The 56,900-nt window shown below is 70.2% G+C and carries 47 protein-coding genes, 3 pseudogenes and 1 riboswitch (1 of these 51 running past the window's edge); of the genes and pseudogenes, 12 read left to right on the top strand and 38 right to left on the bottom strand.

The window, feature by feature from the left end:
• Nucleotides 1–936: the 5' portion of an ATP-binding protein gene (locus ACWCQ6_RS19065; RefSeq protein WP_451090570.1), read on the bottom strand. The gene continues 1,608 nt to the left of window position 1, outside the view; the window shows 936 of its 2,544 coding nt (coding positions 1–936); it begins with the start codon at nt 934–936; its stop codon lies off the left edge, out of view.
• A gap of 184 nt (nt 937–1,120) precedes the next feature.
• Complete coding sequence (locus ACWCQ6_RS19060; protein ID WP_451090568.1) at nt 1,121–1,870, bottom strand: ABC transporter ATP-binding protein; 750 nt, start codon at nt 1,868–1,870, stop codon at nt 1,121–1,123.
• 334 nt (nt 1,871–2,204) lie between these two features.
• Here ACWCQ6_RS19060 and ACWCQ6_RS19055 point away from each other — a divergent pair, with 334 nt between their 5' ends.
• Together ACWCQ6_RS19055 and ACWCQ6_RS19050 are read left to right on the top strand one after the other, a co-directional pair.
• Entirely contained in the window at nt 2,205–3,104 is a 900-nt protein-coding gene (locus tag ACWCQ6_RS19055; protein ID WP_451090566.1) for a M20/M25/M40 family metallo-hydrolase, read from the top strand.
• A 21-nt stretch (nt 3,105–3,125) separates the two neighbouring features.
• A complete protein-coding gene (locus tag ACWCQ6_RS19050) occupies nt 3,126–4,556 on the top strand; it encodes a M1 family metallopeptidase (protein WP_451090564.1) in 1,431 nt (476 codons plus the stop codon).
• A gap of 92 nt (nt 4,557–4,648) precedes the next feature.
• On the opposite strand, the gene ACWCQ6_RS19045 is transcribed toward ACWCQ6_RS19050, so the two are convergent.
• From ACWCQ6_RS19045 to ACWCQ6_RS19015, 7 genes are all read right to left on the bottom strand, one after another.
• Nucleotides 4,649–5,317 carry a potassium-transporting ATPase subunit C gene (locus ACWCQ6_RS19045; protein ID WP_451090562.1) on the bottom strand — a complete coding sequence of 223 codons (669 nt, stop codon included), beginning with the start codon at nt 5,315–5,317 and terminating at the stop codon, nt 4,649–4,651.
• Between the two features lie 23 nt (nt 5,318–5,340).
• Entirely contained in the window at nt 5,341–7,467 is a 2,127-nt protein-coding gene (gene kdpB, locus ACWCQ6_RS19040; RefSeq protein ID WP_451090560.1) for a potassium-transporting ATPase subunit KdpB, read from the bottom strand.
• On the bottom strand, nt 7,464–9,128 hold the full coding sequence (gene kdpA / locus ACWCQ6_RS19035) for a potassium-transporting ATPase subunit KdpA (RefSeq protein WP_451090558.1): 1,665 nt from the start codon (nt 9,126–9,128) through the stop codon (nt 7,464–7,466). The genes kdpB and kdpA overlap by 4 nt, the downstream gene beginning before the upstream one ends.
• 7 nt (nt 9,129–9,135) lie before the next feature.
• On the bottom strand, nt 9,136–9,225 hold the full coding sequence (gene kdpF, locus ACWCQ6_RS19030; RefSeq protein ID WP_037701211.1) for a K(+)-transporting ATPase subunit F: 90 nt from the start codon (nt 9,223–9,225) through the stop codon (nt 9,136–9,138).
• A gap of 393 nt (nt 9,226–9,618) precedes the next feature.
• Complete coding sequence (locus tag ACWCQ6_RS19025) at nt 9,619–10,392, bottom strand: DUF3710 domain-containing protein (protein ID WP_451090556.1); 774 nt, start codon at nt 10,390–10,392, stop codon at nt 9,619–9,621.
• Nucleotide 10,393: 1 nt separating this feature from the next.
• Complete coding sequence (dut, locus tag ACWCQ6_RS19020) at nt 10,394–10,927, bottom strand: dUTP diphosphatase (protein ID WP_451090554.1); 534 nt, start codon at nt 10,925–10,927, stop codon at nt 10,394–10,396.
• Nucleotides 10,927–11,511, bottom strand: a complete 585-nt coding sequence (locus ACWCQ6_RS19015) for a PaaI family thioesterase (RefSeq protein ID WP_451090552.1) — start codon at nt 11,509–11,511, stop codon at nt 10,927–10,929. Before ACWCQ6_RS19015 ends, dut begins: the two co-directional genes overlap by 1 nt.
• 58 nt (nt 11,512–11,569) lie before the next feature.
• On the opposite strand from ACWCQ6_RS19015, the gene ACWCQ6_RS19010 reads away from it, so the two are divergent.
• Nucleotides 11,570–12,034, top strand: coding sequence for a DUF3093 domain-containing protein (locus tag ACWCQ6_RS19010; RefSeq protein WP_451090550.1), 465 nt, complete (start codon nt 11,570–11,572; stop codon nt 12,032–12,034).
• A 235-nt stretch (nt 12,035–12,269) separates the two neighbouring features.
• Here the strand turns inward: ACWCQ6_RS19010 and ACWCQ6_RS19005 are convergent, their stop codons facing one another.
• From ACWCQ6_RS19005 to ACWCQ6_RS18990, 4 genes are all read right to left on the bottom strand, one after another.
• Entirely contained in the window at nt 12,270–13,268 is a 999-nt protein-coding gene (locus tag ACWCQ6_RS19005) for a hypothetical protein (protein WP_451090548.1), read from the bottom strand.
• Nucleotides 13,269–13,280: 12 nt separating this feature from the next.
• Nucleotides 13,281–13,577 (bottom strand): DUF4193 domain-containing protein, encoded by a 297-nt coding sequence (locus ACWCQ6_RS19000; protein ID WP_003965732.1) that lies wholly within the window; start codon nt 13,575–13,577, stop codon nt 13,281–13,283.
• Nucleotides 13,578–13,981: 404 nt separating this feature from the next.
• On the bottom strand, nt 13,982–15,211 hold the full coding sequence (locus ACWCQ6_RS18995) for a sensor histidine kinase (RefSeq protein ID WP_451090546.1): 1,230 nt from the start codon (nt 15,209–15,211) through the stop codon (nt 13,982–13,984).
• Nucleotides 15,212–15,217: 6 nt separating this feature from the next.
• The gene (locus ACWCQ6_RS18990; RefSeq protein WP_072485872.1) at nt 15,218–15,871 is read right to left on the bottom strand and encodes a response regulator transcription factor; all 654 of its coding nucleotides are present in this window, start codon (nt 15,869–15,871) and stop codon (nt 15,218–15,220) included.
• Nucleotides 15,872–16,230: 359 nt separating this feature from the next.
• On the opposite strand from ACWCQ6_RS18990, the gene ACWCQ6_RS18985 reads away from it, so the two are divergent.
• A complete protein-coding gene (locus ACWCQ6_RS18985) occupies nt 16,231–16,404 on the top strand; it encodes a hypothetical protein (protein ID WP_451090544.1) in 174 nt (57 codons plus the stop codon).
• 224 nt (nt 16,405–16,628) lie between these two features.
• Here ACWCQ6_RS18985 and ACWCQ6_RS18980 read toward each other — a convergent pair whose 3' ends face one another.
• Both ACWCQ6_RS18980 and ACWCQ6_RS18975 read right to left on the bottom strand, forming a co-directional pair.
• Nucleotides 16,629–17,447 (bottom strand): inositol monophosphatase family protein, encoded by an 819-nt coding sequence (locus ACWCQ6_RS18980; RefSeq protein ID WP_451090542.1) that lies wholly within the window; start codon nt 17,445–17,447, stop codon nt 16,629–16,631.
• A gap of 36 nt (nt 17,448–17,483) precedes the next feature.
• Entirely contained in the window at nt 17,484–18,611 is a 1,128-nt protein-coding gene (locus tag ACWCQ6_RS18975) for a ferrochelatase (RefSeq protein WP_451090540.1), read from the bottom strand.
• A gap of 152 nt (nt 18,612–18,763) precedes the next feature.
• Between ACWCQ6_RS18975 and ACWCQ6_RS18970 the strand changes: the two genes are divergently transcribed.
• Nucleotides 18,764–20,011 (top strand): MFS transporter, encoded by a 1,248-nt coding sequence (locus ACWCQ6_RS18970; RefSeq protein WP_451090538.1) that lies wholly within the window; start codon nt 18,764–18,766, stop codon nt 20,009–20,011.
• A complete protein-coding gene (locus tag ACWCQ6_RS18965) occupies nt 19,968–21,290 on the top strand; it encodes a D-arabinono-1,4-lactone oxidase (protein ID WP_451090536.1) in 1,323 nt (440 codons plus the stop codon). The genes ACWCQ6_RS18970 and ACWCQ6_RS18965 overlap by 44 nt, the downstream gene beginning before the upstream one ends.
• A gap of 50 nt (nt 21,291–21,340) precedes the next feature.
• Here the strand turns inward: ACWCQ6_RS18965 and ACWCQ6_RS18960 are convergent, their stop codons facing one another.
• Nucleotides 21,341–22,399, bottom strand: a complete 1,059-nt coding sequence (locus ACWCQ6_RS18960) for a hypothetical protein (RefSeq protein WP_451090534.1) — start codon at nt 22,397–22,399, stop codon at nt 21,341–21,343.
• Between the two features lie 497 nt (nt 22,400–22,896).
• On the opposite strand from ACWCQ6_RS18960, the gene sepH reads away from it, so the two are divergent.
• On the top strand, nt 22,897–23,964 hold the full coding sequence (gene sepH / locus ACWCQ6_RS18955) for a septation protein SepH (RefSeq protein ID WP_451090532.1): 1,068 nt from the start codon (nt 22,897–22,899) through the stop codon (nt 23,962–23,964).
• A 133-nt stretch (nt 23,965–24,097) separates the two neighbouring features.
• Here the strand turns inward: sepH and ACWCQ6_RS18950 are convergent, their stop codons facing one another.
• Nucleotides 24,098–24,925 carry a sulfurtransferase gene (locus ACWCQ6_RS18950; protein ID WP_451090530.1) on the bottom strand — a complete coding sequence of 276 codons (828 nt, stop codon included), beginning with the start codon at nt 24,923–24,925 and terminating at the stop codon, nt 24,098–24,100.
• Nucleotides 24,926–25,157: 232 nt separating this feature from the next.
• Here ACWCQ6_RS18950 and ACWCQ6_RS18945 point away from each other — a divergent pair, with 232 nt between their 5' ends.
• Nucleotides 25,158–25,934 (top strand): VOC family protein, encoded by a 777-nt coding sequence (locus tag ACWCQ6_RS18945; RefSeq protein WP_451090528.1) that lies wholly within the window; start codon nt 25,158–25,160, stop codon nt 25,932–25,934.
• Nucleotides 25,935–25,949: 15 nt separating this feature from the next.
• On the opposite strand, the gene ACWCQ6_RS18940 is transcribed toward ACWCQ6_RS18945, so the two are convergent.
• From ACWCQ6_RS18940 to ACWCQ6_RS18920, 5 genes are all read right to left on the bottom strand, one after another.
• The gene (locus tag ACWCQ6_RS18940; protein WP_451090526.1) at nt 25,950–26,819 is read right to left on the bottom strand and encodes a PaaX family transcriptional regulator; all 870 of its coding nucleotides are present in this window, start codon (nt 26,817–26,819) and stop codon (nt 25,950–25,952) included.
• Nucleotides 26,820–26,862: 43 nt separating this feature from the next.
• Complete coding sequence (locus ACWCQ6_RS18935) at nt 26,863–27,513, bottom strand: thymidine kinase (protein ID WP_451090524.1); 651 nt, start codon at nt 27,511–27,513, stop codon at nt 26,863–26,865.
• 54 nt (nt 27,514–27,567) lie between these two features.
• Nucleotides 27,568–28,755 carry an alkaline phosphatase family protein gene (locus ACWCQ6_RS18930; RefSeq protein ID WP_451090522.1) on the bottom strand — a complete coding sequence of 396 codons (1,188 nt, stop codon included), beginning with the start codon at nt 28,753–28,755 and terminating at the stop codon, nt 27,568–27,570.
• Entirely contained in the window at nt 28,755–29,351 is a 597-nt protein-coding gene (locus ACWCQ6_RS18925) for a DUF5998 family protein (RefSeq protein ID WP_451090520.1), read from the bottom strand. Before ACWCQ6_RS18925 ends, ACWCQ6_RS18930 begins: the two co-directional genes overlap by 1 nt.
• Before the next feature lie 86 nt (nt 29,352–29,437).
• Nucleotides 29,438–32,314: a bifunctional acetate--CoA ligase family protein/GNAT family N-acetyltransferase gene (locus ACWCQ6_RS18920; RefSeq protein WP_451090518.1), complete on the bottom strand. Its 2,877-nt coding sequence runs from the start codon at nt 32,312–32,314 to the stop codon at nt 29,438–29,440.
• Between the two features lie 173 nt (nt 32,315–32,487).
• On the opposite strand from ACWCQ6_RS18920, the gene ACWCQ6_RS18915 reads away from it, so the two are divergent.
• Complete coding sequence (locus tag ACWCQ6_RS18915) at nt 32,488–32,769, top strand: HPr family phosphocarrier protein (RefSeq protein ID WP_451090516.1); 282 nt, start codon at nt 32,488–32,490, stop codon at nt 32,767–32,769.
• Between the two features lie 132 nt (nt 32,770–32,901).
• Here ACWCQ6_RS18915 and ACWCQ6_RS18910 read toward each other — a convergent pair whose 3' ends face one another.
• The 3 genes from ACWCQ6_RS18910 to ACWCQ6_RS18900 all read right to left on the bottom strand — a co-directional run bounded on the left by ACWCQ6_RS18910 (nt 32,902) and on the right by ACWCQ6_RS18900 (nt 36,925).
• Nucleotides 32,902–33,711, bottom strand: coding sequence for a M23 family metallopeptidase (locus ACWCQ6_RS18910; protein ID WP_451090514.1), 810 nt, complete (start codon nt 33,709–33,711; stop codon nt 32,902–32,904).
• Nucleotides 33,712–33,724: 13 nt separating this feature from the next.
• Nucleotides 33,725–33,892: riboswitch (cyclic di-AMP (ydaO/yuaA leader) on the bottom strand.
• A gap of 250 nt (nt 33,893–34,142) precedes the next feature.
• Nucleotides 34,143–35,525, bottom strand: coding sequence for a M16 family metallopeptidase (locus tag ACWCQ6_RS18905; protein ID WP_451090512.1), 1,383 nt, complete (start codon nt 35,523–35,525; stop codon nt 34,143–34,145).
• A 26-nt stretch (nt 35,526–35,551) separates the two neighbouring features.
• Entirely contained in the window at nt 35,552–36,925 is a 1,374-nt protein-coding gene (locus tag ACWCQ6_RS18900; RefSeq protein ID WP_451090510.1) for a M16 family metallopeptidase, read from the bottom strand.
• A 270-nt stretch (nt 36,926–37,195) separates the two neighbouring features.
• Between ACWCQ6_RS18900 and ACWCQ6_RS18895 the strand changes: the two genes are divergently transcribed.
• Nucleotides 37,196–39,646, top strand: a complete 2,451-nt coding sequence (locus ACWCQ6_RS18895) for a DNA gyrase/topoisomerase IV subunit A (protein WP_451090508.1) — start codon at nt 37,196–37,198, stop codon at nt 39,644–39,646.
• A gap of 35 nt (nt 39,647–39,681) precedes the next feature.
• Here the strand turns inward: ACWCQ6_RS18895 and ACWCQ6_RS18890 are convergent, their stop codons facing one another.
• Together ACWCQ6_RS18890 and ACWCQ6_RS18885 are read right to left on the bottom strand one after the other, a co-directional pair.
• Complete coding sequence (locus tag ACWCQ6_RS18890) at nt 39,682–40,797, bottom strand: CobW family GTP-binding protein (protein WP_451090506.1); 1,116 nt, start codon at nt 40,795–40,797, stop codon at nt 39,682–39,684.
• 21 nt (nt 40,798–40,818) lie between these two features.
• A pseudogene (locus tag ACWCQ6_RS18885) lies at nt 40,819–41,704 on the bottom strand (citrate/2-methylcitrate synthase); the annotation flags it as partial.
• Between ACWCQ6_RS18885 and ACWCQ6_RS18880 the strand changes: the two are divergent.
• A pseudogene (locus ACWCQ6_RS18880) lies at nt 41,678–41,824 on the top strand (two-component system response regulator); the annotation flags it as partial. The pseudogenes ACWCQ6_RS18885 and ACWCQ6_RS18880 overlap by 27 nt on opposite strands.
• Nucleotides 41,825–41,857: 33 nt before the next feature.
• On the opposite strand, the gene ACWCQ6_RS18875 reads toward ACWCQ6_RS18880, so the two are convergent.
• The 4 genes and pseudogenes from ACWCQ6_RS18875 to ACWCQ6_RS18860 form a co-directional block, all read right to left on the bottom strand.
• Complete coding sequence (locus ACWCQ6_RS18875; protein WP_451090504.1) at nt 41,858–43,450, bottom strand: solute symporter family protein; 1,593 nt, start codon at nt 43,448–43,450, stop codon at nt 41,858–41,860.
• A complete protein-coding gene (locus tag ACWCQ6_RS18870; protein WP_451090592.1) occupies nt 43,447–43,890 on the bottom strand; it encodes a DUF485 domain-containing protein in 444 nt (147 codons plus the stop codon). The genes ACWCQ6_RS18875 and ACWCQ6_RS18870 overlap by 4 nt, the downstream gene beginning before the upstream one ends.
• A 131-nt stretch (nt 43,891–44,021) precedes the next feature.
• Nucleotides 44,022–44,307: pseudogene (locus ACWCQ6_RS18865) on the bottom strand (response regulator transcription factor); the annotation flags it as partial.
• A gap of 463 nt (nt 44,308–44,770) precedes the next feature.
• The gene (locus tag ACWCQ6_RS18860; protein ID WP_451090502.1) at nt 44,771–46,891 is read right to left on the bottom strand and encodes a DNA gyrase/topoisomerase IV subunit B; all 2,121 of its coding nucleotides are present in this window, start codon (nt 46,889–46,891) and stop codon (nt 44,771–44,773) included.
• 435 nt (nt 46,892–47,326) lie between these two features.
• Between ACWCQ6_RS18860 and ACWCQ6_RS18855 the strand changes: the two genes are divergently transcribed.
• Nucleotides 47,327–47,560 (top strand): DUF7455 domain-containing protein, encoded by a 234-nt coding sequence (locus tag ACWCQ6_RS18855; protein WP_024489001.1) that lies wholly within the window; start codon nt 47,327–47,329, stop codon nt 47,558–47,560.
• Between the two features lie 102 nt (nt 47,561–47,662).
• Here the strand turns inward: ACWCQ6_RS18855 and ACWCQ6_RS18850 are convergent, their stop codons facing one another.
• From ACWCQ6_RS18850 to ACWCQ6_RS18820, 7 genes are all read right to left on the bottom strand, one after another.
• Nucleotides 47,663–48,493 carry a S1 family peptidase gene (locus tag ACWCQ6_RS18850; RefSeq protein ID WP_451090500.1) on the bottom strand — a complete coding sequence of 277 codons (831 nt, stop codon included), beginning with the start codon at nt 48,491–48,493 and terminating at the stop codon, nt 47,663–47,665.
• 133 nt (nt 48,494–48,626) lie between these two features.
• Entirely contained in the window at nt 48,627–50,174 is a 1,548-nt protein-coding gene (locus ACWCQ6_RS18845) for an RNA polymerase sigma factor (RefSeq protein ID WP_451090498.1), read from the bottom strand.
• Nucleotides 50,175–50,498: 324 nt separating this feature from the next.
• The gene (locus ACWCQ6_RS18840; RefSeq protein WP_451090496.1) at nt 50,499–51,386 is read right to left on the bottom strand and encodes a FadR/GntR family transcriptional regulator; all 888 of its coding nucleotides are present in this window, start codon (nt 51,384–51,386) and stop codon (nt 50,499–50,501) included.
• 124 nt (nt 51,387–51,510) lie between these two features.
• Complete coding sequence (locus ACWCQ6_RS18835; protein ID WP_451090494.1) at nt 51,511–53,361, bottom strand: ABC transporter ATP-binding protein; 1,851 nt, start codon at nt 53,359–53,361, stop codon at nt 51,511–51,513.
• A 113-nt stretch (nt 53,362–53,474) separates the two neighbouring features.
• A complete protein-coding gene (locus tag ACWCQ6_RS18830) occupies nt 53,475–54,239 on the bottom strand; it encodes an NUDIX hydrolase (protein WP_451090492.1) in 765 nt (254 codons plus the stop codon).
• A gap of 120 nt (nt 54,240–54,359) precedes the next feature.
• Nucleotides 54,360–55,658, bottom strand: coding sequence for a DUF4192 domain-containing protein (locus tag ACWCQ6_RS18825; RefSeq protein WP_451090490.1), 1,299 nt, complete (start codon nt 55,656–55,658; stop codon nt 54,360–54,362).
• A gap of 209 nt (nt 55,659–55,867) precedes the next feature.
• The coding region (locus ACWCQ6_RS18820) for a RecQ family zinc-binding domain-containing protein (protein WP_451090488.1) at nt 55,868–56,900 on the bottom strand (1,033 nt) is incomplete at its 5' end.

Here is a 56,900-nt window from a genome sequence, read left to right as displayed (position 1 = left end):
GGCGAATTCGAGCAGCGCCGACGGTATGTCGTCGCCGATGACGTGGTGGAACGTACCGCCGAGGTCCTCGACGAGGGTGCGCTGGACGGTGAGTTCCTTGGGGGAGGCGGAGGTCAGCCCGTCGCTGCGGGCGATGTAGACGGCGAGGATCTCGCTGCCCGACCCCTTGGCCGCCATCCGGGACGCGCGGCGGATGAGCGTACGGCCCTCGGGGCCGCCGGTGAGTCCGACGACGATGCGTTCACGGGCCTGCCAGGTGGTGCGGATGTTGTGCTCGCCGCGGTACTGCTGGAGGTACTCGTCGACCCGGTCCGCGACCCAGAGGAGGGCCAGCTCGCGCAGGGCGGTCAGGTTGCCGGGGCGGAAGTAGTTGGACAGCGAGGCGTCGATCCGGTCCGGCTTGTAGATGTTGCCGTGGGCCATCCGGCGGCGCAGCGCCTGTGGCGACATGTCGACGAGTTCGAGCTGGTCGGCCCGGCGGACGACCTCGTCGGGGACGGTCTCGCGCTGTCGCACGCCTGTTATCGCCTCGACGACGTCACCGAGCGACTCCAGGTGCTGGATGTTGACGGTGGACACCACGTCGATCCCGGCCTGGAGGAGCTCTTCGACGTCCTGCCAGCGCTTGGCGTTGCGGGAGCCCGGCACATTGGTGTGGGCCAGTTCGTCCACCAGGGCGACGGCGGGGGCGCGCTCCAGGACCGCGTCGACGTCCATCTCGGTGAAGACGGCGGAGCGGTACTCGATCTCGCGGCGCCGGACCTGCTCCAGGCCGTGCAGCATGACCTCGGTGCGTGGCCGGTCGTGGTGCTCCACGAAGGCGACGACGCAGTCGGTGCCCCGCTCCACGCGTCGATGGGCCTCGGAGAGCATCGCATACGTCTTGCCGACGCCGGGTGCCGCACCCAGGTAGATCCGAAGCTTGCCGCGTGCCATGGCCCCATTGTCTTCTCTTGAACCGGCTGCGTCCGATGCGGCAGCCGCTTCGAAGCTACCCCGCGCATTGTCGACAAATGGGCCGGGGGGGCGGAGCGAGGGACCGAATTGACAGGATTCTGACGCCACGGGCGGACTCCAAAGGGGCCTGGGTCTCCCCTGGACGGCCCCTCCCCCGTCTCCGCTACGCGTGCTCGACGATGTGTCCGTCGCTCAGTTCCAGCACCCGGTCCGCCAGCCCCAGCAACTGTGTGTCGTGCGTCGCCACCAGCGCGGTGACGCCCTCGCTGCGCACCACCGCCCGCAACAGCTCCATCACCGCGAGCCCGGTGTCCGCGTCGAGCTGTCCTGTCGGCTCGTCCGCGATCAGCAGGGCGGGCCGGTTGGCGAGCGCGCGGGCGATCGCGACACGCTGCTGCTGGCCCCCGGAGAGCTCGCCGGGGCGCTGGGCGGCGTGGTCGGCGAGGCCGACCAGGGAGAGCAGCAGCGCCACCCGCTCCTCGCGCTCGCGCGGGTCCGTCTTGCGCAGCCGCATGGGTACGCCGACGTTCTCCGCCGCGGTCAGGATCGGGATCAGGCCGAACGACTGGAAGATGAAGCCGATCCGGTCACGGCGCAGCTCCAGGAGCCCGTCCTCGCCGAGCTCGGCGAGGTCCGTGCCGTCGATGGTGATCCGGCCGGCGTCGGGGCTGTCGAGCCCGCCGAGCAGGTTGAGGAGGGTGGTCTTGCCCGAACCCGAGCGCCCCTTGAGCGCCACGAGCTCGCCGCACGGCACCTCGAAGGACACCCCGCGCAGCGCGTGCACCACCCCGGCGCCGGAGCCGTACGAGCGGTGCAGGTCCTCGACCCGGACCATGGGCCCGTGGGCCGGTTCCTCGGCGACCGCGGCGCCGCCCTGGCCACCGGTGCTCGTCCGGCCCGTGTTGTCGGTCATGCCTCTCCCCCGTACATGTTTCTGCCCCGTGCGCCCTCGGTCCCGTCGGCCGCCAGTATGTGCATGTGAACCAGGGCTGGGCAATGCCCGGAGGGCGGTGATCAGGAGTCCGTGCCGGACTCCTCCGCGCGGCTGCGGGGCTGCCGCGGGGGCTGCCCCCGTAACCGAATCCAGCCTCCCGGCACTGTTGATGACGGCCCGTCAGGCTCATGGGCTCGATGGGCCCGGCATTTTTTCATCGAAGGACAACCTCTTTCCGACAACTTCCTGACATCGACTGACCAGCCTGGCCAAGGTCCACCGGGGCGAGTGCCCCGTCCTTGAAAGGGTGATCATGACGTTAAGAAGGAGTCTTCCCAAGCTGGCCGCCGGAGCCCTCGGGATATCCCTGACCCTGTCCGCGGTCCCCGCCGCCACCGCCGCCGCAGAACCACCGGCCCCCACCGTCTCCGAGCAGCAGGTGATGCCCCATCTGCGCGCCCTGCAACACATCGCGGACCGCAACGGCGGCAACCGCGCGCACGGCACGAAGGGGTACGCGGACTCGGTGGCGTATGTGAAGAACGCCTTGGACCGGGCGGGCTTCCGCACGAAACTGGTCCCCTTCACCTACGACGGCGCCGGCGGCAGCAACCTGATCGCCGACTGGCCGGGCGGCGACCCGGACCACGTGCTGCTGACCGGCGCCCATCTCGACAGCGTCGAGGAGGGCCCGGGAATCAACGACAACGGTTCGGGCTCGGCCGCGGTCCTGGCCACCGCGCTCCAGGTGGCCAAGTCGAAGCTGAAACCGGAGCGGCACCTCAGGTTCGTGTGGTGGGGCGCCGAGGAGCCGGGGCTGATCGGCTCGGCGGACTACGTCAAGAAACTCTCCGCGACCGAACGCGGCAGGATCGATCTCTATCTCAACTTCGATCAGGCGGGCAGCCGGAACACCCGGCAGTGGCTCGTGGTCCACGACGACGAGCACGGCGAGACCGAAGCCCAGCGGGCGTTCGAGGCGTGGTTCGCCGAACGGAGCATCCCCACGTTCGACATCGGCGTCGGCGGTTCGGACCACGAGTCGTTCGGCAATGCCGGCATCCCGTCGTCCGGCTTCAGCACCGGTATCTCGGACTGCATCCACGAGGCGTGCGACGACCTCGCCAACGTGGACCCGAAGACGGAGACGACCAGCACCAACGCCATCATCGGCGTGCTGTGGAAGCTCGCCGCGACAACTCCCCGGAACTGACCGAATCCCCAGGAGCAAGACATGCGCAGACTGCTGAACCGACGCCACAGGACCGCTGTCGCCCTCGTGGCCGCAGTCGTGAGCTCCGTCGTGCTGACCACCGTCCCCGCCTCGGCCGCCATCGGTGGCCCGGGCATCGGCGACCCGTACTTCCCCGACGACGGCAACTCCGGCTACGACGTGTCGCACTACGACGTCCGTATCGCCTACGACCCGGCGCGCACCGACCACCTGGACGGCGACACCACCGTCACCGCCCGCGCCCTGACCAAGCTGGACCGCTTCAGCCTGGACCTCAAGGGCTTCACCGTGGCATCGGTCACCGTGAACGGCACCCCGGCGAAGGCGTTCTCCCGGACCGGCGCCCACGAGCTGGTCATCACCCCGGCCCGCCCGGTCGGAAAGGGCACTACGTTCGCGGTCCGGGTGACGTACGCCGGCAAGCCCGACGCCGAGGGCTGGCACACCCTGAAGAACGGAGGCGCGTACGTGGCCGGCGAACCGCACGCGGCGACCTCCTGGTATCCCGCCAACGACCATCCCTCCGACAAGGCCACCTTCGCCCTCACCGCGACGGTGCCCGACGGCTGGACGGCCGTCGGCAACGGCCTGCCCGGCACGGCCACCGTCAAGAACGGCAGAAAGACCTTCCGCTGGTTCGAGGACAAGCCGATGGCGACGTACGCCAGCACCGTCGCCATCGACAGGTTCACCGTCCACCAGGGAAAGACGGCCGCCGGGACGCCGGTCATCACGGCATACAGCCCGGAATACGTCATCGACCCGGACACGGAGGCGGAGCAGACAGAGATTCTGGACTTCCTGACGGCGAAGTTCGGCCCGTACCCCTTCTCCTCGGCGGGCGCCATCGTCGTCGGCGCCGAGAAGGAACCCAGCGCCGGATCCATCGCCCTGGAGACGCAGAGCCGCCCCACGTACGGCGCGATGCCCTTCGACGGCTCGATGGTCCACGAGAACTCCCACCAGTGGTTCGGCGACAGCGTGTCGTTCGAGGACTGGCGGGACGGCTGCATCGCGGAGTGCTTCGCCCAGTACGCCGTGCAGTTGTGGGAGGAGCACAAGGGCGCCGACCTCGACACGGGCTACTACCGGTTCGTGGTCGAGGACGAAAGGAACAATCCGTCGTTCTGGGCGACCAAGCTCTACGACCCGGGCCCGGGAAAGGAGTTGGACCCCGCCCTGTACGACAAGGGTTCCCTGATGCTGCACGCCTTGCGGCGCACGGTCGGTGACGACGCGTTCTTCGAAACGCTCAGGGCCTGGACCCATGAGCACGCGTACGGCAATGCCTCGTTCCGGCAGTTCGAGGCCCTGGCGGCGAAGGTCTCGGGCAAGGACCTCAAGGGGTTCTTCAGGGCGTGGGTCGACGGCACGGTCATCCCGCCGGAGAAGTACCTCCATCCGGGCAGCCTGGGCACGCTGGCTGGTTGAACGGGCGTACCACGGGGCCCGCTCCCCGTCGGTGAACGGCCTGAGGCCGGCCATTGCGGCCGGCCTCAGTGCTCCCTCGAGTCGTCAAGTCATCAGGACTCGTCCACCAGCTCCTTGAGAGCGATGTTGAGCTGGAGGACATTGACCCTCGGCTCCCCGACGAAGCCGAGGATCCGGCCGTCGGTGTGCTGCTCGACGAGCTTCTCCACCCGGTCGACGGGGAGGTGGTTGCGCTCGGCCACCCGGCGCACCTGGAGCTGTGCGTACTCCGGGGAGATGTCCGGGTCGAGGCCGGAGCCGGAGGAGGTGACGGCGTCGGCCGGCACGTCCGAGGGGCTGACCGGGTGGCCGGGGACGGAGTTGTCCTTGACCACGGCTGCCTTGGCGGCGGTGACCCAGTCGATGAGTTCCTCGTTGTCGCCGGAGCGGTTGGTCGCGCCGGAGAGGATCAGCTTGTACTGGGTGTTGACGCTGTTGGTGCCCAGGCCGTTGGAGGGGCGCGGCTGGAACCACTTGAGGTCCGGGGCCGCGGTCTCCTGCCCCTTCTCCAGCGGCAGGTCGTAGCGCTGGCCGATGAGTTCGGAACCGACGACCTTGCCGTTCGCGGTGATCTCGGAGCCATTGGCCTTGTCGGGGAAGACGCCCTGGGCGACGCCCGTGACGGCGAGCGGGTAGAGCACGCCGCAGACGACGGTCAGGACGAGCAGGGCGCGCAGCCCGGCCCAGAGCAACCGGGCGGTGTTTCCTACGGAGTTGTTCATGGCAGGTCAGCCGATTCCTAAATTCAGTGCAGCCCGGGTACGAGGGAGATGACCATGTCGATGATCTTGATGCCGATGAACGGGGCCACCAGACCGCCGAGTCCGTAGATCCCGAGGTTGCGCCGGAGCATCGAGTCGGCGCTGCTGGGCCGGTAGCGCACGCCCTTCAGGGCGAGCGGCACGAGCGCGATGATGATCAGCGCGTTGAAGATCACGGCCGACAGGATCGCGGACTGGGGCGAGGACAGCTGCATGATGTTCAGCTTGTCCAGGCCGGGATAGACCACGGCGAACATCGCGGGGATGATCGCGAAGTACTTCGCGACGTCGTTGGCGATCGAGAACGTCGTCAGGGCACCACGGGTGATGAGCAGCTGCTTGCCGATCTCGACGATCTCGATCAGCTTCGTGGGGTTGGAGTCCAGGTCCACCATGTTCCCGGCCTCCTTGGCGGCCGAGGTGCCGGTGTTCATGGCCACGCCGACATCGGCCTGGGCGAGCGCCGGCGCGTCGTTGGTGCCGTCGCCGGTCATCGCGACGAGCTTGCCGCCCCCCTGCTCGCGCTTGATGAGGGCCATCTTGTCCTCGGGCGTGGCCTCGGCGAGGAAGTCGTCGACACCGGCCTCCTCGGCAATGGCCTTCGCGGTCAGCGGGTTGTCGCCGGTGATCATGACCGTCTTGATGCCCATCCGGCGCAGCTCGTCGAACCGCTCCCGCATGCCCTCCTTGACGACGTCCTTGAGATGGATGACACCGAGGACCCGGGCGCCGTGCTCGTCCTCCAGGGCCACCAGCAGCGGCGTGCCGCCCGCCCCGGAGATCGTGTCGGTGAGCGCCTGCGCGTCCTGCGAGACGGTGCCGCCGCGCTCCTTGACCCAGGCGACGACCGAACCGGTGGCCCCCTTGCGGACCTTGCGTCCGTCCACGTCGACGCCGGACATGCGGGTCTGGGCGGTGAACGCGACCCACTCGGCCTGCCGCAGCTCGCCCTGGTGGCGCTCGCGCAGCCCGTACTTCTCCTTGGCGAGCACGACGATCGAGCGGCCCTCCGGCGTCTCGTCGGCCAGCGAGGAGAGCTGGGCCGCGTCCGCCAGTTCGGCCTCGGTCGTGCCCTTCACGGGTACGAACTCGGCGGCCTGCCGGTTTCCGAGCGTGATGGTGCCGGTCTTGTCGAGCAGCAGGGTCGACACGTCCCCGGCGGCCTCGACGGCACGCCCCGACATGGCGAGGACATTGCGCTGGACGAGGCGGTCCATGCCCGCGATGCCGATCGCGGAGAGCAGAGCGCCGATGGTCGTCGGGATCAGGCAGACCAGCAGCGCGGTCAGCACGATCATCGACTGCTTCTGCCCGGCGTAGATCGCGAAGGGCTGGAGGGTGACGACGGCGAGCAGGAAGACGACGGTGAGGGACGCGAGGAGGATGTTCAGCGCGATCTCGTTGGGTGTCTTCTGCCGGGCGGCGCCCTCGACCAGGGCGATCATCCGGTCGATGAACGTCTCGCCGGGCTTGGTGGTGATCTTGACGACGATGCGGTCGGAGAGCACCTTCGTACCCCCGGTGACGGCGCTTCGGTCACCGCCGGACTCCCGGATGACCGGGGCCGACTCGCCCGTGATCGCGGACTCGTCGACGCTCGCGACGCCCTCGACGACATCGCCGTCGCCGGGGATGACATCACCGGCCTCGCAGACCACCAGGTCACCGATGCGCAGCTCGGTGCCGGGCACCTGCTCCTCGCTCCGGCCGGCCAGCCGCCGCGCGACGGTGTCGGTCTTGGCCTTGCGCAGCGTGTCGGCCTGCGCCTTGCCGCGCCCCTCGGCGACCGCCTCCGCCAGGTTGGCGAAGATCGTGGTCAGCCACAGCCAGGCCGCGATCGCCCAGCCGAACCACTCGCCCGGGTCCAGGCACGCCAGCACGGTCGTGAACACCGAACCGATCAGCACCACGAACATCACCGGGGACTTGACCATCACCCGGGGGTCGAGCTTGCGTACGGCGTCGGGGAAGGAGCGGATCAGCTGCGCGGGGTCGAACAGGCCTCCGCCGACGCGCCCTTCGCTCTGGTGACCCGTGGGCGCGTCCTGGTGTGGTGCCCGGGTGGGGGTGACAGTGGACATCGAGTCCTCTTGCTTCGTACGAGTGGTCATGACGCCAGCCCTTCGGCCAGCGGCCCCAGCGCCAGGGCCGGGAAGTAGGTCAGCCCGGTGATGATCAGGATCGTGCCGACCAGCAGTCCGCTGAAGAGCGGCTTGTGCGTGCCCAGGGTTCCCACGGTCGCCGGTACGGGCTTCTGCTCGGCGAGCGAGCCGGCCAGCGCGAGGATGAACACCATCGGCAGGAACCGGCCGAGCAGCATCGCGAGACCGATCGTGGTGTTGAACCACTGCGTGTCCGCGTTGAGCCCGGCGAACGCCGAACCGTTGTTGTTGGCTCCCGAGGTGTAGGCGTAGAGGATCTCGGAGAATCCGTGGGCGCCGGTGTTGGTCATCGAGTGGGGCGGGGTGGGCAGCGCCATCGCCGCGGCGGTGAAGCAGAGCACCAGAGTCGGGGTGATCAGGATGTAGCAGGCCGCGAGCTTGATCTCGCGGGTGCCGATCTTCTTGCCGAGGTACTCCGGCGTGCGGCCGACCATCAGCCCGGCGATGAACACCGCGATGATCGCCATGACAAGCATGCCGTAGAGGCCGGAACCCACGCCTCCGGGCGCGATCTCGCCGAGCTGCATGCCCAGCATCGTGATCCCGCCGCCGAAGCCGGTGTACGAGGAGTGGAAGGAGTTCACCGCGCCGGTGGAAGTGAGCGTGGTGGTCACGGCGAAGATCGACGAGCCGGCGATCCCGAACCGGGTCTCCTTGCCCTCCATCGCCCCGCCCGCGATGTCGAACGCGGGCCCGTGGTGGGCAAATTCGGTCCACATCATCAGGGTGATGAAGCCCAGCCAGATGACGCCCATCGTCGCGAGGATCGCGTAACCCTGCTTGAGCGAGCCGACCATCCGGCCGAACGTCCGGGTCAGTGCGAAGGGGATGACCAGGATCAGGAAGATCTCGAACAGGTTGGACAGCCCGTTGGGGTTCTCGAACGGGTGGGACGAGTTGGCGTTGAAGTAGCCGCCGCCGTTCGTGCCCAGCTCCTTGATGGCCTCCTGGGAGGCCACGGCGCCACCGTTCCACTGCTGCGAGCCGCCCATGAACTGCCCGACCTCGTGGATGCCGGCGAAGTTCTGGATCGCGCCGCAGGCCACCAGCACCAGCGCGCCGACGGTGGCGATCGGCAGCAGGATCCGTACGGTGCCGCGCACCAGGTCGGACCAGAAGTTGCCCAGCTCACCGGTGCGGGAGCGGGCGAAGCCCCGTACGAGGGCCATCGCGACGGCCATCCCGACGGCGGCCGAGACGAAGTTCTGCACCGCGAGACCGCCGGTCTGCACGACGTGACCCATGGCCTGTTCGCCGGCGTACGACTGCCAGTTGGTGTTGGCGACGAACGACGCCGCCGTGTTGAACGCCTGGTCCGGATCGATCGAGGCAAAGCCGAGCGAGCCGGGCAGCACGCCCTGGAGCCGCTGCAGCAGGTAGAGGAAGAGGACGCTCACCGCGGAGAAGGCGAGCACCCCCCGCAGATACGCGGGCCAGCGCATCTGCGTGTTCGGGTCGGCGCCGATGGCCTTGTACATCCACTTCTCGACGCGCAGGTGCTTGTTCGAGGAGTAGACGCCGGCCATGTAGTCGCCGAGCGGACGGTACACCAGCCCCAGCGCCACGACGAGCGCGAGAACCTGGAGCACACCAGCGAGGACGGGGCTCATATCGCGCTCAGAACCTCTCCGGGTACAGAAGGGCGAGGACGAGATAGCCCAGCAGGGCGACGGCCACGATCAGGCCGACGATGTTCTCGGCAGTCACAGCTTCGCCACCCCCTTGGCAACGAGAGCCACCAGCGCGAACACCGCGATCGTGGTGACGACGAAGGCCACATCGGCCATCGTGTGCTCCTAGATGAGGTACGGATTCTCGGACCTCTTGAGCAAACCTCGCGCCATGGGCGTCCTGGCCTGCGTTGATGTCTTCCTTACGGGGATCGGCGGGCCTTTGACGGCGCACATACGTGCCCTATACGCGCCCCATACGCGCGCCGTCTGCGCGCTGTCCGGAACCCGTCTTGCGCATGGCCGGAAACCCCTGCCCTGCCCTTCCCGGAACCTCTTCCGGACGCAGAACGGCCGGTGGGCCGTACCCCCCTCGAAAGGGGATACGGCCCACCGGCCGAAGCTGTGCCGGGCGGCTGCCCGTGCCCGCTCAGCGCACCTCGGTGATCTCGGGCCCGCGCTGGAGCTGGCCCATGCCACCGGAGAACTTCGAGCTCTCCTGACTCTCCTGCTGAACCCCCTCGGGGACCATCTGGGCGTCGTTGGGCAGCTTGAGGACGATCGGGTCGCGCGGAGCCATCGGGCCCTCGCCACGGACGACCACGGTGTCCCGGAAGATCGTCTCCAGCAGCCCGGCGGCCTCCGGCTGCACGGCGCCCTGGCCGGAGATCACTCCGCGCAGGAACCAGCGCGGCCCGTCGACGCCGACGAAGCGCACCAGCTGCACGCCGTTCGTCCCGTCCGGGAGCTGTACGGGGACCTGAGCACGCAGCTCCCAGCCCAGCGGGCCCTCGACCTCGTCGATCACCCCGCCCTGCTGGGTGATGCCGGCCGCGATCTCCTCACGGACCTCGCCCCAGATGCCTTCCTTCTTGGGCGCGGCAAAGGCCTGCAGCTGGATGGCGCTGTCACGCAGCACCACGGTCGCGGCGACGATCGCGTCGCCGGCCACCTCGACGCGCAGCTCCATGCCCTCGACACCGGGCACGAAGACGCCGCCCAGGTCGACCCGGCCCTCGCCGGGCTGGGAGACCTCGGAGACGTCCCACGGCCCGTCCGGCCGCGGTGCCGGCGGGAGGTTCACCCGACGCGAGCCGCTGGCGGCACCGTCGGTGTCATCGAGCTCGTCGACGACCTGCTCGGCCTCGCGCGCTTCGTCCGCCACGTCCTCGGCGGAACCACTCTTCTTGCGACGTCCGAACACGTCACTGTCCTTCCCGGTCGGGTACGACCGAAGCGTAGCTGTTCCCGCCCTGGGTGATCCCGCCCCTGACACCATCGACATCACCGGAGGCATGCCCTCCGGTTGATCCGAAGCCTCCCTCGCCGCGAGCCGAGCCGGGCAGCTCCGCCACTTCGTGGAAGCGCACCTTCTCGACCTGCTGGACGACCAGTTGGGCAATCCGGTCGAACCGCTCGAACCGCACGGGCTCACGCGGGTCGAGGTTGATGACAATCACCTTGATCTCTCCACGGTACCCGGCATCAACCGTCCCCGGGGCATTCACGAGGGCGACGCCGCAGCGCGCGGCGAGGCCGGAGCGCGGATGCACGAACGCGGCGTATCCGTCGGGCAGCGCGATCGACACCCCGGTGGGCAGCACCACCCGCTCGCCCGGGGCGAGCACGGCGGCCTCGGTGGTCACCAGATCGACTCCGGCGTCGCCCGGGTGCCCATAGGCCGGAATCGGCACATCCGGGTCGATCCGGCGGATCAGTACGTCCACGGGCCGGCGCATCAGGGATTCACCTCGAAGGCTCGGGCACGCCTGACCTGGTCCGGGTCGGCCATCGCCGCCTGGATCTCGGCCGGGCGCCCGTTCTCGATGAAGTGGTCGACCTTCACCTCGACGAAGAGGGCCTCGGCCCGGACCGCGACGGGCCCGTCCGGGTCACCGATCCGGCCGGTCGCCCGGGAGTAGATCTTCCGGCCGTGCACCGCGGTGATCTCCGCGTCGAGGTGCAGCACGGTGCCCACCGGCACCGGAAGCACGAAGTCGGTCTCCAGCCGACCGGTCACGGCAATCACCCGCAGGAGCCAGTTCAGCGAGCCGAGCGTCTCGTCCAGCGCAGTGGTCAGGATGCCGCCGTGCGCCAGCCCCGGGGCGCCCTGGTGGGCGGCCTTCACCGTGAACTCGGCGGTGACGCCGACACCGTCACCGGCCCGCGCCTGGAGGTGCAGCCCGTGCTGCTGTCCACCGCCGCAGCCGAAACAGTGTTCGTAGTGCGCGCCGAGGAGTTCGCCGGGGGCCGGGGCTTCGGGGTGCCGGACCGGTTTCACCGCGTCGGCCGGGGGCTTCAGAGCCGCAGATGTTCCACTCACAGGCGCAGACCTTACCCGCGCGGCTACCCACGGGTCGCACCGTGCCAAGCTTGGGCCCATGCAGCCTTCCACCCCGCCTTTCGACGAACGACTGACCGCACCCCGTTCGTGGTGGCTCATCGCACTCCTGATCGGCATCGCCTGCGCGCTGATCCTGCTGCCGCTCGGCCCCCTGCCCCTGCTGGCCGGCCTGGCGGGCGGCACGGCCCTGTCGGCGGTCGCGGTGAGCTCCTACGGCTCGGCCAGGATCCGGGTCGTGGCGGGCACCCTGGTCGCCGGCGACGCGCGGATTCCGGTGACGGCGCTCGGCGAGGCCGAGGCGCTGGACGAGAAGGAGGCGCGCGCGTGGCGCACGTACAAGGCCGACACCCGCGCGTTCATGCTGCTGCGCAGCTACATCCCGACGGCGGTCCGGGTGGAGGTCACCGACCCGCAGGACCCGACTCCGTACGTCTATCTGTCGACGCGCGAGCCCCAAGCCCTGGTGGCGGCGCTCACGGCCGTACGCGCGCAGCGCGTGTGAGAAAGTCCCGCCTGGCCGGGGCGTCCGGCCCTGCCCTCCTGGCGGACGACGCCACCTTCGAAACACGCCTCAGCGCCGTGGCAGGCAACGTTTGCCCGTCAAGGAGCGGCGTCCGGTGCGTGCTCTCGGCGTGCCGGCCGGAAGCCCTCGTACTGGACCGTACTCGGGCTTTCGTCCGGTGCGGCGAGAGTGCGTGCCGGGCGTCGCGACGGGGCGAACGTCGCCTGCCGCGGCACTAGCTTCCTTCCCGTGGGGGTCCTGGCGGGCTCCAGGTGTCCGGCACGCCCGGCACGCCCGGCAGGGCCTTGCGGGGGCCCACCTGCCGCTCCAGCGGAGGCAGCTCGGGGAGCCGGTCCCAGGGGACCTGGCGCTTGCGCAGGTCCTTCCTGACCCGCTCGGCGAGCTTTCTGGTGTCGCGCCGGTTCATCATCGCGCCGACGGCGGCGCCGACCATGAACGGGACCAGGCTGGGCAGATCGCGCGCCATGCGCTTCATGATCTGCTGGCGCAGCTCGCGCTTCATCTGACCGCCCAGCGCGGCATTGACCGTCGTGGGGTGGGCGACGTCGATTCCGCGTTCCTCCGTCCAGGACGTGAGGTAGGCGGCGGAACGCTGGCCGAGCCCGCCCGGCGGGCGCTGTCCGTAGACCTCGTGCAGCTCGGCGACGAGCTTCATCTCGATCGCGGCCACACCGGTGATCTCCGCCGCCAGTTCGGCAAGCATGGCGGGCGGTACGGGCATCATCGCCGCCGCGCCGATTCCGGCGCCGACGGTGGCACTGCCCTTGCTCGCGCCTGCGACCAGCTTGTCGGCGAGCTCCTCCGGACCGAGGCCGGGGAACTGCTTGCGCAGGGTGGCGAGATCGCGCACAGGGATGCGGGGAGCGTTCTCGATGATCAGGTCGGCGATTTGACCGATCGCTGCCTTGGCACTCTCCCCGCTCTTGCGTACGCCCCGTTTCACTGAACCCAGACGGCCTGCCCCGGTCACGGGCTCCGTCCTGTCGACCTGTCCGGCCCCATCGGCCGTGTCGACTCCTTCGGCCTCCGCGACACCTGCTTCGAGCGAGGCCGGCAGGCCTCGCTCGTCGTCCCGCTCACCCGGGGAGGGCGGCAGGGCGGACCGCTCGGCAGGCGCTGCTACGCCTTCTGCCGGGCCTGTACCGCCCTGATACGCCTCCGACGACCTCTTGCGCCGCAAGCGCCGCTTCCGGAACGGTGTGTCGCCTGCCACGGTCGGCGCAACCTAGTCGCAGTCGCGGCAGATCGGCTGGCCGTTCTTCTCACGTGCCAGCTGGCTCCTGTGGTGCACGAGGAAGCAGCTCATGCACGTGAACTCGTCGGCCTGCTTGGGCAGGACCCTGACGGCCAGCTCCTCGTTGGACAGGTCTGCGCCGGGCAGCTCCAGTCCTTCGGCCGCGTCGAACTCGTCGACGTCGACGGCGGACGCCGTCTTGTCGCTCCGGCGAGCCTTGAGTTCTTCGAGGCTGTCCTGGTCGACGTCGTCGTCGGTCTTGCGTGGGGTGTCGTAATCCGTTGCCATGTCGCTCTCCCCCTCTGGGTGTCTGCGGTGTCTCAGCGCTCGTAACGCGTGAGAGGCCGGACTTGTGCCCGACCCGAGGCGGAGATTTTGCCTCACATCAAGGTCTGTTACTCAATCGACACCCAATGGGACCGCTCGGGAGCGGCCGGCTTGGGTGGCGATGGGGACCGTACACGGTCCCGGTGTCGCGCTTCACGGGCGCCACCCCGTGTACTTCCCGTGATATTGGACCCCGAAAACCCCGACTTTTGCGGGCTTTCAGGCGGAGCCTCTGATTACGGAGCGTTGACGGTCATAAATTCGCTCCTGTGATCGATCACACACGGACGATCCGGGTACAGGTCCCGAAAATTCCGCTCAAAGCGAACAGGTCAATTGATGCACGGATCACTCCGTCCGGCCTCTCAGACCGGCAGTGAGACACGCATCACAAGACCACCGCCCTCGCGGGGCTCCGCGATGATACGGCCGCCGTGTGCGCGTGCCACGGAGCGCGCGATCGACAGGCCGAGCCCGACCCCCTTGTCGCTGCCCGTTCGCTCCGTACGGAGCCGTCTGAAGGGCTCGAAGAGGTTGTCGATCTCGTACGCCGGCACCACCGGACCGGTGTTCGAGACCACCAGCAGGGCCTGGCCGCCCTGGAGCTCGGTGGTGACCTCCACCCAGCCCTCCTCGGGGACGTTGTAGCGCACGGCGTTCTGTACGAGGTTCAGCGCGATCCGCTCCAGCAGGACGCCGTTGCCCTGGACGACTGCGGGGGCCCGCTCGCCGCGGATCTCCACACCGCGCTCCTCGGCCTCACCGCGCGTCTGGTCGATCGCGCGCGACGCGACCTCCGCGAGGTCGACCGGTTTTCGCTCGACGATCTGGTTGTCGCTGCGGGCCAGCAGCAGCAGGCCCTCGACCAGCTGCTCGCTGCGCTCGTTGGTGGCCAGCAGGGTCTTGCCCAGCTGCTTCAGCTCCGGCGGGGCATGCGGGTCGGACAGATGCACCTCCAGCAGCGTGCGATTGATCGCGAGCGGTGTGCGCAGTTCGTGCGAGGCGTTGCCGACGAACCGCTGCTGGGCGGTGAAGGCCCGCTCCAGGCGGTCGAGCATCTCGTCGAAGGTGTCGGCGAGCTCCTTCAGCTCGTCGTCCGGTCCGTCCAGCTCGATCCGGCGGGACAGGTCGGTTCCGGCCACCCGGCGGGCGGTGCGGGTGATCCGGCCCAGCGGCGAGAGCACCCGCCCGGCCATCGCGTAGCCGAAGGCGAAGGCGATGACGCTCAGGCCCACCAGGGCGAGCAGCGACCGGTTGAGAAGCGTGTCGAGCGCCTGCTGCCGCTGGTGGTTGACGCAGGAGTTCATCGCCGCGTTGAAGGTCTCCGGTGACGCCTTCTCGGGCAGGTTGCAGACATCGCTGCGGACCTGCCCGTTGACGATCTCGAACGGCAGCTCACTGCCCACATGCAGGGCCTGAGCGGCCAGCATGTAGATGATCGACAACAGCAGGATGCCGGCGATCAGGAACATGCCGCCGTAGAGCAGCGTGAGCCGTATCCGGATGGTCGGGCGCAACCAGTAGGGGGGCTCCTGCTGTTTGGGCTCCCAGGTGGGCTTCGGGGGCGCCGCCGGCGGCGCGGGGACGGAGGGCATCGGCCGTCAGATCCGGTAGCCGGATCCGGGCACGGTGACGATCACCGGCGGCTCGCCGAGTTTCCGGCGCAGCGTCATGACGGTCACCCTGACGACATTGGTGAACGGGTCGGTGTTCTCGTCCCAGGCCTTCTCCAGCAGCTGCTCGGCCGAGACGACCGCACCCTCGCTGCGCATCAGAACCTCCAGCACGGCGAACTCCTTCGGCGCGAGCTGGACCTCCGTCTCGCCCCGGAAGACCTCGCGCCGGTTGGGGTCGAGCTTGATGCCGGCCCGCTCCAGGACGGGCGGCAGGGCCACCGTCGTACGCCGGCCGAGCGCCCGCACCCGTGCGGTGAGCTCGCTGAAGGCGAACGGCTTGGGCAGATAGTCGTCGGCGCCGAGCTCCAGACCCTCCACGCGGTCGCTGACGTCCCCGGACGCGGTGAGCATGAGCACCCGGGTGGGCATGCCCAGCTCGACGATCCGCCGGCAGACGTCGTCTCCGTGCACCAGAGGGAGGTCTCGGTCCAGCACCACGACGTCGTAGTCGTTGACCTCGATGCGCTCCAGGGCCGCCGCACCGTCGTACACGACATCGACGGCCATGGCCTCCCGGCGCAATCCGGTGGCCACCGCATCGGCGAGCAGTTGCTCGTCCTCCACGACGAGTACGCGCACGGCGCTGTCCTTCCTTAGAAACTTCAGAACGTGTCGAAGTACCGACGGTCCGTGATCGGGCATCCGTCGGCACTGGTCTGTGCGGCTCCATCCTGCCCGCAACGCGCATAAACCGGCGGTAAGACGACGCTGCCTCAGCTGGGGCTCAGCGGAATCCACCAGATTTTCGGGCCAGTTGAGGTTTCTCCGGTCCCTGGCCCGGGGAGGACGAATTCACACCCGCGATCACGCCTTGAATGTGGCGTACCACTGGCCGCTCCGTCCCCGGAGAGCGCGTGATCACCCGCCCTACCGCCTCCGTGCGGAGGGAAACCCCGGGCACACCCCCGTGCCACCGACCCACGATGAGGGGGCGCATTATGGACGCTTTCACCGCAGGCCTGCTGCAGCGGATCAAGAGCACCGAGCACGACCTCACGAGAGCCCGGGAGACGGGCGACGACTTCCTCGCGGATGTCGAGCAGAGCGAGCTGGAGGACCTTCACCGCCTCGCCGCCGAGCACGGTGTCGAGATCGGTGCCACCAGCGTCTGAGTACGCATATGTGAAGGGCCCCTGATGCCGTGACCGGCGTCTCAGGGGCCCTTCACGCGTGCCCCAGGGTCTGTCCGGCGACATCAGGGCCTGGGGCATGTGTCGGAAGTCCCGCCTGGCCGGGAACGTCCGGTGCTTCCCCAAGCTCTCGGCTTCGCTCGAGCAGGGGGGAGCTTGGGGAAGTAGCTGTCGTCTCGCGCCCGCCGGGGAGTACGGGACAGCCCTTAGTCGTGCCAGGCGCCGAACTCCTCCAGAAGGGCCTGGAGCGGCTCGAAGACGCCCGGCGTCGCGGCGATCGTCAGATCGCCGTCGGCGGGCTGCCCGGGGCGCCCGCCTGTGTACGCGCCCGCCTCGCGGGCGATGAGGTCGCCGGCCGCCAGGTCCCAGGGGTGAAGTCCGCGCTCGTAGTAGCCGTCGAGGCGGCCCGAGGCCACGTCGCAGAGGTCCACGGCGGCGGAACCGCTGCGCCTGATGTCACGGAGGAGCGGGATCAGCTTCTGAGCCACGTCCGCCTGGTGCGTACGGACGTCGCTGACGTAGTTGAAACCGGTCGAGACGAGCGCCTGGTCGAGTGGTGGCGCGGGCCGGCAGCGCAGCGCGGTGCCCTCGCCGTACGCGCCGCCCGTGGCGTACGCCCCGCAGCCGAGCACCGCCCGGTAGGTCTCGCGGCGCATCGGGGCCTCCACCACGCCCACGACCCGCACGCCGTCCCGTTCAGCGGCGACGGAGACGGCCCAGGTGGGCAGTCCGTAGAGGTAGTTCACGGTGCCGTCGAGCGGGTCGATGACCCAGCGGACGCCGCTGCTGCCCTCGGCGCTGGTCCCTTCCTCTCCAAGGAAGCCGTCCTGCGGGCGGCGCTCGCTCAGGAAGCCGGTGATCAGCTTCTCGGCGGCGAGATCCATCTCGGTGACGACATCGATCGGGCTGGACTTGGTCGCGGCCACGCCCAGATCGGCCGGGCGGCCGTCACGGAGCAGCGCGCCCGCACGGCCGGCGGCTTCCAGGGCGAGGTCGAGCAGTTCGGACAGGTTCGGGTCGGTCACGGCTCTCCAGGGGTCTGTGGGCGTACGGCGGGGCACTCACGCGTAGGGGCTGTCGGCACCCGCGGCGGCTGGCTTGGGGGCCCGTGCCGGGCAGCAGCCGACCGGGCAGAGGTCGTGGGCCGGGCCGAGTGCTCCCAGCGCGCAGCGCTCCCCGGCCTGTCCCCGCTCGGTGACGGCGCGCTCCAGCACCAGCTCGCGCACAGCCGCGGCGAACCGCGGGTCGGCGCCCACGGTTGCCGACCGGCGCACGGGCAGCCCGAGCTCGGCGGCCTTCGCGGTGGCCTCGGTGTCGAGGTCGTACAGGACCTCCATGTGGTCCGAGACGAATCCGATGGGGGCCATCACCACGGCGGGCACCCCGTCCGCGTGCAGCGCCTCCAGGTGGTCGCAGATGTCGGGTTCCAGCCAGGGGATGTGCGGTGCGCCGCTGCGCGACTGGTAGACGAGCTGCCAGGGGTACTCGACGCCGGTCTCCTCGCGCACCGCGTCGACGATCAGCCGGGCGACGTCGAGGTGCTCGGCGACATAGGCGCCGCCGTCGCCGTGCGTCTCGACGGGGCCGGAGGTGTCGGCGGCCGAGACGGGAATGGAGTGTGTGGTGAAGGCGAGGTGCGCCCCGGCCCGTACGTCCTCCGGCAGGTCGGCCAGGGAGGCGAGGACGCCTTCCACCATGGGCGTCACGAAGCCGGGATGGTTGAAGTAATGCCGCAGCTTGTCCACCCGGGGCACCGGCAGCCCCTCCGCCTCCAGGACGGCCAATGACTCGGCGAGGTTCTCGCGGTACTGCCGGCAGCCGGAATAGGAGGCGTAGGCGCTGGTGGCGAGGACGGCGATCCGGCGGTGCCCTTCGGCGCTCATCTCACGCAGGGTGTCGGTGAGGTACGGCGCCCAGTTGCGGTTGCCCCAGTACACCGGCAGGTCCAGTCCGTGCTCGGCGAAGTCCTTGCGCAGGGCGTCCAGCAGGGCTCTGTTCTGGGCGTTGATCGGGCTGACGCCGCCGAACAGGAAGTAGTGCTTGCCGACCTCCTTCAGCCGCTCCTCGGGGATGCCTCGGCCACGGGTCACGTTCGCCAGGAACGGGACCACGTCGTCCGGGCCTTCGGGGCCTCCGAAGGAAAGCAGCAGCAGGGCGTCGTAGGGGGCGGGATCGCGCAGATCGGGCATGACACCGATCCTGCCACTCGCCGCGGACAGCCCTCCCACCGACGTCGGCCCCGGGACCACCCCACGGTCGGGCCGGCCACCCCGACCGTAAGCTGTATCGGTTACGTTCATGTATTAGAGGCGCGTGCGATCACGCTGTTCCGGAGCCCTCCTTGCCCAGTCCCTACCGCGCGATATTCGCCGCCCCCGGCACCAAGGGGTTCTCGGCGGCCGGATTCCTCGGCCGGATGCCGCTGTCCATGATGGGCATCGGTGTGGTGACCATGATTTCCCAGCTCACAGGCCGTTACGGCCTCGCCGGTGCGCTTTCCGCGACGCTCGCGATGTCGGCGGCGGTGATCGGGCCGCTGATCTCCCGGCTCGTGGACCGGCATGGGCAGCGCCGCGTTCTGCGCCCCGCCACCCTCGTCTCGCTGGCGGCGGTGGCCGGACTCCTGATCTGCGCGCAGCAGCGACTTCCCGACTGGACGCTCTTCGTCTTCGCGGCGGGCGCCGGCTGCGTGCCCAGCGTGGGTTCGATGATCCGGGCCCGCTGGGCGGAGATCTACCGCGGTTCGCCGCGCGAGCTGCACACCGCGTACTCGTGGGAGTCGATCGTCGACGAGGTGTGCTTCATCTTCGGGCCGATCATCTCGATCGGGCTGTCCACCGCCTGGTTCCCCGAGGCCGGGCCGCTGCTGGCCGCCGGGTTCCTGCTGGTCGGCGTCCTCTGGCTGACCGCTCAGCGGGCCACCGAGCCCGTTCCGCATCCGCGCCGGGAGCACACCGGCGGCTCCGCGATGCGCTCCCGGGGTCTCCAGGTGCTCGTGGTGACGTTCGTGGCCACCGGTGCGATCTTCGGGTCCGTCGACGTGGTGACGGTGGCCTTCGCCGAGGAACGGGGCCACAAGGCCGCGGCAAGCCTCGTGCTGGCGGTGTACGCACTGGGGTCATGCCTGGCCGGAGCGGTCTTCGGCCTGATCCACCTCAGGGGGAAGGCGTCCACCCGGTGGCTGGTGGGCGTGTGCGCGATGGCCGTGAGTATGATCCCCCTCCAACTGGCCGGGAACTTGCCGTTCCTGGCCGTGGCGCTCTTTGTCGCGGGTCTCGCCATCGCACCGACGATGGTCAGCACCATGGCCCTCGTCGAACAGCACGTACCGCGCACCGAACTGACCGAGGGCATGACCTGGACCAGCACCGGGCTCGCCGTCGGGGTGGCGCTCGGCTCGTCGGCCGCCGGCTGGGTGGTCGACGCGTCGGGGGCCGAGGCGGGGTACGCGGTGCCCGTGGTGTCGGGAGCGCTCGCGGCCGTGGTGGCGTTCCTGGGGTATCGCCGGCTCAGCGGGCCGGTTCCTACGGAAGGGCGCGCGGAAGATGACCGACACCGACGCACGGACGACGACGAACGCGTGGCGTAACTGGGCGGGGAACGTCACCGCCCGTCCGGTACGGGCCGTGAACCCCGCCTCCGTTCCGGAGCTGGCCGAGGCACTGCGCCGGGCGTCCGAGGACGGTCTGCGGGTGAAGCCGGTCGGTACCGGGCACTCCTTCACCGCGACGGCGGCCACCGACGGCGTGCTGATCCGCCCGGACCTGCTCACCGGCATCCGGAACATCGACCGCGAGGCGATGACGGTGACCGTCGAGGCCGGCACCCCGCTGAAGCGGCTGAACACCGCCCTGGCCCGCGAGGGTCTCTCGCTCACCAACATGGGCGACATCATGGAGCAGACGGTCGCGGGCGCCACCTCGACCGGCACCCACGGCACCGGCCGTGACTCGGCGTCCATATCCGCGCAGATACGCGCCCTCGAACTGGTCACCGCCGACGGCACGGTGGTGACCTGTTCCGAGAAGGAGAACGCCGACATCTTCGCCGTCGCCCGGATCGGGCTCGGCGCGCTGGGTGTCGTCACGGCGATCACCTTCGCCGTGGAGCCCGTCTTCCTGCTGACGGCCCGCGAGGAGCCGATGACCTTCGACCGGGTCATGGGCGGCTTCGACGAGCTGGTCGCCGAGAACGAGCACTTCGAGTTCTACTGGTTCCCGCACACCGGGAACTGCAACACCAAGCGCAACAACCGCAGCGCGGGCCCCGCCGCCCCGCCCGGAAAGCTCAGCGGCTGGTTCGAGGACGAGTTCCTCTCCAACGGGATCTTCCAGGTGGCCTGTTCCCTCGGCCGGGCGGTCCCCGCCACCATTCCGTCGATCGCCAAGCTCTCCAGCCGCGCCCTGTCGGCCCGTACGTACACCGACATCCCGTACAAGGTCTTCACCAGCCCGCGCCGGGTCCGCTTCGTGGAGATGGAGTACGCGGTGCCGCGCGAGGCCGCCGTGGAGGCGCTGCGCGAGGTGAAGGCGATGGTCGAGCGTTCGCCGCTGCGGATCAGCTTCCCGGTGGAGGTCCGTACCGCCCCCGCGGACGACATCGCGCTCTCCACGGCCTCGGGCCGCGAGAGCGCGTACATCGCCGTCCATCTCTACAGGGGCACGCCCTACCAGGCGTACTTCACGGCGGTCGAGCGCATCATGACCGCCCACGCCGGGCGCCCGCACTGGGGCAAGGTCAACACCCGCGACGCCGAGTACCTCGCCGGGGTGTACCCGCGGTTCGGCGAGTTCACCGCCGTACGCGACCGCCTGGACCCGGACCGGCTCTTCGGCAACGACTATCTGCGCCGGGTGCTGGGCGAGTAACGTCCCTTGGTCCTGATCGGCTCCGCGCGCCCCGGGCGCGCGGAGCCGATTCACTGTCCGGTGTCCGTGCCGGCCGTGGCTCCCTCGTCCTGTGCCGGGGCCTCGCCGCCGCCTGCGGGGTCCGTATCGGCGGAGCCGCCGCCGCCCGGCGTGGCCGGGGGCGGAGTGGTCGCCGGGGGCGGACTCGTACGGTCGCCGGTGCCGCCGGACTGCGTGGGACCGGGCGTCGGATCGGTCGAGGAGCGGTCGCCCCCGCCGGAATCCGGGTTCTGGCTCCCGCCGCCCTGCTGGTCCGTATCGGGCGTCGTGCCGCTCTCCTGCTCCGGCGTCCGCCCCTGACCGGGGTCGGTGGTCGTCGACGGCGCCGGATCGTCCGACCCGGAACTCCGTTCCCCGCCGCGCACGACGGAGCCGACGGTCGTGCCCTGGCCGCCACTCAGGTCGTTGCCGGAAATCAGCTCGTACGTGGTGATTCCGGCCATCGCGAGGACGAAGACCACGGCCGCCCCGAGAGCCGAGCGCTTCCAGCCGCGGATCCGGGTGCCGTGCGTGGTGGCTTCGGAGAACTCCTCGTCCGGATCCGGCCGCCCGCTGGTGAGCAGCTGGGTCTCGTCGACGGGCCGGAGCATCCTCGTACGGTCCGGATCGTCCGCCGCATCGCGCGACGCGGCCGTGGCGTCCGCCCTGCGCAGCACGGTCGTGGCGTCAACGGCCGGTATCACCGTGGTGGCGTCCGTGACTCCGTCAGGAGTGCCGGAGGGAGCTCGGGAGGGCGTTTCGCCGGTCGGTCGTCGCGTCCCCCTCTTCGTCGCACGCGCATCGTCGGTCTCACGCGTATGTACGGTCACCGCACGACCCGGGTGCTTCACCTGGACCGTGACCTCGCGGATCTGCTCCCCCGTGCGCCGGAAGAAGTGCTGGAAGACCGAACCGCCGCAGGTGGCGACGACGCTCATCACTCCGGCACCGAGGATCGTTCCGTACACACCCAGCTGGGAGGCCGCCACCGCTGCCGCGACCGACGCCACGGCGCTGCCCGCCACCTGCGGCACGCTCAGATCTATACGCCTTTCTTTGGGCTCTATGTCACTTTCCGGCTTCTGTACCATTCCCAGCCCTTGATTGACATCTCTCCCACCATGCAACAGGAAGGGACATTTGAGCGAAGTGATTAGTTCCGCTTCGGGGGATTCTGTGAAGCAGGACACGCGCGAAGGACGCACCATCCCCGGCCGGGCAGCCGAACTCCCGCGCCTCACGAGAACTTCGACGGCGCGGCGGTCCACCCCGGTGGCCCGAATGGAGTACTGTGGCGAGCCCTGGGGCAGGACTCCCACACGGGTGTCCGGGATCTTCGGGAGGGGGCCGAAGGAGGCACTCGATCCGGCGGCGCCACGGCATCGCACGGGGACTGGCTACATGAAGTGACCAAAGGTGACTTCGTGTTGCACAATAGGTCACCGTGTCACACCGGCGATCAAGGGCTCACGCCCGACACGCCGGGCAACACGGCAATGTTGTGGCAGGCTGCACCCGGGCAGGCCACACTCGACTAGCGGAAGCAGCGACGCACGTGACGTCGGCAGGCACCACCCGGGAGGTCCCCATGCCCGAACTGCGTGTCGTGGCCGTCTCCAACGACGGCACACGACTGGTGCTCAAGGCTGCGGACAGCACGGAGTACACGCTTCCCATCGACGAGCGGCTGCGGGCCGCCGTACGCAACGACCGCGCGCGGCTCGGCCAGATCGAGATCGAGGTGGAGAGCCACCTCCGCCCCCGCGATATCCAGGCGCGGATACGAGCTGGTGCCTCCGCGGAGGAGGTCGCCCAGTTCGCCGGAATCCCCGTCGACCGTGTCCGCCGCTTCGAGGGCCCCGTGCTCGCGGAGCGCGCCTTCATGGCCGAGCGGGCCAGGAAGACCCCCGTGCGTCGTCCCGGCGAGAACGCCGGCCCCCAGCTCGGCGAGGCGGTGCAGGAACGGCTGCTGCTGCGTGGCGCCGACAAGGAGACCGTCCAGTGGGACTCCTGGCGCCGGGACGACGGCACCTGGGAGGTCCTGCTGGTCTACCGGGTCGCGGGCGAGCCGCACTCGGCGAGCTGGACGTACGACCCGCCGCGCCGGCTGGTCCAGGCCGTGGACGACGAGGCGCGCTCGCTGATCGGCGAGACCGACGACGTCGCCGCGCCCGAGCCGAGCTTCCCGTTCGTGCCCCGGATCGCCCGGCTGCCGCGCGACCGGCCGCTGGACCGCGCCCTGGACCGCCAGATGGAGCGGCCCACGGCCCCGCCGCCCCCGCCCGAGCCCGAGGAGCACATCGCGTCCGTCTCGGCCGGTGAGCGTGATTCGCTGACCAGCCTGCTGGAGGCGGTGCCGAGCTTCCGCGGCGACATGGTGGTTCCCGAGCGTCCGGCGCCGCCCGAGCCGCCCGCGGTCGAGCCCGCCGCCCAGGAGCCGGAGGCGGACGAGCCGCCGGCCGCGGCGGCCTCCGCGGGCGCCGGTTCCGCCTACGCGGATGTGCTGATGCCACGGGCGGTGGCCGGTCACCGCGACCGGCTGACCGGTACGACGGACCGCCAGGCCGAGGCGGACGGCGTCCGGCCGGGCCGCCGGGCCGCCGTACCGACCTGGGACGAGATCGTCTTCGGTACGCGCCGCAAGAAGCAGGACTGAGCGGAGCGACCAGAGGATGACGAGGGTCCGTACGCCACTGCGTGCGGGCCCTCGTGCCGTGAGCGGCCGCCGCACCCGGCGCCTGCGGGGCCGGGAGCGGCGAGTGGGGTCGGTCCGGCCGGCGCCCGTCCCGTTACTGCGGCTCGGGCCCCGTGGCGACCGGGCGGGACTCGTCGCCGGACCACTCGGACCAGGAGCCCGCGTACAGCGCCGCCGGGATGCCCGCGACGGCCAGGGCCAGTACTTCATGGGCGCCGGAGACCCCGGAGCCGCAGTAGACGCCGATCTCCCCCGGTCGATCGGCGCCGAGTTCCTTGAAGCGCACCGCCAGCGCCTCGGCGGACAGGAACCGGCCGTCGTCCCCCGTGTTCTCGGAGGTCGGGGCCGAGACGGCTCCCGGGATGTGGCCGCCCACCCGGTCGATCGGCTCCACATCGCCCCGGTAGCGCTCGGCGGCCCGGGCGTCGAGCAGCAGACCCGAGCGGGCCAGCGCCGCCGCCCCGTCCGCGTCCAGCAGCGGCAGCGCACCGGGCGTGGGCCGGAAGTCGCCCTCGGCCGGGGCCGGGGTCTCCTGCTGGAGTTCGCCCGTCCAGGCGGCGAGTCCGCCGTCCAGGACCCGGACATCCGGATGCCCCGTCCAGCGCAGCAGCCACCAGGCGCGTGCCGCCGCCCAGCCCTGGCCGCCGTCGTACACGACCACCGGGGTGTCCCGGGAGACACCGGCCCGGCGCATCACCGCCCCGAATTCCTCCGGATCGGGCAGTGGATGACGGCCGCCGCGGCCTGCCGGACCGGCGAGTTCCGCGTCCAGGTCGACAAAGACCGCACCGGGGATGTGCCCGGCCTCGTAGTCGGGTCGCCCGTGCGGGCCACCCAGTTGCCAACGTACGTCGAGGAGCACCGGCGGACGTGGCCCCGTCGACTCGCTCGCGTATTCGAATGCGGTGATGATGGGCTTCATGGGTGCCATCCTCGCGCAGGAGTCGCCCCACCCGTAACACCGTCGAAACGGGCGCAACACACTGAATCGGTCTCCCTGCGTCGAGATCCCGGGAAGTGCGGCGCGGCCGCAGCACTTCGTGCGCCGGGTGGTGCAAACATCTGCACGGGGCGTACACATCCCGTACCGCGCGACGGCACGCCGGCCCCGTTCCCCCGTACGGCCACCCCGATGGTCCGAGGAGAGAGTGACGATGACCGAGGCTGCCGCTCCGCGTACGCCCGGAACACCTTGCTGGGTGAGTCTGATCGTGCACGGTCTGAGCACGACCCAGGACTTCTACGCCGGTCTGTTCGGCTGGGAATTCGTTCCGGGTCCGGACCAACTGGGTCCGTATGTCCGGGCGCTGATCGACGGGAAGGTGGTGGCGGGCCTCGGCCAGCTGCCGCCCGAGCGGCACCTGCCGGTCGCCTGGACGACCTATCTGGCCAGTGACGACGTGGATCTCACGGCGGAGACCATCCGGTCCTGCGGTGGCACGGTCGCCGTGGGGCCGCTCGACGCCGGAGAGGCGGGCAGGCTCGCCATCGCCGCCGACCCCAGCGGCGCGGTCTTCGGGGTCTGGCAGGCCGCCGCACACCTCGGCACGGCGCTCGCCGGGACCCCCGGCACACCGGCCTGGAACGAGCTGGTGACCCGCGAGACCGCGACGGTCTGCAAGTTCTACCAGACGGTTTTCGGCTACGAGGCGGAGGCGGTCGTCTCGGCCGACTTCGACTACCAGACCCTGCGTCTGGAGGGCAGGCCGGTGGCCTCACTGCACGGCGTCGGCCACGCGCTGCCGCGCGACCGGGGCCCGCACTGGATGACGTACTTCGAGGTCGCCGACACCGACGAGGCGGCCCGGCGGGTGGTGGAGCTCGGCGGGTGCATTCTGCAGCCGCCCCGGGAGGGGGCGAGCGGCCGGGTGGCGACTGTGGCGGACCCGGAGGGGGCGGCGTTCACGATCGTCCGCTCGGATACTCGCTGAGCCGTCCGGCGGGCGTCAGCGCGCCCGGACCCGCTCGACATGCCGGTGGGCGGGTCCGGCCAGCCGGGCGTTCATCTCGTCGAAGAGCTCGGAGGCGTGGGTTCCGCTCCATTCCCCGGGCAGCAGTTCACGCGCGACCCCGGGATCGAGGTAGACCAGCCGACGCCAGTCGGTAAGGACTCCGATGTACTTCGTGAACGCCTGGCGGTCCGTCACCGGTGCGCCGTTCGCGATCCGCTCGGCCACCGGACGGTGCGTGGCGAGGAATTCGACGTACAGCCGCTGCAGCCGGTCGGTGTCCCACCAGGAGCGGACCTTCGCGGCGAGTTCGTCGGCATCGCTGCCGACTGACAGGTAATCGGCCCGGAAGAGGTCGGCGTACGAGCGCAGTCCGTGCCTGGCGAGCATGGACTCCGCCTCGTCGTGCACATGTCCTGGGGCGATCCATACTCCGGCGGACACGGAACCGAAGCCGAGCCGGGTGAGCTGGGTGCGCAGGGTGTGCCGCCTGGCGCGTTCGGACTCGGGCACCGAGAAGACGACCAGCACCCAGCCCTCGTCCACGGTGGCCCGCCTGGCCGCGAAGATGCGCGGATCACCGTCGCGCAATATCCGCTCGGTCTCGGGCGAGATCCGGTACCCGGCCGTTCCGGACACCGACCCGGCTTCCAGCAGTCCGGCCCGCTTCAGCCGGGAGACGCAGGAGCGTACGGTCGGCGCCTCGATGTCGAGGTCGGCGAGAAGCTGGATCAGTGAGGCCACCGACATCCAGCCAGCGGTGTCGCGCGCGTACAACCCGTAGACGGTCACGATCAGCTGCCTGGGCTGCACCTTGCCCAGCGGGCCCGGTCCGGACCCGGACTCTTCCGCGCTCACCGTCTTCACAGGCGTCATCCTAAACAGCCGGTCACAGCACCGACCGGGCGGTTCAGACGGAGGCGACGGGCAGCACGTCCGGCGACAGCGCGCCCGCGCGGGCGCCGGCGCTGGTCTTCCTGCGCTGGTGGTGACGTCGACACAGCACCTCGTAACCGACCTCGCCTGCCTGCTGGTTGACATCGCCCACGACCACCTGGGCGCCTTCGACGACCATCTCGCCGCCGACCGTCCGGGCGTTGTGCGTGGCCCGCGCGCCGCACCAGCAGAGCGCTTCGACCTGGAGCGTCTCGACCCGGTCGGCGAGCTCTATCAGCCGCTGGGACCCAGGGAACAGCTTGGTCCGGAAATCAGTGGTGATGCCGAACGCGAAAACGTCCATGTCGAGGTCGTCGACAATGCGCGCGAGCTGGTCGATCTGAACGGGAGCCAGAAACTGCGCCTCGTCCACGATCACGTAGTCCGCCCGGCCGCCCCGGCTTATCCGGTCGACGAGATGGGCGTACAGGTCCATGCCCTCATCGGCCTCGACGGCCTCGGTGACCAGCCCCAGGCGCGAGGAGAGCTTGCCCTCCCCCGCCCGGTCGTCACGGGTGAAGATCACGCCTTGCAGGCCACGTGCCGAACGGTTGTGGCCGATCTGCAGCGCCAGCGTGCTCTTTCCGCAGTCCATCGTTCCGGAGAAGAACACAAGCTCGGGCATGAGGGGCTGAGCACCTTTCGGGCGGGCGAAGAAGCAGTGGTCGGGAAAAAGCGGTTACGAGCGTACTTCGAGAAGCGGAACGAGCTGCTCGACGGGGGTCATCGAACCGTGCATGCCCACCATCGCGGACTCGTGCGGCTCATTGACGGAGGCGGTGATCACCACGTCGTCGTGGGCCGCCGCGACGACGTCGCCGATCCTGCCGTGCACACGCTCGTCGATCTTCGGGCCGAACCATCCGGCCGCGACAGCCTCTTCCCTGCTCGCCACCCAGAACTGCTCGCCGAGCACTTCCCGCCAGACCGTCAGCACGTCGTTCTCGGCTCCCGGGACGGCGTACACATGACGGGCCCGGCCCTCGCCGCCGAGCAGGGCGACGCCCGCGCGCAGCTCCCAGTCCTCGTCGAAGTCGATCCGGGACTGCTCGTCGAACGGGATGTCGATCATGCCGTGGTCGGCGGTGATGTACAGCGCCGAGCGGGGCGGGAGCTGTTCGGCCAGGCGCCTTGCCAGTCCGTCCACGTACATCAGCTGTCCGCGCCAGGCGTCGGAGTCGACGCCGAAGCGATGGCCCTTGCCGTCGACCTCGCTGTAGTACGTGTAGACGAGCGACCGGTCGCTCGCGGCGAGCCGCTCGGCGGCGGTGTCCATCCGCTCCTCGCCGGACAGCCGGCCCAGGAACGAGCCGCCGCTGAGCGCGACCTGGGTGAGCGGAGTCTGTTCGAAGGCGGGGGCGGAGACCTGGGCGGTGCGCACGCCCGCGGCGTCGGCGAGCCCGAAGACCGTGGGGTACGGCTGCCAGACCTTCGGGGAGGTCCAGGGCTTCCAGCGGAGCTGGTTCATCAGCTCACCGGTCTCCGGATTGCGCGCGGTGTAGCCGGGCAGGCCGTGCTCCCCGGGCGGGAGCCCGATGCCGACCGAGGCCAGCGAGGTGGCCGTGGTGGCCGGGAACCCCGCCGTTATCGGACGGCCGGTGCCACCGCGCGAGGTGGGGAGCAGGGAGTGCAGAAACGGTGCCTCGTCGGGGTGGGCCTTGATCTGCTCCCAGCCCAGGCCGTCGATCAGGAACACGCAGTTCCGGTCGGCGGGGGTGAGTTCGGGGATCGCCGCGGTGAAGCCGGGCACGCCCTGCCCGGCGACGAGCGTGGGCAGCAGGTCGGAGAGCGATCCGCTGCCGTACTCCGGGACCGGGGCGCTCTCGACAGCGAGCGGATCGGGCTCCTGCCAGGCCGGCTGTGCCATCAGCGGCCGGTCGCCGCGGTCGCGGCCGTGGCCTCGGAGAGCGACTGGGCGAAGGCGAGGGTCTGACGCACGGTGTCCGGGCCGTCGCCGGCCTCGCTGACCCGCAGGCTCAGATCGTCGGCGGTGGAATTACCGGTGTAGCCGTGGTCGGCCTCGCAGTTGGGGTCGCCGCAGGCGGCCGGCTCCAGGTCGATCCGGGAAACCGCGCCCCAGCCGATGGTGAGGACGACTTCGCGGGGCAGCGTGCCCGGCACGTACTTCTCCGGGTTGGCCACGACCCGGCTGACCACGACCGAGGAGATCCGGTCGAGCTTGACCGACTCCGTGGAGGTGGTGGCGTACGGGGACGGGGAGCTGGTGTCGGCGTTCTGCTCGTCGGTGTGGCTGACGATGAAACGGTTGTCCGTCAGGACCAGGACCGTGACATGGCGGCGCACCTCGTTGGAGTCGAACGTGGTCTCCTGGTGCACCAGGTACGAAGCGACCGGCTCACCGCCCACGGCGGCCTCCACCGCCTCGGCCACGAGGGCCGGGTAGTAGCCACTGCGCTCGATCGCCGCGCGCAGCCCCTGGGTCGTCGTACCGGTCTTTGCCATGAGGACCATCCTACGGGGGCCGGATGACTGCCGGGGACGTTGTACGGCACGGCGGACCGGGCCCCTCGGACATGACGGCGCCCGGGTCAGTAGTTGGGCAGGCGGCGGGGGCCGAGATCGGTGCGGGGCGGGGGCGGCGAGAGGCGGACGCTCGCGCCGAGCACGGTCAGCCCCTGGGTGGCGACCACCACGGGTTCCAGGGCGACGGAGACCACCTCGGGGTGGTCGTCGACCAGCCGGGAGACCCGCAGCAGCAGCTCTTCGAGGGACGCGGTGTCCACGGGCGCCGCGCCGCGCCAGCCGAACAGCACCGGGGCCGCCCGGATGGACCGGATCAGCTCGGCGGCGTCGCGGTCGGTGGCCGGGACGAGGCGGTGGGCGGTGTCGCCGAGGAGTTCGGAGGGCGCGCCCGCGAGCCCGAAGGACAGGACGGCGCCCGCCGCCGGGTCGATCGTGGCCCGTACGACGGTGTCGACGCCGCGCGGGGCCATGGCCTGGACGACGGGCCGGAGTTCGGCGGGCTTGCCGAGCAGGTCGGTCAGTTCGCCGTACGCCCTGCGCAGCGCGGTCTCATTGGCGAGGTCGAGCCGGACGCCACCGAGGTCGGCCCGGTGGCGCAGATGCGGCGCGGTGGTCTTGAGCGCCACGGGATAGCCCAGCCGGGCCGCCGCGGCGACGGCGGCGTCCGGGTCGGGTGCCGGGAGCGTCGGCCGTACGGTGATGCCGTAGCGGCCCAGGAGTTCGCGTGCCTCCTCATGGGCGAGCGGTCGGCCCCGCGGGTCGGGGTCGGGGCCGAGGAGGGTGTCGATGAGCTCGGCGGCGCCCGTTTCGTCGATGGTGTCGTCGAGGAACTCGGGCACCTTGCCGGGCACGGCGGCCTGGCGCCGCCACTGGGCGTACCGCACCGCTTCGGCCAGGGCGCGCACCGCCCGTTCGGCGGCGGGGTAGGCGGGGATGCGGCCGATGCGGGTGCCGGGGGCGCCGTCGCCGTCGCCCGCGGGGGAGGCCGCGGAGGTGGGCGCCGGGCTCGGGTCGGCCGGGGCGGCGGGCACGGCCGGGGACGGCTGCGCCAAGGAACGCGGCTGCGCGACCGTGCTGGTGGCCGCGGCGAGGGCCTCCGCCAGCCCGCCGATCTCGACATGGACGACGGCGACCGGCTTGGCCGGCCCCGCGGCGGCGGCCGTGTGCAGCGCTGCCGCGAGCACCTCTCCGTCGCCGGCCTCCGCCTCGCCGTCCTCGCCGACCCACGGGATGGCCGTCACGACCACCGAGTCGCAGCCGTCGTCGGCGAGGGCCTCGGCCAGGGCGTTCCTGAAATCCTGCGGGGTGGCGGCGGTGGTGAGATCGAGGGGCGGGCGCGGGCGCAGCCCCTCGGCGAGGCAGGCGTCGTACGTGAGGAGGCCCAGCGATTCGGAGTTGCCGAGGATCGCGACCCGGGGACCGGCCGGCAACGGCTGGTCGGCGAGGAGGAGGCCCGCGTCGACCATCTCCGTCACCGTGTCGACCCGGATCACACCGGCCTGCCGCATGAGCGCCGAGACCGCCGCGTCCGGGATCCGGCTGATCGGCACCGCGTGGCCGGGCGGGGTGGAGCCGCTGTGCCGGGCGCCCTTCACCACGACGACCGGCTTGACCGCCGCGATGCGCCGCGCGAGGCGGGTGAACTTGCGAGGATTGCCGAGCGATTCGAGGTACAGCAGGGCGACGTCGGTGTCGGGGTCCTCGTACCAGTACTGGAGGAAGTCGTTGCCGGAGATGTCGGCGCGGTTGCCCGCGGAGATGAAGGTGGACAGGCCCGCGCCGCGGCGGTAGAGCCCGGAGAGCAGCGCGATGCCGATCGCGCCGGACTGGGTGAAGAGGCCGATGCGCCCGGGGGCGGGCGGCTCGGGGGCGAGCGAGGCGTTCAGCCGAACCGTTTCCGCGTTGTTGATCAGGCCGAAGGCGTTCGGGCCGATGATCCGCATTCCGTACGAGCGGGCCTGCCGGACCAGTTCGCGTTGCCGCTCCCGGCCTTCGGCGCCCCATTCGGCGTATCCGGCCGAGAGAACGACCAGGCCCTGGACGCCATGTTCGCCGCAGTCCGCGACGGCCTCCGGAACCCGGTCGGCTGGGACGGCGACGACCGCGAGATCGACCGGTTCAGCGATCTCACCGATCGAGCGGTGGGCGGGGACGCCGTCGACCGTGGCCAGGCCGGCGGCGAAGGCGCGGTTCACGGCGTACGTCCGGCCGGTGAAGCCGGCGCCGAGGAGGTTGCGCAGGACCGTGCGGCCGACGCCTCCGGGGGTCCGGCCGACGCCGATGACGGCGACGGAGCCGGGGGCCAGCAGTCGTTGTACGGACCGCGCCTCCGCCCGGTGCTCACGGCCGCGCTGGACGGCGAGGGACTCGGCGGTCGGTTCGAGGTCCAGGGTGAGGTGGACGGAGCCGTCCTCGAAGCTGCGCTGCTGGGTGTATCCGGCGTCCCGGAACACCTTGATCATCTTGGTGTTGGCGGGCAGCACCTCGGCGGCGAAGCGGCGGATCCCGCGCTCGCGGGCGACGGCCGCGATGTGTTCGAGGAGCGCCGAGGCCACGCCGCGGCCCTGATGCGCGTCCTGGACGAGGAAGGCGACCTCGGCCTCGTCGGCGGGTGCGGAGGCGGGCCTGCCGCGCTCGTCGATCCGGTCGTAGCGGACGGTCGCGATGAAGTCGCCGCCGACCGTGACGGCGAGTCCCACCCGGTCGACGTAGTCGTGGTGGGTGAAGCGGTGCACGTCCCGGTCGGACAGCCGGGGGTACGGGGCGAAGAACCGGTAGTACTTCGACTCGTCGGAGACCTGCTCGTAGAAGCTGACCAGCCGTTCGGCGTCGTCCGCGGTGATGGGCCTGATGCGCGCGGTGCCTCCGTCGCGGAGCACCACGTCCGCTTCCCAGTGGTCGGGATAGGGGTGCTGCGGACACTGCTCCGGCGCGGGCTGCATGGGCAAAGACTACGGCTCGGCCAGCGGTCGCGTACGACTCGGGGCCGGGGCAGTCTGGGAGGGCCGATCGGCGGTACCCCGGGCATCGCGGGCGTTCCCGGGGTCGGCCGGAGCAACTGCGCACCGCGTGAGAGACTGGTCTAGACAACTCTTGATTCCCGAAGGGCAGAACCATGGCTGAGCGCCGCGTCAACGTCGGTTGGGCCGAGGGCCTGCACGCCCGCCCCGCTTCCATATTCGTCCGTGCCGCCACGGCCTCCGGCATCCCCGTGACGATCTCCAAGGCCGACGGCAACCCGGTGAACGCCGCCTCCATGCTCGCGGTCCTCGGCCTCGGCGCGCAGGGGGGCGAGGAGATCGTGCTCGCCTCCGAGGCGGACGACTCCGAAGCCGCCCTGGACCGTCTGGCGAAGCTGGTCGCCGAGGGGCTCGAAGAGCTCCCGGAGACCGTCTGAGGCATTTTCCCGAGAAAGCCGCTGCACCACGGGGCGGTTCGGCGGACGGTCGTCGTTCACGGCCGTGCGGCGGGTACGTCGAAGGCCCCGGCATGCGCCGGGGCCTTCGACGTAGGTGCTGCGACGGGGCCGTCAGACGTTGACGCCTCGGGCGCGCAGATACGCGACCGGGTCCATGTCGGAGCCGTACGACGGTGTCGTCCGGGCCTCGAAGTGCAGGTGCGGCCCGGTGGAGTTGCCGGTCGAGCCGGAAAGGCCGATCTGCTGGCCCGCGCCGACGCTCTGGCCGACGGAGACGCTGATCGAGGAGAGGTGGCCGTACTGCGTGTACGTGCCGTCCGTCATCCGGAGCACGACGTTGTTGCCGTACGCGCCGCCCCAGCCGGCCTCGACGACCGTACCGGCACCGACGGCGACGACGGAGCTGCCGGACGCGGCGTGGAAGTCGATGCCGGAGTGGCTGCCGGAGGACCAGAGCGAGCCGCTGGACTTGTATCCGGTGGAGACGTACGAGCCGGCGACCGGGAGCTGGAAGGCACCCAACCGGGTGCGCTCGGCGGACCGCGCGGCGCGGGCCTTCTCCGCGCGGGCCTCCGCGGCGCGCTTCGCGTCCGCCTCGGCCTTGGCCTTGGCTTCGGCCTTCTTCTTGGCCTCGGCCTTCCGCTGGGCCTCCGCCTTCGCCTTCGCCGCCACGTCGGCCTGGTGCTGCTGCGCGTCGGCCTGTGCGTCGATCCGGTCGGCGATGGTCTCGTCGATGGCGATGACCTGACCGAGGCCGGTGTCGCTCACGGAGGGGGTTCCTGAGTCCGCGGCAAGGGCGGGAGCGGCCATGCCGCCGATGACGCCGGTGGTGGCCAGAGCCGCGACGCCGACGGCCTTCGCGCTCCTGCGCGTCAGTCGGCTCGGGGCACGGTGCTTCCCGGTGGCACGGGTGAACGCCATGAAGTGGCTGATCCTTTCCTTCCTTCTCGCCTACCGGGTTAGCTGACGGGTTCGGAGCAGGAAGGTCTCCTACGGACGCCCCAGGCCCCAGCCGGGCTCAGGCATCCGATTCACCCCAGGGACTGCGTGGGTCCCCGGCTCCCCAGGCTCGCGCCTGACGGGGACTCGGCGATGACTGTCCGGTACGTCGCGGATGCGGCATACGAGTGACGGACAGTCGAGCCGACGCTAAGCGGGGGCACTTTCATTCACCAAACGGACAGGCCGTTTTGTAGCGCATCCCACAGGGCCGACAGGCAACCTCCACATCAGAACGGACAAAAGGGAAGACCCCGGCGAGATCTTGCTCGCAGAGGTCTTCCCTTTGCCCCGGTATGGGGCGCTATGCCGGATCGATCCGATCGGCCGGTGCCCGTCGGCGGTGCCGATCGTCAGCCGGTGACCACCGACACCTCTCCGATGCCCAGAGCCCGCACGGGCTCCTCGATCCGTGCCGCGTCGCCGACGAGGATCGTGACCAGCCGGTCCCCCGGGAAGGCGTTGACGACCGCCGCGGTCGCCTCGACCGTGCCGGTCTCCGCGAGCCGGGCGTACAGCTGCGCCTGGTAGTCGTCGGGGAGGTGCTGCTCGACCTGGTCGGCGAGGGTACCCGCGACGGAGGCCGCCGTCTCGAACTTCAGCGGCGCGACCCCCACGAGGTTCTGCACCGCCGTCTCGCGCTCCTCGTCGGTCAGGCCCTCGGCCGCCAGCGTCCGCAGGACCGTCCACAGGTCCTTGAGCGCGGGCTCGGTGGACTCCGTGTCGACCGAGCCGCTGATGGCCAGCATCGCGGCGCCGGTCGCGCCCGAGGCGGAGTCCGGTGCCGACGACCGCAGCACCTGGGCGAAGGCCCGTACGCCGTAGGTGTAGCCCTTCTCCTCGCGCAGCACCCGGTCGAGACGGGAGGTGAGCGTGCCGCCCAGGCAGTACGTGCCGAGCACCTGGGCCGGCCACACGCTGTCGTGCCGGTCGGCACCGATCCGGCCGATCAGCAGCTGCGTCTGCACCGCGCCCGGACGGTCGACGATCACTACCCGGCCGGTGTCGTCGGCGGTGATCGGCGGGGCGGGACGGGGCTCGACCGCCTCTCCCGACCAGTCGCCGAGGGTGTCGGCGAGCAGGGCGTCCAGGTCGATCCCGGTGAGGTCGCCGACGACCACGGCGGTCGCCGCGGACGGCCGGACGTGGGCGTCGAAGAAGGCGCGCACGGCCGCCGAGTCGATCCGCTCCACCGTCTCCTCGGTACCCTGGCGCGGGCGCGACATCCGCGCCGCAGCCGGGAAGAGCTCCTTGGAGAGCTGCTTGGCGGCGCGGCGGGCCGGGTTGGCCTGCTCGTGCGGGATCTCGTCGAGCCGGTTGCGCACCAGCCGCTCGATCTCGCTGTCGGCGAAGGCCGGCGCCCGCAGCGCCTCGGCGACCAGCGCGAGCGCCTTGGCCAGCCGGGAGGCCGGGACCTCCAGGGAGACCCGGACGCCGGGGTGGTCGGCGTGCGCATCGAGGGTGGCGCCGCAGCGCTCCAGCTCGGCGGCGAACTCCTCGGCGGTGTGCTTGTCGGTGCCCTCGGACAGCGCCCGCGACATGATCGTGGCCACGCCGTCGAGACCCTCGGGCTCCGCGTCCAGCGGGGCGTCGAGGAAGATCTCGACCGCCACGACCTGCTGGCCGGGACGGTGGCAGCGCAGCACCGTGAGGCCGTTGGGCAGGGCGCCGCGCTCCGGCGCGGGGAAGGCCCAGGGCCGGGCGACGCCGGGGGCCGGCTGCGGATGATACTGCATCGAAACTCCAGTCGCGGCAGCGTCGGTCACTTGCCCGCTCCTTCGTGCGCGTCGGTGTCGTCGGCGTCGGTCTCCTCGGTGTCCGCGGGCTCGGCCGATTCGACCGGCTCGTAGACCAGCACCGCCCGGTTGTCGGGGCGCAGCTGGGCCTTGGCGACCGCCTGGACCTCCTCCGCGGTGACGTCGAGCACCCGCTGCACGGCGGTCAGAGCGAGCTGCGGGTCACCGAACAGTACGGCGAACCGGCACAGTTCGTCGGCGCGGCCGGCGACCGTACCGAGCCGGTCCAGCCATTCGCGCTCCAACTGGGCCTGCGCGCGCTCCATTTCCTCGGGCGTGGGGCCCTCGGCGGCGAACCGGGCGAGCTCCTCGTCGACCGCGGCCTCGATCTGCGGCACTTCGACGCCACCGGACGTCTTGACGTCCAGCCAGCCGAGCGAGGGCGCACCGGCCAGCCGCAGCAGCCCGAACCCGGCCGCCACGGCCGTACGGTCACGGCGGACCAGGCGGTTGTGCAGCCGCGACGACTCGCCGCCGCCGAGCACGGTCAGCGCGAGGTCCGCCGCGTCGCACTCACGGGTGCCGTCGTGCGGCAGCCGGTAGGCGGCCATGAGTGCCCGCGCCGGGACCTCCTCGTGCACCTCCTCGCGCAGCTGCTCGCCGATGATCTCGGGGAGCGAGCCGTCGCGCGGCGGCTGCTTGCCGTCGTGGGAGGGGATGGAGCCGAAGTACTTCTCGATCCAGGCGAGGGTCTGCTCGGGGTCGATGTCGCCGACGACCGAGAGCACCGCGTTGTTGGGCGCGTAGTACGTACGGAAGAAGGTGCGGGCGTCCTCGAGGGTCGCGGCGTCCAGGTCGGCCATCGAGCCGATCGGGGTGTGGTGGTACGGGTGGCCCTCGGGGTAGGCCAGTGCCGTCAGCTTCTCGAACGCCGTGCCGTAGGGGACGTTGTCGTAGCGCTGGCGGCGCTCGTTCTTGACGACGTCGCGCTGGTTCTCCATCGACTCCTCGTCGAGCGCGGCGAGCAGCGAGCCCATGCGGTCGGCCTCGAGCCACAGGGCCAGCTCCAGCTGGTGCGTGGGCATGGTCTCGAAGTAGTTGGTGCGCTCGAAGCTGGTGGTCCCGTTGAGCGAGCCACCGGCTCCCTGCACCAGCTCGAAGTGGCCGTTCCCCTTGACCTGGCCGGACCCCTGGAACATCAGGTGCTCGAAGAGGTGAGCCAGACCGGTGCGCCCCTTGACCTCGTGGCGCGAACCGACGTCGTACCAGAGACAGACCGCGGCGACCGGGGTCAGATGGTCCTCGGAGAGCACCACGCGCAGGCCGTTGGCCAGGCGGTGCTCGGTCGCTGTCAGGCCGCCGGAGCCGGCCTGAGCGGTGGCCGTGTGACCCATGGGCATGTACGTCCCTTCGATCGCGATACTGGATTTCCTGCGAGACCTGCCACTTTAAGCAAGCGCACGGACACCTGGCGAAGTTCCCATACTGTGGAAGTTCGCGTGAAAGAGGGGCGCATCCGCCGCGCGACGGGTCGGAAAAGCGCCCCGGCCGGGGCCGGGAACACCCCTTGGGACGGGTCGAGGTCGGCGATGTCGGTGCGGCGGTCCACAATGGTCCGCGTCAGAACCTGAGGTTGCCCGAACAGAATCCGTGAAGGAGTCGCAGCAGCGATGGCCCGCCGCAGCACGAAGACCCCGCCGCCGGACGACTTCGAGGAGAACATCCTCGACATCGACGTCGTCGACGAAATGCAGGGCTCCTTCCTTGAGTACGCGTACTCGGTGATCTACTCGCGGGCCCTGCCCGACGCCCGCGACGGCATGAAGCCGGTGCACCGCCGCATCGTGTACCAGATGAACGAAATGGGCCTGCGCCCCGATCGCGGCTTCGTGAAGTGTGCCCGCGTCGTCGGCGAGGTCATGGGTAAGTTGCACCCGCACGGGGATGCATCGATCTACGACGCGCTGGTCCGTCTGGCGCAGCCGTTCTCGATGCGGCTCCCCCTGGTCGACAGCCACGGCAACTTCGGCTCGCTCGGAAACGACGACCCGCCGGCCGCCATGCGGTACACCGAGTGCCGGATGGCCGACGCGACGTCACTGATGACGGAGTCGATCGACGAGGACACCGTCACTTTCCAGTCGAATTACGACGGCCAGGAGATGGAGCCCTCCGTTCTCCCCGCCGCGTACCCGAACCTCCTGGTCAACGGCTCGTCCGGGATCGCGGTCGGCATGGCGACCAACATGCCGCCGCACAACCTGGGCGAGGTCGTCGCCGCCGCCCGCCATCTGATCAAGCATCCGGGCGCGGACCTGGAAACCCTGATGCGGTTCGTGCCGGGTCCGGATCTGCCCACCGGCGGCCGGATCGTGGGTCTGGGCGGCATCAAGGACGCGTACGCCCGAGGCCGTGGCACGTTCAAGATCCGTGCGACCGTCTCGGTGGAGAATGTGACGGCCCGCCGCAAGGGTCTGGTCGTCACCGAACTGCCCTTCGCCGTGGGCCCTGAGAAGGTGATCTCCAAGATCAAGGACCTGGTCTCGGCGAAGAAGCTCCAGGGCATCGCGGACGTGAAGGACCTGACCGACCGCGAGCACGGCCTGCGCCTGGTCATCGAGGTGAAGAACGGCTTCGTACCGGAGGCCGTGCTGGAGCAGCTCTACAAGCTGACGCCGATGGAGGAGTCCTTCGGCATCAACAATGTGGCGCTGGTCGACGGGCAGCCGCTCACGCTGGGTCTCAAGGAGCTCCTGGAGGTCTATCTCGACCACCGCTTCGACGTGGTGCGCCGGCGCAGCGAGTTCCGCCGGGGCAAGCGGCGCGACCGGCTGCATCTGGTCGAGGGGCTGCTCGTCGCGCTGATCGACATCGACGAGGTCATCCGGATCATCCGGTCCAGTGACAATTCGGCGCAGGCGAAGGAGCGGCTCGTCGAGCACTTCTCGCTGAGCGAGATCCAGACGCAGTACATCCTGGACACCCCGCTGCGCAGGCTGACCCGGTTCGACCGCATCGAGCTGGAGAGCGAGCGGGACCGGCTCAACGGCGAGATCGACGAGCTGACCAGGATCCTCGAATCGGACACCGCGCTGCGCAAGCTGGTCTCCTCCGAACTGGCTGCGGTCGCGAAGAAGTTCGGCACCGACCGGCGTACGGTGCTGCTGGAGTCGGCCGGTTCGCAGGTGGCCTCGGTGCCGCTGGAGGTCGCGGACGACCCGTGCCGGGTGCTGCTTTCCTCCACCGGCCTGCTGGCCCGTACCACCAACGACGAGCCGATCGTTCTCACCGAGGACGCCAAGCGCTCCAAGCACGATGTGATCGTGTCGGCCGTGCCGGCCACGGCCCGCGGCGACGTGGGCGTGGTGACGTCGGCGGGGAGGCTGCTGCGGCTCTCGGTGATCGATCTGCCCCAGCTGCCGGGCACCCACGCGGCGCCCAATCTGTCGGGCGGGGCCATGGTCGCCGAGTTCCTCACGCTGGAGAGCGACGAGTCCGTCGTCTGCCTCACCACGCTCGACGAGTCCTCCCCCGGCCTGGCGATCGGCACCCTGCAGGGCGTCGTCAAGCGCGTGGTGCCGGACTACCCGGCCAACAAGGACGAGCTGGAGGTCATCACCCTCAAGGACGGCGACCGGATCGTCGGCGCCGCCGAACTGCGGACCGGCGAGGAGGATCTGGTCTTCATCACCTCCGACGCCCAACTGCTGCGCTATCCCGCTGCCCAGGTGCGGCCGCAGGGCCGGCCCGCCGGTGGCATGGCAGGGGTCAAGCTCGCGGCGGACGCCGAGGTGATCTCGTTCACCGCGGTGGACCCGGCGGCGGACGCGATGGTGTTCACGGTCGCGGGCTCGCACGGCACCCTCGACGACTCGGTGCTGACGTGCAAGCTCACCCCGTTCGACCAGTACCCGCGCAAGGGCCGGGCCACCGGTGGGGTGCGCTGCCAGCGGTTCCTCAAGGGCGAGGACGTCCTGGTGTTCGGCTGGGCGGGTCCGACGCCCGCCCGCGCCGCGCAGCAGAACGGCACGCCGAGCGAGCTGCCCGAGCCGGACCCGCGGCGCGACGGTTCGGGGACGCCGCTGATGAAGCCGGTCTCGGTGGTCGCAGGCCCGGTGTAGCGGGCCGGCCGGGCGGCGCGTGGCGGAAAAAGGGCCTACGCGTCGTCGCCGGGCCGTTGTACGTACCGCAGGACGCCCCACATGCTTCGCTCATGTGCGGCGTCCTGTGTCGTGTCCGGGCCCGGTGCGGTGTTCTCGCGGCAGTCGGCCAGCTCCTTGTGCAGGGCCTGAGGGGCAATGTCCGTGCCGATCAGCACCAGCCGGGTCCGGCGCGGTTCGTCGCGCTTCCAGGGCTGCGGATCGAACCGCAGGAACCTGCCGACCGCGTGCAGGGCGTACTTGTTGGCCCGGTCGCCCATGCCGAAGTCGACGAACCCCTTGATCCTGTAGAGGCCCTGCGGGCGGGAGTCGAGGAACTCCATCAGACGGCGGGGGTTCATGGGCGCGTCCGAGGTGAAGGACACGCTGTCGTACGCGGCGTGGAGGTGGTGGGCGTGCCCGGCATCGCCCTCCTCCTCGTTCCGCTCCGCCAGGAGCAGGTCCTCGAAGGTGAGCTGACGGGCCTTCTCCTCGCTGTCCGGCCGCAGTGCCGGGTCGAAGAGCAGCTCGGGATCGACGCGTCCGTACGTGGCACCGATGACGGCCGGCGCGCCGCCGGCGAGTGCCCCTGCCGCGGCGACGGCCTCCCGGACGCGGGTCTGTTCCTCGCCCCCGATCCGGTCGGTCTTGTTCAGCACGACGAGGTCGGCGACGGCGAGATGGCGGTCGATCTCCGGGTGGCGCTCCCGGGTGGCGTCGAACTCGGCGGCGTCGACGACCTCGACCAGTCCCCCGTACACGATGTGCGGATTGTCGCTGGCCAGAAGCATGCGGACGAGTTCCTGCGGTTCGGCCAGTCCGCTGGCCTCGATGACGATCACATCGAGACGGGCGGCGCGTCCGGTGAGCGTCTCCAGGAAGGTGTCGAGTTCGCTCGCGTCGACCGCGCAGCACAGGCAGCCGTTGCTCAGCGAGACCGTGGAGCCGACCTGCCCCGAGACCGTCATGGCGTCGATCCCGATGGCGCCGAAGTCGTTGACGATCACACCGATCCGGCTCCCCGCACGGTTGTGCAGGAGGTGGTTGAGCAGCGTCGTCTTGCCCGATCCCAGGAACCCCGCAAGGACGATGACCGGAATCTGCTGCTTGCGGGGCGGGAGCGACGGGTTCAACGGAGACCTCTCTCGGGGACCTCAGGGCACGGGGACCGGCTGCGGCGGGGGCGTACCGACGTAACGGGCCGCCGGGCGGATGATCTTCGAGTCCTCCGCCTGCTCCAGGATATTGGCGCTCCATCCGACCCCCCTCGCCGCGCAGAACGTCGGCGTGAACACTCGCGCGGCAGACCGCACAGCTCCATGACGACTCCGGCGTAGAACTCCACGTTGGTGTGCAGCTCCCGGCCCGGCTTGAGCTCGGCGAGGATCGCCTCGACCTGGCGCTCGACCTCGACGGCGAAGTCGACGAGCGGGCCGCCGAAGCCCTGGGCGATGCCCCGCAGCATCCATGAGCAGGGGTCCTCGGTGCGGTAGACGGGGTGCCCGAAGCCCATGATCCGCTCACCCGCGAGCACCCGTTCGCGGATCCAGCCCTCGATGCGCTCGGGGGTGCCGATGGCGTCCAGGGTGCCGAACACCCGGCCGGGCGCTCCGCCGTACGGCGGTCCGGAGAGCGCACAGACGGCCGCCACCAGGCAGGCGGCCACGTCGGCGCCGGTGGAGGCGACGACGCGGCCGGTGAACGTCGAGGTACTGAACCGTGGTCGACGGTGGAGATCAGGTACTGCTCCACGGCCCTCACACGAGCGGCGTCCGGCACGGAGCCGGTGAGCATGTAGAGGCAGTTGGCCGCGTGGGGCAGGTCGTCGCGCGGCTCGACCTGTTCGAGGCCCCGGCCGAGCCTGTGCAGGGCGGTGAGCACGGCAGCGCAGGCGGCCAGTGCGTCGGCGCGGCGCCGGTCGGCGTCGATCTCGTACACCAACCGGATGCACACCCTCCTGGAGCTGCTGGAACTGGACATGCACGAGGACGCCATGGAGTACGTCGCCGAGACGCGGAGAGCGCGGGCATGAGCAGGCAGACCGCCCAACGCTGTCTGAAGCCGCTGGAAAGGACTGGCAGGGTGCGGCCGACGCTGCGGTACGGCGAGACCGGCCGCCCGGAACACCGCTGCACCCGGTCCATCGGCGGGCAGACCTGACCTGCCCCTTCCGTACGGTGCGGCGGCCCCGGACTACACCGCACCCGCCCCTGTCAGCGCGCGCACCTCGGTCTCCGCGTGCTTGGCCTCGTCCGGCGGATCGGTGGAGGTGACCGTTCCCACCCATCCGGCCAGGAAGCCCAGGGGGATGGAGACCAGTCCGGGGTTCTCCAGCGGGAAGAGCTGGAAGTCGACGCCCGGGAAGAACGAGTCGGGGCTGCCGGAGACGACCGGTGAGAGCAGCACCAGCAGCACTGCGGGAATCAGCCCGCCGTAGACGGACCAGACCGCTCCCCGGGTGGTGAAGTTCCGCCAGAACAGGGAGTACAGAAGTACCGGGAGGTTGGCCGAGGCGGCGACGGCGAAGGCGAGTCCCACCAGGAATGCCACGTTCAGGTCCTGGGCCACCAGGCCGAGCCCGATGGCGGCCAAGCCGATCGCCGCTGCGGCCACCCTGGCCACGGCGACCTCGCTGTACTGCTTGGCACCCGGGCGCCTGAGCGAGGCGTAGAGGTCGTGGGCCACGGAGGCGGACGAGGCGAGCGTGATGCCCGCGACGACAGCGAGGATGGTCGCGAAGGCGACTGCGGCGACCACGGCGAACAGGATCGTCCCGCCGGTGGACCCCTCGCCGCCGCCGAGCACCAGGGCCAGCAGCGGAACCGCCGTGTTCCCCGCTGCGTTCGACGCCCGTACCTCGGCGGAGCCGACCAGGGCGGCCGCCCCGAAGCCGAGCGCGATCGTCATCAGGTAGAAGCTGCCGATGAGCCCGATCGACCAGACCGCCGAACGGCGGGCCGCACGGGCGGTGGGCACGGTGTAGAACCGAGACAGGATGTGCGGCAGCCCGGCCGTACCGAGCACCAGGGCCAGCCCCAGGCTGATGAAATCGATGCGAGCGGTCCACGTACCGCCGTACCGGAGACCCGGCGCGAGGAACCGGCTTCCGTGGCCGCTCCGTTCGGCGGCGGAGTCGAGCAGGGCGTTGAAGTCACCGTGGAAACGGACCAGGACGAGAACGGTGAGCACGGCCGCTCCCGCCATCAGCAGAACGGCCTTGACGATCTGGATCCAGGTGGTGGCGCGCATCCCGCCGAGCGACACATAGATCACCATGAGCGCCCCGACCCCGATGACGGTCCAGGAGCGGGCGGCACCGCTGGTGCCGCCGAGAAGGAGAGCCACCAGGCTGCCCGCGCCCACCATCTGTGCCACCAGATAGAGCACGGAGACGGTGACGGACGAAGTGCCCGCCGCGATCCGGACCGGACGCTCGGCCATCCGCGCCGCCACCACATCGGCGAGCGTGAACCGGCCGCAGTTGCGCACCAGTTCGGCGATGAGCAGCAGGACGACGAGCCAGGCGACGAGGAAGCCGACCGAATAGAGCATGCCGTCATAGCCGAAGAGGGCGATCAGACCGGAGATACCGAGGAACGACGCGGCGGACATGTAGTCGCCCGCGATGGCGAAACCGTTCTCCATGGGGGAGAAAAGGCGGCCGCCCGCGTAGAACTCCTCCGTAGAGCCATGACGGTTGCGGCTCACCCAGGTGGTGATGGCAAGCGTGACTGCGACGAATGCACTGAACAGCAGAAGCGCCAGCGTCTCATGGTTCCCGTTCAACGCCCGGCCCCCCGCGTCATCTCCTGTGTCTCCCACCGCAGATCGAGTGCTGCCCGGTCCCTGCGCAGCCGTGCGTGGCGCGCGTACGCCCCGGTGAGGAGGAAGGTCGTGAGGAACTGCCCGAGCCCCGCGACCATCGCGACATTGACCGCTCCCGCAACCGGACGGGCCATCAGTGCGGGCGCGGTGACCGCGGCGACGACATAGACCAGGTACCAGACGAGGAAGGCGACGGTGGCGGGGACGACGAACCGCCGGTACCGGCGGCGCACTTCCTGGAACGCCTCGCTGCGCTGCACCTCCAGATAGATGTCGGCCGCGCTGTGGCCGCGCCGCGGGTCCACGGGCCCGGGTGGTCCGGCGGGAGCGAAACTCCCCTTGCCGTCCAGCTCACCCCATCCGGAGGTCAGCACGTCGTACCACGGGTCGTCGAGTCGCATCGCTGCGGCCTCACGCCCTGCTTCCTTCTCCACGGAACAACTCCCCTTGTCCACGGACCACTTCGGCCGTGTGCCCAAGAATGGGCAGATCGGGAAGGTCCCGGGCACTTCATTTGCCGGTCTTCACCTCTTCAGGTGACGATCGGTCCGGGCGGCTGTGCGAGGCCCCGAACGTAGGCATAGCGGACGGCCTGTGCCCGGTCACGCACCCCGGTCTTGGCGAAGAGGTTGTTGATGTGGCTCTTCACGGTGGCCTGCGAAATGTGCAGTCGGCGGGCGACTCCGGATTGGACAGGCCCTCCGCGATCAGCACCAGCACTTCCAGCTCACGTGGCGTCAGGCCGTCGGGGCAGCTGCGGCTCGGGCGCCGGTGGGGGCGGCGGGCCCCATGGCCACGCGCTCCAGCAGGCGGCGCTGCGCCCACCAGCCCGAGCATGATCTCCCAGGGGCCGATCCGGCCGCCGTTGAATGTGCCCCAGAGCATCGCGGTGAGCAGCGCTGCCCGGATGGACCAGGTGATCGCTCCCCGTGGACGGGTGCGGCTCGTCCCCGACAGGGCTTCCGGGGACGGCCAGCCGGTCCAGGTCGTACGCGTCACGCGCGGTCCTTCCACGCCGGCCGCGGCGTCATCCCGCCGACGGAGCCACCGTACGCCGGGTCCATCCGCCCGGCCCGCCACATCAGCACACCGCCACGCGCCGCCAACGTCACGGCGAGGGCCGGCAGAAGGGCAGTGCTGCCCTGACTGACACGGCTGCCTCCGATGTGCGGGAAGGCCGAACGCCTTCGACGTTACGGAAACGGCCGGATCAGGACATCGGCTCAGGGGTTGGTCGCGGGTGGAGGAGCCGTCTCCACCCGTGGGTGGAGACGGCCTCGCTCAGACGTCGATGCGCGAGCGGTCCAGGGTGGCGGCAGAGCTGGTGATGAACTCCTTGCGCGGCGCCACCTCGTTGCCCATGAGGAGGTCGAAGACCTGCTCGGACGCTTCCAGATCGCCGATGTTGATCCTGCGCAGGGTACGGTGACGCGGATCCATCGTGGTCTCCGCCAGCTGGTCGGCGTCCATCTCACCCAGGCCCTTGTAGCGCTGGATCGAGTCCTTGTACCGGATGTTCTTCCGCTGGAGCTCCAGCAGCCGCTCGCGCAGCTCGTTGTCCGAGTACGTGTAGATGTACTTGTCCTGGCCCTTCTTCGGCTGGACCAGCTCGATCCGGTGGAGCGGGGGCACCGCGGCGAAGACCCGGCCCGCCTCGACCATGGGTCGCATGTACCGCTGGAAGAGCGTCAGCAGCAGAACGCGGATGTGCGCCCCGTCGACATCGGCGTCCACCAGCAGGACGATCTTCCCGTAGCGGGCGGCGTCGATGTCGAAGGTCCGCCCGGACCCAGCTCCTATGACCTGGATGATCGCGCCGCACTCGGCGTTCTTCAGCATGTCCGAGACGGATGCCTTCTGGACATTGAGGATCTTGCCCCGGATCGGCAGCAGCGCCTGGAACTCGCTGTTCCGGGCGAGCTTCGCCGTACCGAGCGCGGAGTCGCCCTCGACGATGAAGAGTTCGCTGCGGTCCACGTCGTCGCTGCGGCAGTCGGCGAGCTTCGCCGGCAGCGAGGAGGACTCCAGCGCCGTCTTGCGACGCTGCGCATCCTTGTGCTGACGGGCCGCGATACGGGTCCGCGCGGCTGCGACGGCCTTGTCCAGAACCGCCCTGGCCTGGGCCTTCGCGTCACGCTTCGTCGAGGTCAGGAACGCCTTGAGTTCCTTGGCCACGACGTTGGCGACGATCCGGTTGGCCGCCGAGGTGCCGAGCACCTCCTTGGTCTGGCCCTCGAACTGCGGCTCGGCCAGCCGCACGGTGACCACCGCGGTGAGGCCCTCCAGCGCGTCGTCCTTGACGATGTCGTCCTCGGCGACGCGGAGCAGCTTGGCGGAGCGCAGCGCCTCGTTGACCGTCTTGGTCACGGAGCGCTCGAATCCGGTCACGTGCGTGCCGCCCTTGGGGGTGGCGATGATGTTGACGAAGGACTTCAGGTTGGTGTCGTATCCGGTGCCCCAGCGCAGGGCGATGTCGACCGCGAGCTCACGCGTGACCTCGGTCGCCGTCATGTGACCGCGCTCGTCCAGGACCGGCACGGTCTCCTTGAAGGTGCCCTGCCCGGTCAGGCGCAGGACGTCGCAGACCGCCTTGTCCTGAGCGAGGTACTCGCAGAATTCACTGATTCCGCCGTCGAAGTGGAAGGTCTCCTCGGTCTTGCCCTCGCCGTCGAGCCCGCGTTCGTCACGGACGACGATCGTGAGGCCGGGAACGAGGAAGGCGGTCTGGCGCGCCCGCTGGTGGAGCGTCTCCAGGTTGAGCTTGGCGTCCTTGAGGAAGATCTGCCGGTCCGCCCAGTAACGCACCCGGGTGCCGGTGCGTGTCTTCGGTACCCGCTTGCCCTTGAGCAGACCGTTGGCCGGGTCGAACGGGCTGTCCGGCCCCTGCTCGGTGAAGATCCCAGGGACTCCGCGCCGGAAGCTGATCGAGTGCGTCGCGCTGTTGCGGTCGACCTCGACGTCGAGCCGGGCGGAGAGCGCGTTGACGACGGAGGCGCCCACACCGTGCAGTCCGCCCGACGCGGCGTACGAGCCGCCGCCGAACTTTCCGCCGGCGTGCAGCTTGGTCATCACGACCTCGACGCCGGAAAGGCCCGTCTTGGGCTCGACATCGACGGGGATGCCTCGCCCGTTGTCCCGGACCTCCACGGAGTTGTCGTCGTGGAGGACGACCTCGATGTGGTCGCAGTAACCGCCCAGAGCCTCGTCGACGGAGTTGTCGATGATCTCCCAGAGGCAGTGCATGAGGCCGCGGCTGTCGGTGGACCCGATGTACATCCCGGGGCGCTTGCGAACCGCTTCGAGCCCCTCGAGTACGAGCAGATGCCGCGCGGTGTAGTTGGAACCGTCTCGGTCTGCTCCGGTCAGCAGCGCAGTGGACGGCACGGACGTATCGGCGGTCACGCGGTTCGCTCCTCGCTGAATTTCATTTGGGGCCCGGTGGGTAACGGGCTCGGCTTCGGTCGCCGCTGAGAGGGTACCGAGGCCTGGTAGAGCGGTTGTAACGCCACCCTTCGACAACCCTCACAGTAGTCCAGCCTCGCATACACGTTCGATCGCTCGCAGGAGTGACGCGAACATCACGTTCCCTTCCAGGCATGAACCATTTAGGCTCCGGGCACGTCCTCATGAACAAACCGGCAAGCCAGCCGGGAGGATCCCACCAAGACAAGCAATGCGAAACCGTAGCGCTACGCAATACGGCACATTCGCCGCCAACCGGCAACAGACAGCCATCTCGAGAAGAAGTTTCGAAGAAAAGCCACGAGCGGGAACGTTTTAGGCCTGGTTGGATGTTGACCCTGGTACGACAGCTCGTCGAGCTAGAGAAGAGGCGACGTGACTACTGTTCTGACCCCCGCGAGCCCGCTGACCGCAGCAGACCGCTGTGACCGTTGCGGCGCCCAGGCATATCTGCGCGTCGTCCTGATCAGCGGCGGTGAACTGCTGTTCTGCGCCCACCACGGTCGCAAGTTCGAGCCGGAACTCAAGAAGATCGCCGCGGAAATACAGGATGAGACGGACCGGCTCACGGCTGTGCAGGCCCAAGCCGCCGAAGAGGAACAACACTGACACCTCGCATCCACGACGAGCAGGGGCCAGGTTCCGGGCCGGCCGACGGGCGGCTCCCCAGAGGGGGAGCCGCCCGTTCTCATGCCTGCACGGTGCTGCCGTTCAGTCGGCTTTCGGCATCCATTCGATCGCTGCGGAGATCCGCGTGTACACCCCGGGGCTGCCTGCATTGGCGCAGCCGTTCCCCCAGGAGACCAGCCCGATGAGCCGCCCACGGGCCACCAGCGGCCCGCCGCTGTCGCCCTGGCATGCGTCGTACCCGCCCAGGAGTTCGCCCGCGCAGAGCATCGCTGAGGCGTCGTACGTGCCGTTTCTGCCGCCCGGGTAGGCCTGCGCGCACGCGGCATCAGGCAGAACGCTCACTTTCGCGGACCGCAGCGACGACGCGTAGTCGCTGTTGCCCGTAGTGTCCCCCCACCCGTAGACGACTGCCTCGGTGCCCGGTTCGTACGCCGCGTCGCCTGTTTCGGCCATCGGGATCACGCTCTTCCCGGGGAGCGCTTCGGCGAGGGTGAGCACGGCCAGGTCCCCCGCGTTCGTGCTGGGGTCGAACCGCGGATTGGTCCACGTCTCCCGTACCGCAATCTCCTTCCCCCCGGTCCCGAGCAGGGCGTCGCGACCCGTGATGACCTGCAGATCGCGCACGCTGCCGACATCGACGCCGAGCGCTGCCCGGCTCAGGCAGTGCGCAGCGGTCAGCACCTTCTTCGGCGCCACCACGACACCGCCGCAGAACTGGCCGGCGCGGGCGTCTCCGAACCGGTCGCGGCTGGACAGCGCCACAACCCAGGGGCTGTCCTTGACGTGTGCGGGCTGACCGCCGATGACGACACCGTCCTCGGCCGCCCGGGCGGGAGACCCGAGCGGTAGCAGGGCTGTGGCGGCAACCAGGGCGAGTGCCCCGGTCACGGCGCGGAAGACGGTACGGGACATGCGCACTCCTGACTCTGTGGTGAACCATTCCCACCCAGAGTCATCCCGCCGGTCGCCGACCGCACGCGTTGATAGGCCGAGGGCCCGGCTCCCCCATGGGGATCCGGGCCCTCGGTCCGCTTGCTCCTGCGACCTAGTCGAGGTAGTCGCGCAGCACCTGCGAACGCGACGGGTGGCGCAGCTTCGACATGGTCTTCGACTCGATCTGACGGATGCGCTCACGCGTCACGCCGTAGACCTTGCCGATCTCGTCCAGGGTCTTCGGCTGGCCGTCGGTGAGACCGAAGCGCATCGAGACCACGCCCGCCTCACGCTCGGAGAGCGTGTCGAGCACCGAGTGCAGCTGCTCCTGGAGGAGCGTGAAGCTGACCGCGTCGGCCGGGACGACCGCCTCGGAGTCCTCGATCAGGTCACCGAACTCACTGTCCCCGTCCTCACCCAGCGGGGTGTGGAGGGAGATCGGCTCACGGCCGTACTTCTGGACCTCGATGACCTTCTCGGGGGTCATGTCGAGTTCCTTGGCCAGCTCCTCCGGCGTGGGCTCACGGCCCAGGTCCTGGAGCATCTGGCGCTGCACACGCGCGAGCTTGTTGATGACCTCGACCATGTGCACCGGGATACGGATGGTGCGGGCCTGGTCGGCCATGGCGCGGGTGATGGCCTGACGGATCCACCAGGTGGCATACGTGGAGAACTTGTAGCCCTTGGTGTAGTCGAACTTCTCGACCGCGCGGATCAGGCCGAGGTTGCCCTCCTGAATGAGGTCCAGGAAGAGCATGCCGCGGCCGGTGTAGCGCTTGGCCAGCGACACCACAAGACGGAGGTTGGCCTCCAGCAGGTGGTTCTTGGCGCGGCGGCCGTCCTCGGCGATGATCTCCAGCTCGCGCTTGAGCTTCGGAGCGAGCTTGTCGGAGTTCGCCAGCTTGTCCTCGGCGAACAGGCCGGCCTCGATCCGCTTGGCGAGCTCTACCTCCTGCTCGGCGTTGAGGAGGGGAACCTTGCCGATCTGCTTCAGGTAGTCCTTGACCGGATCGGCGGTGGCGCCGGCGACGGCGACCTGCTGCGCAGGTGCGTCGTCCTCGTCGTCGTCGGAGAGGACGAAGCCCTTGTTCTCGCCCTCGCCCTCCTCTTCCTCGCCCTTGCCGGCCTTGACTTCCTCGATCGCCTCGTCGCCGTCGAGGAGCTCGTCGTCCTGCTTTCCGGACTTCTTCGTTGCTGTCTTCTTGGCCGCCGTCTTCTTCGCGGCGGTCTTCTTGGCAGCCGTCTTCTTGGCTGCTGCCTTCTTCGCAGGGCCGGTCGTGGCAGCGTCGTCGGCCACCACGTCCGCGGCCTCTGCCGACGGGGCGGCAGTGGCCGCGACCGTCCTGGTCACGGTTGTCTTGGCCGCGACAGTCTTGGTGGCGGTGCGCTTGACCGGGCTCTTTGCTGCGACGCTCTTGCGGGCACGTTTGGACGGCTCCGCGGCACTGACCATCAGCGTCACACCCTCTTCCTCGAGGATCTGGTTGAGGCTGCGCAGAACATTCTTCCACTGGGTTGGCGGAATCTGGTCAGCCTCGAAGGCCCGACGCACGTCATCGCCGGCGATCTGCCCATCAGCCTTTCCCCGCTCGATGAGCGCCATCACAGACTCGGACTCGGCGATCTCCGGCGGGAGCGTACGGGATGTGCTGGCCGACACGAACAACCTCTCGGAACGATGGAAACGGCTTCCGGCCCGGCCCCGGAAAGGGCTTGAGCCGACGACCGCCGGTCTGGGAATGTACCGACGGCGCGGGTGTCGCCTCAGAACTGCACAGCGCACTCAATGGCTGCTGTATTCCTTCCGCGGCGGTCACCTCTTAAGTCATCGCACTGTTTCGAGGAGTGTTACGCCCAATCCACGTGGCCCGAGTCACACCTCATTTGCGACGAACGTGACCAAGGGTGCGGAAACGCCACAACCGTGTCGCCGGACCGTGTCGGCCCGGCGACACACGGTTCGCACACCGTGGCCGTGCTGCGCTCAGTGCTCGCGGGGCGCGGGCACCACACGCTCCACCTCGGGGTGGACGACGAGCAGTTGGCGCATGGCCGCCTCGGCGCCCGCCGCGTCGCCGGACGCGAGGGCATCGACGATCCGGGCATGGTGGCCGAGGGATGCCTCACTGGGGCGGTCACAGCCCGTGACCGGGCCGCCCGAGACCTGCAGGGCCGCGGAAACAATGCCGGAGAGGTGCTCCAGCATGCGATTGCCGGCCGCCTGGATGAGCAGGGAGTGGAACTCCGCATCGGCCCGGGAGCAGGTGATCGTGTCTCCCTGCCCGACCGCGTGCCCCATGATCTCCACCATGTCCCCGAGGCGCTGCTGAATGTCCTCGCGGCCATGGCCTGCGGCGAGACGCGCGGCAAGGGGCTCGATCGTCCACCGGAGCTCCCCGAGCTCGCGACGCTGGTCCTCGCGCTGAGGACCGAAGGCGCGCCATTCGATGATGTCGGGATCCAGCAGGTTCCAGTCGCTGACGGGACGGACCCGGGTCCCGACATTGGGCCGGGCGCTGACCAGGCCTTTGGCCTCAAGAACGCGCAGCGATTCGCGTACGACGGTGCGGGAGACCTCGAAACGCTGACCGATCTCCTCCGGCACGAGAGGACGGTCGGCGCCCAGGTCACCCGAAACGATCATTTGACCCAGTTGCTGAACGAGTTGGCCGTGGAGGCCGCGGCCCCGACTGGCCGAACCCCTCCGGCTCACCCGGCCGAGGTCGACGTCGGAGCCCTCCCAGGAGCGAAGGGCGGCACGCTCGCCGGCCGGCGCCTCCGCGTACGGGTAGCGATCGAGTTCACCCGGGCCGGCGAGGCCGGAATCGGCGGAGCGGGCGGCGGTCATCATGGTGTGCGCAAGGGTACTCACGCATCCTTTGTCGGCGCGGCTCACTCGGCTCTTGAGGTCTTTGGTGAAAAGCACACGAAAGGGTGATCGGCGCCAGCCCCCCAATTGACGCTTTACTGGTATAAACCGGGCATTTCCAAAGACTCTACGAGACTTGTCCCGATCCGACGGCCCTCTGGTACCGCCAACGGGGCCCGCCTTGAAGGCCGGTGAACAGATAGGCGAAGACCAGGACCGAGAGCGACAACGCCAATGCGGCCCCGACCGGATGTGCCACGACGCCCACGGCGAGCGCCACCCATCGGTCCGTCTCGTGCGGCCAGCTCGGCCACATCAGCTCGCGGAGCCTGACCGGAAGTCCGGTGACCGGACGGGATCCCGGTGCCGTCAGCACCAGCTGGACGAGCGGTACGACGAGTACGGGCACGGCAAGCACCGCGGCGACGCCGGCCGTCGTCACCCTGAAGACTCCGGCAGCCAGGAGGCCCGCCCAGGCGCAGCCCACGGTCAGTGCCACCCAACTCACGCCCAGGGAAACCAGGTTCGGCGGGACATGGATCCAGTCGTGGCCGTACACGACGCGAAGGGTTCCGGCGGAGGCCAGTACGACGGCCGTGGCGAGCACCGCGGCGACGCCCGCGGAAACCACCAGCTTGGCCAGAAGCAGCCCCAGGCGGCGGGGAACGGTGCCTCGGCCCGCGGCGAGCGCGGGGTAGCGGAATTCGTCACCGAACGACAGGGCGCCGAGCAGCCCTGCCCCGACCGCCGCGGGCGGCAGCGGCAGCAGGGACGGCCAGGCCGCCAGGATTTTCGGCAACGACGCATGGCCGGCGCGGGCGAGGAGCACGGAGAGGCCGACGGAGACGACCAGAACAGCGGCCGTGATCAGAGTTGTTGTTCTGACACCGAGCAGACGGCGCAGCTCGTACCGCAGCGGATGAAGCGGGCCAGGGGCCCGGTGGCGGCGGATGAGCGGCGCCGATTCCGGTCCCGAGGTTCGCTCGGCCGGTCGCGGATCGCGCGATCCCGTATGGCCGCCGGGCCCTGCGGGTTCTTGAGGGAGCGGGGAGTTTGCCGAGTCTCCGGACTCAACGGGGTCCGTGTCGCCCCCGGGGGCGATGGCGCCGGTGTCGCCGGCCTCGTCGGCCAGTTGGTGCACCGGGAGCCCGTGCCGGAACGCGATGTCACCGATCTCCGCACAGGTGGAGCCGTACACGGCGAGGCGGCTGCCGGCCTCGGTGACCACCTCGACCGAACGCCGGGCCACCCGGGCCTCGCGGCTGACGACCGCCGCGAGGCGAGCTGCATGCGGGGTCCGGACCGCGACCCGGGGGCGGAGACGGGTCCGCGAGAAGTCGACGGCCTCCTGGTCCGCGACGAGACGCCCGCCGTCGATGGTGACCACACGATCGGCGGCGTGCGCGGCCTCCCTGGGGTCCGCAGTGGTGTACAGAACGGTCCCGCCCCGGGCCGCATGGGCCCGCAGCAGCCCGCGCAGCCAACTGCCCTCGAGCGGCGCGAGGCCCTCTGCCGGATCGTCGAGGACGAGCGTGTGGGGATCACCGAGCAGCGCCGAAGCGAGGGCGAGCCGTCGGTCCATGCCGAGCGAGAGCGCACGGATGCGCTGGTCCCCGAGCCCGGCGAGACCTACGAGCTCAAGCAGTTCATCGGCCCGCGCCGGGGGTACGCCCGCGGCGGCGCCGAGCATCCGGAGCTGGCTGCGAACGGTACGGGCAGGGTGCCCCGGTACGCCCCCGAGCAGCACGCCCACCTCACGCGCGGGGTGCGGGATCCGGTGCATCGGTCTGCCCCGGAAGTAGGCGACCCCCCGCCCCCGGTCCAGTTCGAGCATGAGGCGGAGGGCTGTGGTCTTGCCCGAGCCGGAGTCACCCAGCAGTGCGGTGACCTGGCCGGGCCGGGCTTCGAAGGTGAGATTGTCCACGGCGGCCGGAAGACCGCGGCGGCGGACGCTGGTGAGTCCGATGGCCTGGAGCATCGCTTCTCTCGCGGTAGGTGAGGCCCGCTCGACGGCAGGGCGGGTACCGCAGAAAGATAACGCGACATATCCGACTTTTTGTGTAGCGCCGATCCCGTGGGCGTTCCGCGAGGTCAGACCTCCGGCCTCAGCATCGGAGGGTTGAGCACGGTGGCCGCACCGGCCCGGAAGAGCTGGGCCGGGCGTCCGCCCTGGCGGGTGGTCGTGCCGCCGGTAGGCACCAGGAAGCCGGGGGTACCGGTGACCTTGCGATGGAAGTTGCGCGGGTCGAGAACTACTCCCCAGACCGCCTCGTACACCCTCCGGAGCTCGCCGACCGTGAACGCCGGCGGGCAGAAGGCTGTCGCCAGGGAGGAGTACTCGATCTTGGAGCGGGCGCGTTCGACGCCGTCGGCGAGGATCTGCGCGTGGTCGAAGGCCAGCGGAGCCTGGTTCTCGCCTTCGCGGCCGAAGCCCCCCTCCGCCCCGAGCAGATCGTCGACGGGCGCCCAGCGCGCACTGTTCGCGTCGCCGCCCGCCCGCGGGGCCGGCAGATCGGGGGCCAGGGCGAGATGGGCGACGCTGACGACCCGCATCCGCGGGTCACGACCGGGATCGCCGTAGGTGGCGAGCTGTTCCAGGTGGGCGCCGTTCCCGATCGCCGGGGCCGCCGGGTCCTGGGCGCACAGGCCGGTCTCCTCCACCAGCTCGCGCGCTGCTGCGGCTCCGAGGTCCTCATCGGCTTTGACGAAACCGCCGGGCAGCGCCCATCGCCCCTGGAACGGTGGCTCACCACGGCGTACCACCAGCGCGCAGAGCGCGTGGCGGCGCACCGTGAGCACGACCAGGTCGACGGTGACAGCGAAGGGCGGGAAGGTCGACGGGTCGTAGGGCGGCATGCGGTGATCATAGTCGTCTGCCTGACGATAAACACTCCCTTCGCCATGCTCGTCCAGGAGCTTTTCGCCGCCCTTTCGCTTGTCGTGTCTCCAGCCCTCCGTAGCGACGGGGCATCCGGGTCATCCCTCGCCACCGGATACACGCCGGTCGGGGGCGGCCTGCCCGGACCGGCGCCTGGTGGCCGCCGAATCGGGGCGGGCGGAGCCGGACGGGGTCTTCCTCCGGCGGGTGGCGGCCGGCCGCGCCGTGCGGGGTCGCGCGCCGCGGTCCGGCCGGTGGCCGCGCCGCCCCGTCCGTGCCCTGCGCTCCCCGCGCAGGCATCGGCGCAGGGTCTCCGGGTCGAGGCCCTGGTTGCACGCCTCGTGAAGGAGCTGGGCAAAGGTGTAGCCGGGATCCGCCCGCAGGGCGAGGCCCAGGGCGACCCGTGCGCCCGGTTCGTCGCCCGTCGACCACGAGACCCATCCGGCCAGGGTCAGTGGCGCCGCGGCATGCTCCTCGTACGGTGCCACGCAACGACGGGAGAGTACGCGCCAGAGTCGCAACGCCGAGTCGGCCTCCGGGCCTTCCATCCATTCCGCGGCCCTGTCACGGGTATCCCGGTCCTGGAGACCGAGGATCACTGCTGCTGCCTCGTCATGGCTGATCAGCCGGTCGTCGTTGATGTCCGATACGGAGGGCGCCCCTGCCGGCGCCTCCCTGAGGCGTTTCATGAGCTGCCGGGCGAGGTCCAAGGTCTCTCGGGCCACATCTTCCCGTCCCTCTTCGTCGAGGAGCCTGGGCAGCAACTCGGCCCCCGCCGAGTCGAGGGCGCGTTGCTGGCCGGCCGCCGCCGAAGTCTTCGGCGGTGCGAGCCTCGCCTCCATCTCCCGCAACGATCCGCGTACTTGGATGCCCGCGTACGCGGCGGCGGCCGCCATCACCGAAGTGCCGGGCATGGCCATCTGGTTCCCCTCCGTCGGGCAGCAACGCCCGTCCGGGCAGCAGTAGGACCAGTACCGGCCGTCCGAGATGCAGAGCGCTTCGAGCACCGGTACGTCCAGCGCACCGCAGGCCGTACGCAGACTCTGGGCGAACGGCCGCAGCCGCTCCATGATCTGGCTGCCGGACTCGCCCTCGGCGGGGTCCTGGCAGAGAAAGACGACGATCGCGTCAGGGCGCTCCCCACGCCGCTCGCTCCCCTTGATCAGGCACTCGGCGAGCTGCTCGGCAACGGACGCCCACTCCTGCGGCGCCTGCGGGATGCCGAGCCTGAGCCGCCCGCCGAAGCGCCCCCTGCCGCCGTGCAGGGCGACCATGATCACGCTGTCGTTCGGGTGGAACCCCATCAGATACGGGAGGGCATCGGCGAGTTCGGCGGGTCCTCGCAGGGTGATCTGCTGTTCTTCGGCCGGACCTGTGGATTCGTGGTGCTGGTTCATGGCATGACCGTCCCGCGGACGGCCGGATTCCGCGACCCCTGTGGATAACTTTGTCCACAGGGCGGCCGGACCGTTGGCGCGCTGCCGTGGCCATCGGGTTGCATGGAGGCATGACCGTCGTCGACGGCACCGGGCCCACATCAGCGACCGTTCGGTCCGCTCACGGTCCTCGGCGGGAGCCGGCCGTCGCGGCACGGGCACGAAGGGTCTCAGCCTGCCGCGGCGAGGACCAGGGGAAGAACCTGTTCGCTGCCTGCCTGCCGGATCAGGCGGGCGGCGACGGCGAGGGTCCAGCCGGAGTCGGTGCAATCGTCCACGAGGAGAACGGGGCCGGGGGTGTCGGCCAGGGCGCCGGCCAGTTCCTCGGGGACGGCGAACGCTCCGGAGAGCGCGCTGAGGCGTTGGGCGGAGTTGCTGCGCCGGGCCGCGCGCGCACCGCTCGGCCCGGTGTACGTCAGGGTGCCGAGGAAGGGGAGGCGGCCGACGGTCGCGATTCCCCGGGCGAGGGAACCGACCAGTTGCGGGCGGGTCAGGGACGGCACGGCGACGACTCCTACCGGCCGGGCGGTGGCGTCCGGGACATTCGGTGCCCAGCCGCCCGGTGAGCGCGCCCAGTCGGCGAGGACCGCCACCGCGGCCCGCAGGACATCGTCCGGGACCGGACCGTCGGGTGCGTTGTCGGCCAGCAGCGGGCGCAGTCGATTGCCCCAGCCGATGTCCGAGAGCCGGCCCAGGGCACGTCCGGTGGAGCACTGCTCCTTTGCCGGGATACGGCCCTTGAGGTCGATGCCCAGTACGGGCATCCCCGTCGGCCACATGCGGCGCGGCTCGACCTCCACCCCCGGGCGGTCCAGTTCCTTCGTCGCGCCCGTCAGCGTCTCGGCGGAAACGGCCGTGTCGGCCCAGGCCCCCGCGCAGTTGTCGCAGCGGCCGCACGGGGCCGCCCCCTCGTCGTCCAACTGCCGGCGCAGGAACTCCATCCGGCACTGGGACGTGCTCGCGTAGTCCCGCATGGCCTGCTGTTCTGCCGCCCGCTGCCGCGCGACCCACGCGTAGCGTTCGGCGTCGTACACCCACTCGGCGCCCGTGGCCGTCCAGCCGCCCTTGACCCGCTTGACCGCGCCGTCGACGTCCAGCACCTTCAGCATCGACTCCAGACGCGTGCGCCGAAGGTCCACCGCTGCCTCCAGAGCCGGCACGGACAGCGGCCGTCCCGCGCTCGCGAGGGCAGCGAGGGTCTGT

Source organism: Streptomyces sp. NPDC001880 (assembly GCF_053594575.1).
The sequence above is the reverse complement of the archived record's forward strand: the minus strand, read 5'-3'. Positions and strand labels throughout refer to the sequence as shown.

What these genes read in the sequence shown, in the direction of transcription:
- ACWCQ6_RS19010 (WP_451090550.1), top strand. Translation starts at nt 11,570, where the DNA reads ATGCAGCCTTCCACCCCGCCTTTCGACGAACGACTGACCGCACCCCGT.
- ACWCQ6_RS18975 (WP_451090540.1), bottom strand. Translation starts at nt 18,611, where the DNA reads ATGCCCGATCTGCGCGATCCCGCCCCCTACGACGCCCTGCTGCTGCTT.
- ACWCQ6_RS18895 (WP_451090508.1), top strand. Translation starts at nt 37,196, where the DNA reads ATGGCCCGCCGCAGCACGAAGACCCCGCCGCCGGACGACTTCGAGGAG.
- ACWCQ6_RS18850 (WP_451090500.1), bottom strand. Translation starts at nt 48,493, where the DNA reads ATGTCCCGTACCGTCTTCCGCGCCGTGACCGGGGCACTCGCCCTGGTT.
- sepH (WP_451090532.1), top strand. Translation starts at nt 22,897, where the DNA reads ATGCCCGAACTGCGTGTCGTGGCCGTCTCCAACGACGGCACACGACTG.
- ACWCQ6_RS18965 (WP_451090536.1), top strand. Translation starts at nt 19,968, where the DNA reads ATGACCGACACCGACGCACGGACGACGACGAACGCGTGGCGTAACTGG.
- ACWCQ6_RS19050 (WP_451090564.1), top strand. Translation starts at nt 3,126, where the DNA reads ATGCGCAGACTGCTGAACCGACGCCACAGGACCGCTGTCGCCCTCGTG.
- ACWCQ6_RS18870 (WP_451090592.1), bottom strand. Translation starts at nt 43,890, where the DNA reads ATGCGACTCGACGACCCGTGGTACGACGTGCTGACCTCCGGATGGGGT.
- ACWCQ6_RS18950 (WP_451090530.1), bottom strand. Translation starts at nt 24,925, where the DNA reads ATGAAGCCCATCATCACCGCATTCGAATACGCGAGCGAGTCGACGGGG.
- ACWCQ6_RS19060 (WP_451090568.1), bottom strand. Translation starts at nt 1,870, where the DNA reads ATGACCGACAACACGGGCCGGACGAGCACCGGTGGCCAGGGCGGCGCC.
- ACWCQ6_RS18830 (WP_451090492.1), bottom strand. Translation starts at nt 54,239, where the DNA reads ATGCCGCCCTACGACCCGTCGACCTTCCCGCCCTTCGCTGTCACCGTC.
- kdpB (WP_451090560.1), bottom strand. Translation starts at nt 7,467, where the DNA reads ATGACCACTCGTACGAAGCAAGAGGACTCGATGTCCACTGTCACCCCC.
- ACWCQ6_RS18910 (WP_451090514.1), bottom strand. Translation starts at nt 33,711, where the DNA reads ATGGCGTTCACCCGTGCCACCGGGAAGCACCGTGCCCCGAGCCGACTG.
- ACWCQ6_RS18835 (WP_451090494.1), bottom strand. Translation starts at nt 53,361, where the DNA reads ATGCTCCAGGCCATCGGACTCACCAGCGTCCGCCGCCGCGGTCTTCCG.
- ACWCQ6_RS18925 (WP_451090520.1), bottom strand. Translation starts at nt 29,351, where the DNA reads ATGGCAAAGACCGGTACGACGACCCAGGGGCTGCGCGCGGCGATCGAG.
- kdpA (WP_451090558.1), bottom strand. Translation starts at nt 9,128, where the DNA reads ATGAGCCCCGTCCTCGCTGGTGTGCTCCAGGTTCTCGCGCTCGTCGTG.
- ACWCQ6_RS18935 (WP_451090524.1), bottom strand. Translation starts at nt 27,513, where the DNA reads ATGCCCGAGCTTGTGTTCTTCTCCGGAACGATGGACTGCGGAAAGAGC.
- ACWCQ6_RS18960 (WP_451090534.1), bottom strand. Translation starts at nt 22,399, where the DNA reads ATGGTACAGAAGCCGGAAAGTGACATAGAGCCCAAAGAAAGGCGTATA.
- dut (WP_451090554.1), bottom strand. Translation starts at nt 10,927, where the DNA reads ATGCGCCGGCCCGTGGACGTACTGATCCGCCGGATCGACCCGGATGTG.
- ACWCQ6_RS19000 (WP_003965732.1), bottom strand. Translation starts at nt 13,577, where the DNA reads ATGGCAACGGATTACGACACCCCACGCAAGACCGACGACGACGTCGAC.
- ACWCQ6_RS18900 (WP_451090510.1), bottom strand. Translation starts at nt 36,925, where the DNA reads ATGCCCATGGGTCACACGGCCACCGCTCAGGCCGGCTCCGGCGGCCTG.
- ACWCQ6_RS18825 (WP_451090490.1), bottom strand. Translation starts at nt 55,658, where the DNA reads ATGAACCAGCACCACGAATCCACAGGTCCGGCCGAAGAACAGCAGATC.
- ACWCQ6_RS18915 (WP_451090516.1), top strand. Translation starts at nt 32,488, where the DNA reads ATGGCTGAGCGCCGCGTCAACGTCGGTTGGGCCGAGGGCCTGCACGCC.
- ACWCQ6_RS18995 (WP_451090546.1), bottom strand. Translation starts at nt 15,211, where the DNA reads ATGCCCTCCGTCCCCGCGCCGCCGGCGGCGCCCCCGAAGCCCACCTGG.
- ACWCQ6_RS18985 (WP_451090544.1), top strand. Translation starts at nt 16,231, where the DNA reads ATGGACGCTTTCACCGCAGGCCTGCTGCAGCGGATCAAGAGCACCGAG.
- ACWCQ6_RS18905 (WP_451090512.1), bottom strand. Translation starts at nt 35,525, where the DNA reads ATGCAGTATCATCCGCAGCCGGCCCCCGGCGTCGCCCGGCCCTGGGCC.
- ACWCQ6_RS18945 (WP_451090528.1), top strand. Translation starts at nt 25,158, where the DNA reads ATGACCGAGGCTGCCGCTCCGCGTACGCCCGGAACACCTTGCTGGGTG.
- ACWCQ6_RS19045 (WP_451090562.1), bottom strand. Translation starts at nt 5,317, where the DNA reads ATGAACAACTCCGTAGGAAACACCGCCCGGTTGCTCTGGGCCGGGCTG.
- ACWCQ6_RS18930 (WP_451090522.1), bottom strand. Translation starts at nt 28,755, where the DNA reads ATGGCACAGCCGGCCTGGCAGGAGCCCGATCCGCTCGCTGTCGAGAGC.
- ACWCQ6_RS18920 (WP_451090518.1), bottom strand. Translation starts at nt 32,314, where the DNA reads ATGCAGCCCGCGCCGGAGCAGTGTCCGCAGCACCCCTATCCCGACCAC.
- ACWCQ6_RS19055 (WP_451090566.1), top strand. Translation starts at nt 2,205, where the DNA reads ATGACGTTAAGAAGGAGTCTTCCCAAGCTGGCCGCCGGAGCCCTCGGG.